The sequence below is a fragment of the Paenibacillus aquistagni genome (genome assembly GCF_900177815.1).
In the GTDB taxonomy this organism is placed as follows: domain Bacteria; phylum Bacillota; class Bacilli; order Paenibacillales; family Paenibacillaceae; genus Paenibacillus_B; species Paenibacillus_B aquistagni.
This window is the reverse complement of sequence record NZ_FXAZ01000002.1, coordinates 115,344-172,506: the sequence shown is the minus strand read 5'-3', so window position 1 is coordinate 172,506 and position 57,163 is coordinate 115,344. Positions and strand designations below refer to the sequence as shown.

The window sequence follows — 57,163 nt, the reverse complement described above, 5'->3', positions numbered from 1 at the left end:
CTCCGTAGAGGATCGATACTCAGGCTGGGGAATAGGATTGTTCCTGCGCCTGCTCCGCTTGTTTGCTTTATTTATCTCTTTGTTCTTTACACCATTTTATGTAGCCGCGCTTACCTTCCATTATGAGGTGATTCCAACACAGCTTCTGCTGCCATTGATTGAATCTCGTTCCAAGGTTCCTTTTCCTCCGTTTCTAGAAGCGCTTCTGCTTGAGATTATTATGGAACTGGTGCGTGAAGCAGGGGTCAGACTGCCAACAAAGGTCGGGCAGACGATGGGGATCGTTGGGGGTATTGTTATCGGTCAGGCCGCTGTACAGGCTGGCTTTACGAGCAATATTCTCATTATGATTGTGGCACTGGCAGCACTTGGATCGTTTACCGTACCGAACTATCTCATGAGCTCGAGCATACGCTTAATACGTTTTCCCCTGATCATCATGGCAAGTCTGTGGGGGTTCCTTGGGATTGTCGTGTTGATGGTGGCCTTTACCATTCATCTATTCAAATTAACGAGCGTGGGCAGACCCTATCTGTTTCCGATGTATCCTTTCCGAGTGAAGGATCTCATCAATGATCTTCTGCTCACTCCGAAGTCGTATCACACGGCACAAACAATGTATACAAAGAATGAAGGCGCAGGAAGTTCAGCCATTTCAAGCTCCACATCAAGCAGTGACATCGATGATTAAAGAATAGCGAAAGGATGGTCCGACATGAAAGCCGATGTAATGCCTAAGCCCCAAAATATGTTTCAAGCGTACATGCTGCTGTTTCTCATTTCAAGCGGGCAGATCGGTGTCGGGATCTTTGGCTTTCAACGCATTGTTGGGATGCACTCGGATCACGATGCGTGGATCTCCGTGATTGTTGCAGGCATCGTATCCCATATCGTGGTAGGGTTGATGTTTTGGATTTTATCGAAGCATGAATCAGCAGACTTGTACGGCATCCATCAGCATTTGTTCGGTCGATGGATTGGAAATGGATTAAGCATGGTGATGATGGTGTATTACGTTATGGTATCTGTCACCATTGTTCGAACCTACATTGAGCTTATCCAATCATGGATATTTCCTACCTTCCCGACATGGGTTTTGTCGATGACGCTGCTTCTGCTGGCCTGGTATGGGATTACGGGGGGGATTCGCTTAATTGCCGGATTAAGCACGATCAGTTTTTTCGTTATCCTTTTCTTTATAGGGACACTGTATATTTCACCGATAAAATACGCTTCTTGGAGCCATCTGCTTCCGATTGGAGAAACATCCCCTTGGGCCATTATGAAAGGGACGATCAGCATGGGGCTGACAATCAGCGGCTTCGAAAGCATTTTTTACATTTACCCCTATATCAAGGACAAGTCCAATGGGGCGAAATATGCGCAGTACAGCTTGTTGTTTTCTAATATCATTTATCTTTTTATGATGATTATGGGCATTGTCTACTTTAGTAAAGGTCAACTGACTCGATCAATTTGGGCCTCGACCAGCATGCTTAAGATCGTCAAGTTCCCTTTTCTTGAACGACTAGAGTATATCGCTTCTTCCGTATGGATGTTCGTTGTCATCCCTGGACTCATGATCTATATATGGGTGCTGGGCAGAGGGTTCAAGCGTATGATGGGGTGGAAGCAGCGAATGATGACGCCAATCATATGCTTCGTGATCTTTATTGGCTCATTGATATCCCAAGACCGAGAACATATCCATATGCTTAGCACGTTTACCGGAAGATGCGCACTATTTGTTGTTTTTTTATATCCTGTTGTCTTGTTCTTGTTTCAAACTTTAATCTTGGGGATACGTGATCAATCCGATAAGAAAGGGGCTGCGGAATGACTTTTCGTAAACTGTGCCTTCTCCTTCTTGTTTGCTGCATCTTCCTCACAGGATGCTTTGACAGCTCAGTTATACTTGAGCGACTTTCCATAAGTGTAGCAATGGGATTTGATAAAAAGAATGACGAAGAGATGGTCGTTACGACCGTATTGCTCGCAGCTCTTCCAGAAGCGACAGAAGCCTCGCAAGTTCTCAGTGTAACGGCCGATACCAGTAAAGGAGCAAAAGACAAATTTGATCGTGAAGTGTCAAGAAAGCTAGTGAGCGGACAAGTTCGAAGCATCATCTATGACCGGGGGCTGGCGAAGGAGGGGATTATGAATATCGCGGATACGTTAAGCCGTGATCCTGCCTTTGGGGATATGGTTTATTTGATGGTTAGCAACGAATCATCTGAGGATTTGCTGCATTACAAATATACGCATTTCCCTAATGTGGGGCTGTATCTTGGGGAAATGATTGATCAGAATATCGAACTAGGCTGGCTGATGCCCTCAACCATCCACTACTTTCGCAAACGCTTCTACAGCGTGGGAATAGATCCAGCTCTTCCCATCATCGAGCGTAAAGGTAGCCTCTTGAATGTGAAAGGATCTGCAGTCTTCCGAGACGATAGAATGGTTGGAGAAATCTCGGCTAAGGAGTCTTCCTATCTGACGCTAGTGAGCAACAAGATCAAGCCATCCTCTTTACAGATTGTGATGAAGAAGGATGGGCTTAGCAAATATATCAAGCATGACACTCAACGTACACCGACCGTTAAGGTGGATCTGCGAAACCTTAATTTTTCTACGTCAGTTAAGCTGGTGTCTGCCAAAGACCTTCAATTTGAAGTCAACGTCAAGATGGATTCGGAGCTTCAAGAAATCTCGGCAGATTACCACTTTTCCATACCGGGCGCTATCGATCTGCTGGAGCGGGAGATGAAGTCACACTTGGAGCAGGAACTGCTTGCTTTCTTCGAGCATCTCCAGCAATTAGGTTCTGATCCTGTTGGATTTGGCGAGATCTATCGCAGCTCCGTTCGCCATTCAGGCTTGACGAAGGATCAATGGAGAGATATGTTTCCTAAGGCAGCGTTCAAGACCAATGTGAACATTAGACTGGTACGGACAGGCACTATTGAGTAACCACTACCCGATAAAAAAATTCCAATTCCTCCAAGAATGATTGTATAATCTATTCTTGGAGGGATGATGATGCTTAAACATATCTTAACATTAGGTTCAGCAACCGTACTTATCATCCATGTTGGCATATTGTACTGTTGGATATTCGCATGGGAGCAGCTCGTCACCACGACGGGAATTGCATTATGGGTAGGCTCTATTTTTGCAGGCCTCATGATTTATGCTGGTTATCGCAAATTTGATCGTTCGGGTACGGTGAGCATGCTCAGTCGAAGAGTGGTGCTTAGCTCAACACTAGTTGCCATGGTATTGGCAGCGTTCGCGATCATTATACAATATACAATGTCCTCCATGATTTAACGTTATCTTCTTCCAAGTCATATTCCGTTGACCATTCCGGATTGCAATTCCTACTCGATAGCTATGCCGGCTGTGCAGCATCGCTATACCGCATCATTTCACCATTGTTTCTCGATGAATAAGAATAAGCTTAGGGATTAAACGCTCTAAGACAAACGGGTGATTTTTGAAAATGGAAATAGTATTTATAATCATTTTGCTCCTTATGGGAGCATGGCTTCTTTATGTTACGATGCTGCTAAAGGCACAGATCAAAGCGAGCAAAGATATTGAACAGGCCGTCTACCGATTAATTGATATAACAAAGAGCAACAAATAATAAATTTGGAGGAAAGGGAGCTGATGATGAGCTTTCTTAAAGGATTAAGCTTGAGAGTCATTCTTGGGGGCATATGCATTGCTGCAGGTATCATTCTTATATTAGTGTATCGTGCGGATGATTCAACATTAACACAGGAAACAATCCCCGCTCATATTCTGGCTCGAGCTATTGACAGTGCTGGCGGCAAACGCCATCTAACCGGCTTCACGATACAAGCACAGAAGCGAATTGGAAGGTACGATATTTATGCTTTTTCCTATGACTATCAGCATAGCGAAGCAATGAGTGGGTATGCCGTCTATGAAGAGGATCAAGAAGGCTATAAGTTAAGGATGGATACCTTGACTTTTCCACTTAAAAACGTGTCTGCACCAAGCATCAAGGAAGGACTGCATTTCATTACGCTGGATGGCATGCTGATTGCTGCAGGCGTAGTCGGATCTGAGGAACCTTATCGCTATGAGATAAAGTCGGGACAGACGATCATTCAAGAGGAGTATAAGCACAATCAATATTTTATTAAAGGCTATCTGCTGGACCGTCCTGATCAATTCTCCATTACTCCTTTGCCGCTGCCATGATGATTCCGAATGAAATCACACAAGTTGTACATATGCTTCAGTCTGTAATGAAGGATATGCTTACAGGGATCTACCTGCATGGCTCTCTTGCCATGGGCTGCTATCATCCTGAAGGCAGCGATATCGATCTATTAATCGTGGTGAAGCAGCCGTTGACATCGACCATGGCACGGACCATTGTGGAGAGGGTACTTGAAGTCGAGCAAGGAATGGAAGGTCATCGCGGCTTTGAATTCAGTGTCGTACACGAGCAGGCATTAAGGCCATTTCAACATCCGCTGCCCTATGAACTTCATTACTCGGCCTATCATCGCGGACGCTATGAGAATGAACCGGGCTACCGCTGTGGACCTGGCGTGGATCAGGACTTGGCTGCACATGTGATGGTTGCGCTTGAACGAGGCATGTGCCTATATGGAGAGCCTCTGCTGCACTTCTCAGATTCTGTGCCAAGAGAAGCTTATGTGGATGCGCTCATCTACGATATCGAACATGCAGCAACGGAGATTGTGACCGAGCCTGTGTACATCGTTCTAAATCTTTGCAGGGTACTGCAGTACTTGCAAGACGGGGCGGTATCATCCAAGCGAGAAGGCGGTCAATGGGGAATTGTTCATGTGCAAGACATCTATCATGGCTTAATCAAGGATTGCCTGCATGCCTATGACCATGGAGAGGATCAGCTTTCACTGGATAAGGAGCAGGCGACCTCCTTCGCACGTTATATGTTAACGGAAATCCACCGCCTAATAGAAGAACAGCGAGTCGATGAAGGAGAAGTATAATCGTATAAACTAGTCGCTGTACGCTGCGTCCATCTGCTGCACTCGCTCAAGTTTTGTATGCTGGAGGAGGTTTAGATGACCATCTAAGGCATATTGTTTGATTTGGATGGCACACTGCTTGATCGAGATGCTTCGCTGCTTTCATTTGTAGAGGATCAATATGATCGCCTAGAGGCTTTCCTATCCTTCACGAGTTGCTGCAGCTGCTAAAGAATAATGATTTGAAGCTAGGCATGATTACAAATGGCTTCGATCGCTTCCAAATGAATAACATCGAAGCGCTAGGCATCAAGGAATACTTTGACGCTATTCTTATATCTGAGAATGAAGGTTTGCGGAAGCCAGATCCCAAGATTTTTGAGCGAGCGTTAAAGAAGCTCAACGTAATGGCAGAAGAAACGATATTTGTAGGCGATCATCCGATTCATGATGTAGCGGCCAGCCGTGCATTAGGGATGCAGGGATGGTGGAAGGAAGATCGTGTTGCGAAAAATAAGGTTGCGTGTGATTACGTGGTTCGAGATCTATTGGATATCCATCATTGTCTTTATGCTTTACTTAGGCTTGTCCTACGTGGATCTAGTGGTGGATCATCTTCTATTTCATTGGTCAGCTGTCGAGGAAGATGGACGCGCATTAACGCTGTGGGAGAAAGCCGGAGAGCTTCGACATGATGTGTGGGAGACGAGCTTCATTGCCCCCGTGCTTGTCCTGCTGGCAATCATTACAGGCAGGCTGATAAGGGGTGGCAGAGCACAGTCAAGCGTGTAGATATTAGGTTCTGTTTATGACAAGAAGTGAGAAAGAGGGAATGGCACTGTGCATTACACAAATGTGTTATTTGATTTAGATGGTACGTTAACAGACCCGAAGCTAGGCATAACCAAATCTGTGCAGTATGCGCTTCAGAGAATGGGCATAGCCGTTGACGACCTTGATCAGCTTGAACCATTTATCGGACCGCCGCTGATGCAGTCATTTCAGGAGCTGTATTCTTTTTCAAACGAGCAGGCTCAGCAAGCGATTGGCTACTACCGAGAATACTTTAGCGAACATGGAATATATGAAAATGAACTGTATGATGGGATAAAAGAGCTGCTCGTACAGCTGCGTCTAGAGGAAAAAGTGCTGTATGTCGCCACATCCAAGCCAACGGTATTTGCGGAGCGAATTCTACGCTACTTTGATATAGACTCCTACTTTCGCTTTGTTTGTGGAAGCAATTTGGACGGAACCCGTTTAGCTAAAGGGGAGATTATTGAGCATATTGTGAAAGAGCAGAATTTGGAAGTTGGTCGGACAGTGATGATTGGGGACCGAAAGCATGATATCATCGGCGCGAATCTCAATCATATGCAGTCCGTAGGTGTGGAGTTCGGCTATGGAAGCAAGCAGGAGCTTGAAACTGCTGGAGCAGCCCATATCGTTGAGACGGTAAATGAGCTTCGCCGATTGTTGTGCAGTGCCAGTTCTTGATGGTTATAAGCAGTACAACAAATAGAAATTAATGAGAGCGGCTTTGGTCCTGAATTTTTCTGGGCTGAGGCCGTTTTGTCTTAGTTGATATGTTTCTCAATTAAAAGCAATTGTAGGCATGCAGCCCCCCTTGCATGGTTCGTTATTCACTGTCGACCACAAGGGGAGCGCATCCATATAAGGACCGTTCATATAAGCTTGATAAGATCATTATTGTCGCTTAATCTGACCTCGAATCTCTCCGGCTGGAAAACGAGTAGTATGAACATTGACGTAGGTATTGCCTCTCTTTATTTCACGAATAAGATCCTGAATAGTTTTGCCTTGCAGTGGTCCAACGAGGTCTTGGTTTGTAAGCGTTCCTTGTACTACTCCTCGTCTTACTGTAATCCCGAATTTGGAAAGACCGAACAAAAATGCGACGACAGGACCATTCTGATCTCTGCGCCCCAGATGGATATGTGCTTGAGTCACTTGAGAAATATTACGGACTACTAATCGAAAAGTTAAGCGATTGCCTGCACGATTTGTACGAAAGACTGCGTTACCGCTTGCGATCGTTCGAACAGGAGGTACCTCATTTCTTCCGCTCAGTATGGCCTTGAATATACTCACAGAAATCACTCCTCCGCTTCTATTCAGTCTGTATAGACTATTCAATAGATGAGAAGTGTGGTTATGCGAATGACTATTCTTTTAACCACGCTCAACAAAGTAATAAAAGGCCATGTTGATGTAATATAATTCCATTAAGCATTTATTTAAGCCGAACCACCAAGAGAAGATGGCTGTAAATGTTTGTGGCTCCTTATGCCTTTATCAGCTTCTTTCCGGCGGCTTTCTTATTTGGCAAATCAGGCTGGGAGTATTATGGGTGGCTGGCTCCGCTTGTCGTGATCTATGCGATGCTCGCTTCTATTTATATCTTCCAAAGAGGGCTGGTTAAATATGAAAGTGCGGGTCATTAAGGATAGACGAAAGCTCTTATATGTCGACAAAACAAGACATAGGCTTTCATTGCAATCAACTTCCAATATACGGTACAATTTCTTGGTGGATCTGTAAAAAGAGATATATGAGGAGGGATGATCAACGGATCCGAATTGTGAGCGTTCATTCTACATGTGCAGGCTATCACTGTGAATAGCAGAGTCAATACAATATGACTATAAGAAGGAGAGGCAATTTCGCGTTATGAGATCGTTTTTGTTTTCGCTGTCGGTTGGAGGGGCATTTCTCGCAATCTACTATGTATTTCAAATTATTTCTGAATTCTATCAAACGGTCGATTATACGCCTGACGTCATGAATAGCTACAAAGAGGTAGAACAATTAAAGAACCATGCAGATTTTGCGGTTGTTCAAGGCTTTCCTATTATCGAGATTATGCTCTTAGTGCTAGGAGTCGCAACTTATTATATCGTGAGGGCTATTAGAGCTAGAAAGCCGATTGTATAGGATACGGAGGTTTAACTGCGAGTAAATGTTATAGGGCTTTAACTTTTATGTGGTTCGTAAATAGCATTGGGTGATAGGTCATGGTATGATGATGTTAAAATGTTGAGTTTGTATTTGAGGATAATGATGCAGATGGATTGCCGTCGGCAAGAAATCATCGAATAAGGCAGAATAACTGACTAGAGGCAGGTGGCAACAAGATGCAAGAAACGGTATCTATCCTTGGGATCCCATTCTCCAAGTGTACGATGCAGGAGACGGTTGACCGATTAAGTAACCATATAGAGGACCAGCAGGCATCGCTTCTTCACTTGATTACGGTCAATCCGGAGATTGCGATTCGCTGTCAGCGAGATAAGGAAGTACAGCAGATCGTGAAGGAAGCCGATTGGGTTACGCCTGACGGAGTAGGTATTCTATATGCATCCAAAAGGCTAGGGAATCCAATTGCAGAGCGTGTCACGGGATACGAGCTGCTGCTCAAGCTGCTTGCGAGCGGCAATCAACAGCAGTGGGGGTTCTACTTTTTAGGTGCAGACGAAGAGAGCAATGCACAGGCGGTTGCGCATGTTCAACAGCATTTTCCACGTATTCGCATAGCAGGCAGACATCATGGCTTCTTTGCCTCTGAGGAAGAGACTGCGATCCTTTCGGATATTCAATCATCCAAACCCAATATACTGATCGTAGCGATGGGAGCTCCTTACTCGGACAAGTGGATCTCACGCCATAAGGAAGCACTAGCCGATGTCAAATTAGTATTTGGAGTTGGAGGGAGCCTTGATGTATTATCAGGTAAGGTAAAAGAAACGCCAAAGGTATGGAAGCAGTTGAACCTGGAATGGCTGTATCGACTGCTCACCGTTCCCCCAGCTAAAGGCCAAGCTTCAAGATGGCGCCGCCAGACGGCATTGCCTGTATTTGTGTATCGTGCGATTATCCGCAAGCCCACCTGAGAGATCTAGGCCACACCAACTAGATCTCTTTTTCTTTAAAGTTCTTCACATGGGAAGGAGAAGAGGATGAGATGAAAGCAGGCCTTAGTGTTATAATATTTATCGTCATCGAGAGCTTCTTTCTATGGATGTATGGATTGGACCCCAATGCTTCAATAAGTGTTATGACAGCACTCTCAATTATTATTACCCTGCTCATTATGATATTGATTAATCAATTGGAACTGCTGCGATATGTTCGCCAAGATCGAAACCGAGCGAGAAGAGAGAGGATACAACAAATGAATGCAAGAGCAGTTGCCGGCCCCGCAGAGGAGGAATTACAATGAAGACTTTAAAGCAATGGATACCAAGCCTTGTCATTGCTGTAATCATTACGCTTGGATTCAGGACGTATGTGGCTGAAGCGATGAAGGTTCCGACAGGGTCGATGATCCCCACGATTGAGGTCAATGATCATGTATTCGTAGAAAAATTAATATGGCTGACAGATATCGATTATAATGATCTCGTTGTCTTTCATCCTCCTGTGCCAGAGAAAGAGAAAGAGAAATATGTCAAGCGTGTGATTGGTCTGCCTCACGATGTTATTCAGGTAAAGGACGGTTTGCTGTATCGCAATGGAGAGGTCATCGACGAGCCTTATCTGAATGAAGAGATACGCTACCTGTATGGTCCTGTAGAAGTGCCAGAGGATCACTACTTTGTGCTTGGTGACAACCGCAACATCAGCTATGATTCGCATATGTGGCCAACTCCTTTTCTTGAGAAAGATCGTATTGTGGGCAAGGTGCTAATGGTTGTGCCTACTCATGTATTTTGGCAATGAGTACATAGGAGACGATTCTTCCGATACAGATTAGAGCGAGTGATGAGGATGAGAGTAAGAATCATTGGTTCATGCGGCAGCGGAAAGTCTTATATCGCACGCAAACTGTCGATAAAATATCGTATTCCATACATCGAGACAGACAATCTTGTGTGGGACCGAGAGGAAGCGAACAAGCGATATCCTCAAGACGTGAGAGATGCTAAGCTCAACGACATCGTCAACAAGGCGGAGTGGATTATTGAGGGCGTGCATCATAAGTGGGGGCAAGAAAGCTTTACAGAAGCGGATCTGATCTTTATCATTCAGCCTCATGCCTTGGTTCGGGATTATCGCGTGCTTCGCCGTTTTGTACGGACACGTCTGGGATGGGAGCAGGCCAACTATAAGCAAACGCTGCGCAATTTATATGAGATGCTTGTGGTATGGAACCGAAAGTTCGATAAGGAGCTTATGCAAGAGATCTTGGAGCTGTCTTCACGCTGCCAGGGCATATGTGTGGTTGTACGGTCCAATCGCGAGATAGAGACAGCAATAGAACGCTATTTGAAGCAGCAAGCTTGACTGGTCCCACTACATTTGTATAATGATAGTGAAAAAAGAACGGAACGATCTTCGAGAGTGGGTGTTAACGATGCTGCAGGAAGAACGATATAAAAAAATTCAAGAGATCTTAAAGCAAAATGAGTCCGTAAAGGTAACCGAGCTTGTGCAAGTATTGAACGTATCTATTGATACGGTTAGACGAGACTTGGAATACATGGAGAGCAAGCATCTGCTTAAGCGGGTGCACGGAGGAGCCATACTTCCAACCGACCACGGTGATCGTAACGCTTTTACCTATAGAGAGACCAAGAATAAGGACAAGAAGCTGGAGCTTGCTCAGCTTGCTTGTGAATATGTGCAGGAAGGGCAGGCTATTGCACTCAATGCGGGCACCACGAATCTAGAGATCGCGAAGAAGCTGTCCGAGAACTTTGAACGTCTGACCATTATCTCCAACGGACTTCGTATTATTGAGCATTTTTCCAGTAAGCCAGGATTTACGGTCATTGTCCCTGGAGGAATTCTAGATCATGAAGAATACGCACTGTATGGGAAAAAGTGCGAGGAGGACATCACCAGCTACAATATCGATCAAGTGTTTATCTCGATCAATGCCATATCCGTGGACAAAGGCTTGACAGACTTCCGCATCCATGAGATTGATATTATCAAAGCGATGATGGCAAGCGCGCGCAAGAAGAATGTCGTGGCTGATTCTAGCAAATTTGAAAAGGTATCCTATATGAATGTATGCCCGCTTGATCAGGTGGATATGATTATAACGGACGCTACCATTAATGAAGATATCGTAAAAATGTATAGGGATTCAGGCATGAATGTCGCCTACACGCCTAAGTCAGCCCTATGACAATTGAAAAATACCCATACGAGCTATACGCCTCTATAACTGCTATGCAGGAATAGGGGCTTTTTTATTGCCCTTTTCATTACAAACCATAATTAATTGCAAATAAACTTAAAATAACGCGCATTATATTGAATGCAAATGAATGTTTGTGCTATATTAACAATGTTTTTAAGCATATGGAGGGGAATGAACAAGTAATGAGTGATAACTATATTCAAAAAGTGAATGCCGTTGTCTTTGATTGGGCGGGAACGACAGTGGATTATGGATGCTTTGCACCGCTGGCTGCCTTTATTCAATCCTTTGAGCAGCATGGAATCATCGTGACTGAAGATGAGGTTCGAGGTCCGATGGGCATGAAGAAAAAAGATCATATTCGCGTCTTGCTTCAATTGGAGGGGGTTCAACAACAATGGCTGGAGAAGTTCGGGCGGCTGCCAGATGAACGAGATGTTGACAAACTGTATGCAAGCTTCGAGCCGATGCTTATGCAGGTGCTTCCTGCTTATACCTCGCTTATTCCAGGCGTGCAAGAACTCATGGGCGAACTTCGAAGCAGAGGCATTAAGATCGGCTCTACAACAGGCTATACCTCTGAGATGATGAGTATAGTAACGAGAGCTGCAGAAGAGCAGGGCTATAAGCCAGATTACATGATTGCTTCAGATGAGGTGCCTGCTGGGCGCCCAGCACCTTATATGTGCTATCAAAATGCGATTGCGCTGCAAGTATTTCCATTGACAGCATGTGTGAAAATTGGAGATACGATCAGTGATATTCAAGAAGGCTTGAATGCGGGAATGTGGAGCGTGGGGGTTGTCTTTGGCGGCAGTGAATTTGGTCTAACCGAACAGCAAATGTCAGCGCTAAATGAAGAAGAGCGGCAAGCTCGCATGTCAGCTGTGCGAACCAAGTTTGCACAGGCTGGAGCACATTATACGATTGATTCAATAGGCGGACTATTAGAAGTAATTGATCATATTAATCAACGATTGGCACAGGGAGAGATGCCATCTATGCGTTCTGTCACAACAGGAGCAAGCTGTAATGGATAGATTCTATAATCCAGTAGAGACGTATTTTGGCATTGGGGCAATGGAACATTTGTCAGCGATTATTCATGCTGACCAACAGACGATCGACAATATCCTGCTCATTACACGAGGAGGGGATTTCAACCAAACGGCAGAGTACGGTAGGCTGATGCTGCAACTCGATCAAAAACAGACCTTTACTTATGAGGTCGACATCGCGAATCCCGATGTAACGGACCTGTTTGCATTGCTGCAGGCAACGGCAGCCATCGCTTTTGACGTGGTTATTGCAGTTGGAGGTGGCAGCGTGCTTGATCTAGGGAAGTCGATTGCTGGCTTCAGAGGTTTGCATTTTAAGCATGTGGAGGAGCTTCGAGAGGCTATCCATTCACGCGCATATCTGACCAATAAACAGATTTGCCGCTGGATTGCCTTGCCTACAACAGCAGGAACAGGTTCAGAGGTTACACCATGGGCAACGATCTGGGACAAGAGCTGTGAACTAAAGTATTCAGTTGACGGCAGCAGCCTGTTCGCTTGGGCTGCGATTATCGATCCCTTGCTAACGCTCAGTCTGCCTATTCGCACAAGTGTCATATCAGGGCTTGATGCCATCTGCCATGCAACAGAAGCCTATTGGTCTAAAAACACGAATGAGATATCGAGACAGTATGCGCTGCGAGCGATTCGAGGTCTTGTATCGAATCTGGCTAAGCTTCCGGTTGAACCTCACAATCTTGAGGTTCGAAAGGAGGTCGCGCTGGGTAGCTTTATGGCCGGATTAGCGTTCAGTAATACGAGAACGACGGCTTGTCATTCCATCTCTTACCCGATTACATTGTTGTATGGAATCGAGCATGGGCTTGCGGCAAGCATGACGCTTGGCAAGATGATGCAATGGAATGAGGAGATGCTGATTGAGAAAGAACAGCTGCTAACAGCATTTGGAGTGGCATCCATCGAGGAAGTGGCAGCAGTAATCGATCAAATATATAAGAAGGCAGGCTTTGCAAGGCGTCTCCGTGATTATGACGTCCCGCTGGATGGATTAGCTCAGATCGTCGATAAAGCGTATACCAAAGGTAGGATGGATAATAACCCTAAGCAGATCGAGAAGGAGGAGCTCTACGAGCTTCTGCTAAGCGTCTATTGAATAGAAGCTTGGGCTTGTGTATGTACATAAAGATAGGCTTGCACAATGCAATACAGTTTTTTAATTTTTATTTCGTTTTAATGCGTCTTTTAGGAAGAAGCTAGGGAAGCGGTTCGATGGAAAAGGCGCAGCTACAAGAGCCGAAGTCGCAAAGGTGATCTATCTATTTAATGGTGCAATGCTTCAATGAATGGTGAGGGATAGAGTGATTTATGTTAAAAGCGAAGCTCTGCATTGATTGAATCCTTCAACTGAGAACTATCTAGCAGTCCTCGTACATAAGCAGCCATGACAGTTGTACGACCAACTGAACTGCACCTCCAATCGCTAGATGGTGTCTAACAATTGGGGTGCAGTTCACAACCGCCATGGCTGCTTTTTCATAGATAAAGGGTGGAGCATGCTGCAGTGGGCTAAGATGATGAATCTTGCACGAGACACATCGTTAGCGGCATAAGCAGCCTTTATACATGATGTGGCTGAAGGACGAACTTCTCAATGACGTGACGTACGCCTTCCTCGTTATTGGATACCGTGATATAGTCGGCAATAGTCTTTAAAGAGTCGACAGCATTGCCCATTGCAACGCCAAGACCTGCGGATTCTACAAGATCATGGTCATTCCACGAATCTCCGATCCCAATAGTCTCTTCCATCGTACAGCCAAAGTGGTCAGCTAGGTAGCGCAGAGCAAAGCCCTTTGTGCCTTCATGATGCGTCACCTCTAGGAAGTGAGGCTTTGACTTCGTAATATGAACATCCGTGCCCAAGAGTTCTTTCAACTGTGGGGCGATCGCATCAAGTCTAGCCGGCTCATCGATCATGAGCATCTTCGTAGAAGGCTTCTCAAGCAGCTTGTCGAAGTCGGGTTCGATCTTATAATCTATATTATTAAGCTGGCAGTAGCCGATCAGCTTCTCATTTTCCTCAGCAGCGTACAGCTCATCCTCAACATACAGCTGCAGATGAATCTGATTATCCTTGCAGAACTGAAGCAGCTTCAAGGCGGCATCGCGAGGAACCGAGCGCTCCAGCAGCACATGGCCATCCATTACATTTTTAATCAAAGACCCTTGATAGGTTATCAGCGGCACATTGAGCCCAGTCTGCAATGCAATCTTGCGAGCGGAGGCATACATGCGCCCTGTAGCGAGTGTGACATGGACGCCTTGAGCCATGGCAAGCTCCAACGCTCGCTTCGTTCCTTCCGTTACCTGCTTCTCATCAGTAATGAGTGTATCATCAATATCAATGGCAATTAATTTGTACATGATTGTTCTCTCCTCAGTTGATCTCTATTTCATATCGAAGCCTATCCAGCTTCTCTATTATACCTCATTTAATGAACTTCACGAGGCCGCCATTTCCACTCTGCGATAATCATGCTGAGAAAGATGCACATAGAGCTCCACAGCGCAAGCTGGCCAAGCTTCTCGTTGGCAAAAGCGACACCTGTAATCGCAGCGAATACAGGCTCCATGGCAAATATAATGGCTACACGGGTAGGTGAAGTATACTGCTGGCTCCAAGTCTGTGCCCAGAAGCCGAAGCCAGTGGACAGTCCAATGGATACAAGCAAGGCGAACCAGACCTTAGGCGCGAGCACGGCGGCGAACAGCTCTGCAGGCAGCATGATTGGCTCCAGCAACAAAGAGCTGAACAAGGCAAGCACACCAACCACAGCAAATTGCATGGTAACAAGAGCTATCGTATCATGCAGCTTCGCGTAACGGCCGGTTAAGGCGATATGCAAAGCAAAGCAGACAGCACATAGAAGGACCAAGACGTCACCGAGGTTCCAATGGAAGCCTTGACCGTTGAAGGTCAGCAGGTACAGGCCGAGCAGGGCCAGCAGAGCGGCGATCCATGTTTGTCCCTGAAGGCGCTCCTTCGCCAGCAGCACCATAAAGAACGGAACGAGCACAACGCTTAGTCCTGTGATAAATCCGGTGTTTGTAGTTGTGGTATACAATAGTCCAATGGTCTGAAAGGCATATCCGCCAAATAGCCAGATGCCGAGCTTGATTCCGTCCTGTATAAGGGGTGCCGGAAATGCAGAGCAAGAAAAATATTCTAAAATGGAATGTACACAGCCGAACGGGATGGTGGCGTAGATTTACATAATCTTGATGGATTTTACAAAAGGATTGAATTTAGTTAAGACAATGAAAACATTTCCATCCTACAATCATTCATAACAAAGGATGAGTAGGAGGAATCGACTTGAACCAAAGAGGTAAGCAAGTTCTTGCATTATTGTTGGCAGTGGAAATGGCTGCAGCCGTGCTTTTTTCGGGCGGGGCGATCTATGCGGCGGAGGAGAAATCAGTATCCTTTGACAATGCAGCAGAACAAAGCGTGCAGGCCGACACGGCTGCAGCGGAGCTTGGGATCTCGACACTAGCTCTCCCGAATGCTACGGCAGGTGCGCCGTATTCTGTCACGATGGCTGTATATGGTGGACAAGCACCTTATGCTTATGCCGCCGCAGGGTTGCCAGCAGGGCTTAGCATCCATTCTTCCACCGGCGAGATAACCGGAATGCCAGAGCAAGCCTCAGAAAAAGCTTATGATGTTGAGCTTATCGTACAAGATGCGGCAGAGCCGGCACATACAGCAAAGGCTCATGTACAACTCAAGGTAAACCGACAATCGACACAACCGTTAGAAGATAAGATTAAGGTTGAGGAGATTGCTCATTATGCGGTCGGCGCGTCAAGCAAAGACGGCGGTGTCGCAGAGATTGTCAAATACAATAAGGACAACGGGAAGTTCTATCTGGTCAATGGTTCATCCACTCCAGCGAGCCTTGATGTCGTGACGCTGCAGGCAAGCGGCGAGCTTCAAAGAGAGAAGCAGATTCGGATCGAGGAGCTGGTTAACGACAGCAGCTTTACTTACGGTGATCTGACAAGCGTGGATGTGAACACGGCTGCAGATCGAATTGCGGCAGCTGTGCAGGAAGCTGATCCTGCGAAGCCAGGGAAGATTGTTGTGTTGGATTACGAGGGGAATCTGATCCATACCTATGAGTCAGGCGTTCAGCCGGACATGGTTACCTTTACTTCTGATGGCCGATACATCCTTAGCGCTGATGAAGGAGAGCCTCGTGCGGATGTTGATCCTGAGGGCAGTGTAACCATTGTTGATACGCTTACGAACGAAGTTGCGAAGATAAGGTTCGATCAGCCTGAACGGATCGATGACAACGTTCATGTGCGCGGCCTGCCTAATGCTGATGGGCAGATTATGGGGAAAGGAAGCAAGAGCGATGCGGTGCATGATCTAGAACCGGAGTTTATCTCCTTATCGAAGGATGAGAAGACGGCATATGTGGCCCTGCAGGAAAACAATGCGATCGCCGTCATTGATATCGCTACGAAGACGGTTACGGGAGTTCATGGCTTAGGTTATAAGAGCTTTAACGAAGCAGGCAATGAATTGGATCTAATCAAGGATGGCAAGATTCAATTCGAGAACGTCCCTTTTTATGGCATGTACATGCCTGATGGCATCGCAGCGTACGAAGTGAACGGCCAGACGTATCTTCTCAGTGCAAATGAAGGAGATGCAACAGGCTGGTCTGATCGTACGAATGAAAGCAAGATCAAGGATATGAAGGCCATGCTTGCACAGGACTCCGAGGCAGCAATTTTTCTGGCTGACAAGGGTACGGTCTATGACAAGGTAGAGGTTGCAAGTGATATGGGAGCAGACGGCCTCTATCTATACGGAGCTCGTTCCTTCTCGATCTTGAAGGCGCAAGATATGTCCCTCGTGTATGACAGCGGCAGCGACTTCGAAAAAATAACAGCAGAACGCTTGCCAGAAGTATTCAATACGAGCAATGACAAAAAAGAACTCGACAGCCGCAGCGCGAAAAAGGGTCCAGAGCCTGAATACGTGACGGTTGGCCAGGTAGGGGATAAGACGCTTGCCTTTATAGGCTTGGAGCGGATCGGCGGCGTCATGACCTATGATGTAACCAATCCTATGGAACCTGTCTTCCTGAATTACATCAATACAAGAGACTTCGATGCAGGCATTGCTTCTGACTCTGCTCCTGAAGGGCTTGAATTTATAGGAGCAGAGGACAGCCCGACAGGAAGACCGCTTCTTCTAGTTGCCAATGAGGTAAGCGGAACGGTGGCTGTACTGGAGCTTAAGGTGTCCAAGGTTACGCTGGATCGTTCTACGCTTGAGCTCAGAACGGGGTCCGATCCTGTCCAGCTCCATGCTGATGTAGAACCTGCAACTGGTACGGGAGTTGGCGTGAAGTGGACTTCTTCGAACCCTGCAGCAGCTAGCGTCGATCAGCAGGGCAGGGTATTCCCTCATGCCGCAGGGGAAGCGATCATCACGGCAGGGAGTGAGGATGGCTACGGTGCTGCTCAGGTCAGGGTCACGGTTGTGAGTGGCAGCGGAGAAGAACCGTGGAAGCTTACTGTCATGCATACCAATGACACACATGCTCATCTTGGCGATGTTGCTCGTCGCGCAACGCTGGTGAATCAAGTGAGGAGCGAAGGCGGCAATCAGCTGCTGCTGGATGCAGGGGATGTGTTCTCTGGAGACCTGTATTTTACCAAATGGATGGGACTGGCGGATCTCGCCTTCATGAACATGATGGGCTATGATGCCATGACCTTCGGCAATCATGAGTTCGATCAAGGAACTCAAGTATTAGCAGCCTTCATCAGCAAGGCCAAGTTCCCGATGGTTAGCTCCAACATAGATCTCAGCAAGGATCGTTACCTTTCCAAGCTTATAAAAGAACCGACAGCCTTCCAATCGAATGCTCCAAAGACAGTGGAACAAGCGGGCGTATATCCATATATCACGGTCGAGTTGGACGGCAGGAAGGTGGGCGTATTTGGCTTAACGACAGAGGATACGGCTGAAACCTCCAGCCCAGGCAAGGACGTTGCATTCCATGATGCTATTGAAGCGGCTCGGCAAACCGTTAACGCCATGGAGAAGGAAGGGCTCGACATTATCATCGGTGTTACGCACATCGGTTATGCGCGAGATAAGCAGCTTGCCGAGGCCGTTGAAGGGATCGATCTTCTTGTTGGTGGACACACGCACACCACTTTGAATGCACCAGAGATCGTGGTGGACCCTCAATATCAGACGCCGACTGTGATCGTTCAAGCAAACGAATGGGGGAAATACCTGGGCCGCGTTGATCTTGCGTTCAATTCACAAGGCGTGGTGATGATTGAAGAAATAAACGGCAAGCTGATTCCTGTCGACAGCAAGGTGGAAGAGAATCCTGAAGCCAAAGCTGTGCTTGACCCTTATAAGGCTGAGCTGCAAGAGATGATGAATGAAGTGGTCGGAAGCAGTTCTGTCCAATTAGATGGCGAACGGAAAAATGTCCGCTCGAAGGAGACGAACCTTGGCAATCTCATCGCGGACGGCATGCTTGCCAAGGCGAAGGAACTGAAGCAGGCTGACATTGCGTTAATGAATGGCGGCGGCATTCGAGCATCCATCGATCAGGGTGAGATTACGATGGGTGAGCTTCGCACGGTGATGCCATTCGGCAACACGCTGTTCGTGCTGGATATGACAGGCAAGCAGCTTAAGGAAGGCCTGGAGAACGGAATTAGCGGTGCTAAGCTTGACGATCTCCCTGGCAAGTTCCCTCAGGTCGCAGGCATGACCTTCAAATGGGATCCGAAGCAGCCTATTGGCGAGCGAGTGCATGATGTTCGCATCAAGAAGGGCAGCGGGTATGTTCCGCTGGATCTTGCCGCTACGTATCGAGTAGCAACGAACAGCTTTGTTGCCAAGGGCGGTGATGGCTATCGTTCCTTCGCAGAAGCGATTGAACAAGGCCGTTATAACGAGGATTTGGGATACCCTGACTATGAGATTTTTATCGAGCATATTGCTCGCCTTGGCGGTATCGTGTCTCCGACGGTAGATGGTCGAATCAAGGAGCAGGCGAAGCCACAACCTGGCGGTGGAGATGACAATGGCAATGGCTCTGGCAGCGGTTCGGGTGGCGGAACAGGAACAGCGCCAACGGATTCTGAGTCTTCGCCAGCGAACGTGCTTACGAGCAAGCAATGGCAGCTTGCATCGGTGAAGAATGAAGCGGGAAGGGTTGTTCACCAGATTACCGTTTTGGATGAGGTGTTGAAAAAAGCGGCAGCCTCCCTCCATGCCAAACAGCAGGAGATTGTGATTCGGGCAGAGAAGCTCGATGGCCGTGTTGAAGTGATGCTGCCTGCGGCGATTGTGGCTTCAGCGGCTGAGAAGATTAAAGGGGCGACATTGGTAATTGAAACGAAGCTAGCCAGCTATCAACTGCCGATTGAAGCCTTGCCATTAGCCAAGCTGAAGCAGGATGGCCGCTTAGAGCAGGCTAAGCTCCTTCTATCGATGGATAAAGCCAGCGCACAGGTTATGGACAAACTCCGTGCTGAGGTTCAGTCATCTGGAGTGAAGCTGGTTGGTGGCCATGCGGCAGCCTTTGCTTTAAGCATTGTGCTGGATAAGAACACTCAGGAAATAAAGGACTTCGAGCGCCAGTACGTGAGCCGTATCATTCCGCTGCCAGAGGGTGTGGCGTCCAGCCCAATAACCGCGGTCAAAGTAAATGAAGAGACAGGGAGATTTCACTTTGTACCCGCTGTTCACACGACTTTAAATGGCAACCCAGCCATGCTTATTAAGCACACAGGCAATGGAGTGTTTGCACTCATTCAGCATCGAGCTTCATTTACAGATCTAAACGGACATTGGGCTAAGGCTGAGGTGGAGTTGCTGGCATCCAAATGGCTGGTTAAAGGAAAAAGCTCCGGCGTATTTGCACCGAATGAAGCGATAACAAGAGGTGAATACACAGCCCTGCTCATCCGTGCATTGGGACTTGCTCCGGCGGCTGATGCTGCGGCGTTTGCAGATGTGGATGCGCAGCATCCATACGCAGGCGAGATAGCCGCAGCCGAACGCTTAGGCATTCTGGAGGGGGCGACAGGCACGCGCTTTAGACCTGAAGCGAGTATGACAAGAGCAGAGATGGCCGTTATGACGGCAAGGGCACTTCAAGCCGCTGCTGCTGAGGCTAAAGCGAAGGCCGATCTTGATTCCTTCAAGGATGCATCAACGGTTCCTGCTTGGGCTGTGGATGCGATGAGTCAGCTTGTGGAGCTTGGCATTCTAGAAGGCGACCAAAAGGGACGCCTCACGCCCAACAACTCCGTTACACGCGCTCAATCCGCCCTTGTCATGTCGAGAATGCTGAAGGAATTGAAGTTTATCGACTAAATTATAGTTAGAGACAGGAATCATGAATAATAAACGTTCAACCGAGTAAGGAAGCGTCTCCGAGGCTTGATTCGGATTCTTAGGTTAAGCTATTACCCTGATGCGTTGCGATGAACTTCCAGATCGTCGCAGCCAGGCTATCTCTACACAATAGCGGCAAAGAGAAATAAGCTGCCTCCAGCTGTGGGCTGGGAGCAGCTTATTTTATATTTCAATATCCATAATACAGAAGCGTATGTCAACTTGCGAATCAATTGCAGCGGACATATTTGGCGAATAAAGCCTTAGGCTCGTCCTATGTTCGCAGCCATGGTGAGAGGGGAATTACTGCTGAAGCAGCAGCAAGTCAACAAAGTCATCCTTTTCAACATTGCCAAAGTAATGCTTCATATCAAGAGCAGCGAGCGCCTCTCGGATGGCTTGCTCCTGGAAGCGAATGCCGGTGAGCATGGCTTCCACATCCGATACCTCGCCAATCCCAAAGAAGTCGCCATAGATCTTCGCTAGCTCTATGCGTCCATCCTTCACATCAAGACGCACATCGATAATGCCGCCTGGGAATTTCTTGGCGTTCTGCACATTGAATTTAGGCGAGTGGCCGTAGTTCCAATCCCAATTCATGTAGCGTTCTTCGGATATCTCTTTGATCTTCGCCCAATCCGCTTCAGTCAGCTTATATTGCGGCACTTGATCTGGTTCCATGCCGAAAATGTGGCGCAGCAGTGTCGCCCGGAACTCTTCGATCGTCATAGGCGCCTTCATAAATTCTGCAATATTGGCTACCCGAGCGCGAACGGACTTCGTACTCTTAGACTCGATCTTGATCTGCTTCACCTTAAGGGCGGAAGCCACATGCTCCATTTGTGAGTCAAACAGCAGCGTGCCATGGCTGAACATGCGGCCGCGTGTCGAGAACTGGGCATTGCCCGAGATTTTGCGCTCTCCGACTTGAATATCGTTGCGACCAGACAGCTCGGCATCAACGCCTAAAGATTGGAGCATGTCAATAACAGGCTGTGTGAATTTGCGGAAGTTGTGGAATGACTCCCCATCGTCCTTCGTCAAGAAGCTGAAGTTCAAGTTGCCGGTATCGTGATAAACGGCACCTCCTCCAGACAAGCGGCGAACGACCTTGATGTCCTGCTCCTTCACATAGTCGATATTGATTTCTTCAATCGTATTTTGGTTACGCCCAATAATGATTGAAGGTTCGTTAATATAGAACAGCAGATAGCTGTCGCCATCCATTGGCAGATGCTTCAATACGAATTCCTCGATCGCAAGATTGATTCTTGGATCTGTAATTCCTTGGTTGTCGATAAATTTCATAGCGGCCTCCATTAGTCCTGAGTATGATATGTACCCGTGCTCTATTTATATATTAAACGATGCAGCAGGAAAGACAAACAGGTCTCGTCCCAAATCAGATGTTTTAACCTCCATAACTCGTGTAGTCATTTCTGTTCTAGCTGCATGATTGCTGCGAAGTCAGCCGAGCGACCCTTATATGCCTGCAAGGCCGCAAGCTCGAATTATATAGGCTGCGTGTTAGAAAAGCACACGGCAATCATATTGTGGCTGTGTAATAAGGTGGCTAGACTGCTGTGCAGGTAGGGAATGATAGAAGTTAAACATCAAAAACGACCTGTGCAGATGATTCCACCACAAGCCGTTTTATATGCATATTCGTTAAAAGTAATCGCTTTCAGTCTATCTCAGCATCATCTGAGCTAGGGCTGCTGCTTCGAAATGAGCGGTAGTAAATAATCAGCTCAGCCATATATTTGATCATCCAAGCTGCAAGCAAAATACTTACAAGAAGGTGTGCGCAAACGAGAGGCGAGAGCAGTAACGTGCGCGTGTCGGAGATGTATATCAAATAAAAGGCGCAGCCTGCGACGGCTGACACAAGGAACAGGAGCGACGCTTGATTGGCTCGATTTGATACTTGCCTGGAGATTTCTTTGGCTTCAGGCTCATCCTTGGACATGAAGTTGGTAAAATACATGAGGGATTGGAAGACAAGGGCAATGCCGAACACATTTCTTGCAAGCGCCATCATTTCACTGTTGTATAAAGCAATGCTGCCTTTGAGGGAGAACAGCGCGAAGCCGTAATAAATACTGACCAGTATGGCGGCAATCAGCGATGCCCAAGCCGTTTTGTGATGCACCGACATCATAGCCCTCCTTATCCGTCACAGATCCATCGATCTGGTATACGCTAGAATTTCAATCATTATACAACATTTAACAGTTTCGTTACAGTGTTTGATTCAACAATGTTTTTTGGCATTTCGTTGAAATCCATAACACTTAGGATTAGAATGACGAAAGAGTTGGTAAGCAGGTTGCAAAAGGGGGAATTGAACATCGGTAAGATAGAACAGTATGGTCACGGCGGCGATGTATGGACGGCAGCAAAAGCATTTGGAGGCACGGCTGAATCCTTCTTGGATTATAGTGCCAATATTAACCCATTGGGACCGCCAGCCTGTGTGATTGCAGCACTTCAGCAGTCTGGAGAGCGGCTGCTTCATTATCCAGACCCTGGGCATCGCAAGCTGAAGTCCTTCTTGGCTGAGCGCTTATCCATAGATGAGAAGAGGCTGCTGATAGGCAATGGCGCGGCGGAATGCATGGCGCTAGTCCTCCTTGCGTTGAAGCCGCGCACCGTAGGCATCGCCTCGCCGTGCTTCTCAGAATATGAGTTATTGTCTCGGCAGTTTGACGCACAAGTGGTATCCATGATTGGACATGCCGAGCAGGACTACCGCGTAGAGCTTGAGCGGTTGTTTGAGCTGGTAACACATGCAGAGCTGACCTTTGTTGGACACCCGAATAATCCGACAGGCGTCCTGTATGACCCCGAGGTGCTGATGGAAGCGGCAAGCCTTGCTGAGGCCTGCGGTCACACGCTTGTCGTGGATGAGGCATTTATTGATTTTTTGGATGAGGACGAGGCGCAATCTTATTCCCTAATTAGATTATGCGAGACCAATCCTCATCTTGTCATTTTGCGATCTTTAACCAAGTTCTATGCGATTCCGGGACTTCGCCTTGGCTATGCGGCGGCACATTCAGGAATCATTGAGGGCATGAGAAGGAAGCAGGTTACATGGAGTGTTAATGCCCTGGCGCTGGCAGGTGGAGAAGCGCTGTTCGATCCTATGAATCGCGCAGAAGTTGAGGCTTATGAACAACGAACAAGAGCCTTGATCGGGGAGGAACGGCAGTGGCTGCGAGCTCAATTGCAAGAGCTTGGCATCTCAACTTGGCCAAGCAAGGCGAACTTTCTCTTATGCCGGATCGAGATGCCGTGGACAGCGGCCCGTCTTCAGCGAGCGCTTGGCGAACGCGGCATTCTTATCCGCAGCTGTGCCATGTATGAGGGGCTTGAAGATGGGCACTTCCGTTTAGCGGTGAAGGATCGGGCATCGAATGAGAAGCTGGTGCAGCTGCTTCGAAACGTGCTTGAACAGTCAATGCAATAGGAAGCTGCTGTGACATCCATTTGCATGCATTCGACTTTGCATGCCCTTCGAATATGAAGCGGCATGTATACAATAGGTGTAACGGATATATTTAGGATGGATGAGCATTTGAAAATGATGAACGGGAGGTGAGCACATGCAGCCTTATCGAGCAGGACAGCAGCAGTATGCTGCACAAGTCGTGGAAGACGTTAGGATATCGTGGCGTGATGCACATGTCGCTATTGAGCTGCCTGAGAAGGCGCGCATATGGAGCAGTGCCGTATTTAACGGCGGCGAGATGAACGGCTCTTGCATCGTCAATCATATGGTCGGCAGATTTTTTGACAGCAAGGACCCTGCTGAATATATGCGGGAATCTTGTCTTGCTTGGGGTTACGATCCGGCCAATACCGTAGGCCTCATCACAGCAGCAAAGCTCTCTCATCTGTCATTGCAAGAGCGGCACGGCGATGAGTTCGATCTGCTCTGTGCGACGACGGCTGGAACGACAAATGCAGCTAGAGCGGGTGTGCCAAGAGCGGTGTTCTCTTCTTACATGACAATAGAGGAAGACGGGCGCAATGGTAATGAGGCAGCTGCAATGTCTCAGAAGCCAGGCACTATTAATACCGTTATCGTGTTGGAGGCGCAGCTGACTGACGCGGCGGTATGGAATTTGCTGATGGTTGCCGCAGAGGCGAAGGCTGCCGCACTTGCGGATCTTCACATTCAAGATCCTGAGACAGGTCTTGTGGCGACTGGCACAACGACAGATACTGTCGTCATCGCGGTGCTTAATCGCGGCACATACCATAGAAAGCACCTATATGGGGGAACGGCTACTACAATCGGCTCATCTGTTGGACAGCTCGTCTATGAGACAGTCTATGAGTCGGTTCAAACGCAGAAAGAGAAATAAAGCTGGTCTTAGAAAAAGAGAGGAGATGGATCGATGATTGCTGCGATCCTCTGGACGATTGCTTACATTTGGGATCGTTTGCTCGGCGACCCTAGATGGCTGCCTCATCCGGTTATTAGAATTGGACGATGCATTTCGGGCATGGAAAGGCTGCTGCGCAGATGGTTCACGCAAGATAAGCTCAAGGCGGCAGGATTTCTGCTTCCCATCGTCATTGTCGGCGGAGCCTTTGGCGCCACTTGGCTCTTGTTATGGGCACTAGCGCTTGTTCATCCATGGCTGTCATACGGCGTTGAGGCAATACTTATCGCAACCACGATTGCCGTCAAGGGGCTTCAAGATGCAGGGATGAAAGTATATAACAAGCTTGCAGCAGGCGATATGGACGGAGCGCGCTTTGAAACGAGCATGATTGTAGGGCGCGATACGGATACGCTGGATGAGCCTGAACTGGTCAGAGCCACTGTAGAGACGGTGGCGGAAAATATTGTGGATGCGGTCATTTCACCGCTGTTCTATGCACTGCTAGGAGGCGCACCGTTAGCAATGGCTTATCGGGCAGTCAATACGCTAGATTCCATGGTTGGCTATAAAAATGAGAAATATGAGAAGCTTGGCTACGCTTCGGCCAAGCTCGACGATCTGGCGAACTGGATTCCAGCGCGCATGACGGCAGGTCTTGTGGCGCTAAGCGCTTGGCTGTTCCGCGCTGGGGATGCCAAGCGCGCGCTCAAGACGGCGCTGTCGGACGCTGTCAAGCATCCGAGCCCGAACAGCGGCTGGCCGGAGGCTTCTGTAGCGGGAGCCCTTCATATTCGCTTAGGCGGCTTCAACGTATACAAGGGCGTACGCTCCTTCCGTGAATACATGGGCGAGCCGCTGGAGGTGCTGGCGGCGAAGCACATCCCTGCGACGTGCCGCCTGCTGCGCGGCACGTCGCTCTTGTTCGTGGCCCTAGGCTTGGCCGCGCTCTGGCTCCGCGGCGGGTGGCTGCTATGAAGCGCCCATCCCGCCGCCAAAGAGCCGCGATGCTAAGCCCAAGGCTTGTGCGCATCGCGGTGGCGCGTCACGGCGTGACGCGCGCCAATGCCGAGCGGCGCTACGTAAGCCGCTCCGACGTGCCGCTCCTGCCGGAGGCGAGAGCGGCACTTGCCCCGCTTCGCCGCAAGCTTGCGGCCACGCGGCCGCTTGCCTTTGCAAGCGACATGCGCCGCTGTGTCAGCACACTGGCGCGGGTATGCCCGCATGGCGCACGGCATGCTATGCTTGATGCCCGCTTGCGAGAGCTTGACTTCGGCCGCTGGGAGGGCCTCACGTACGAGGACCTGCAAGCGGACCCCGCATACCGCGCCTGGCTTGATGACATGACGGCCGTCATCCCGCCAGAGGGCGAATCATGGCAGCGCTTCGAAGCGAGGACGGAAGCCGCTTGGCAGCATATTCTGCGTGAGGCCAAGCGGCCCATGAGGGGCTTCGGCTTCAGAGCGGGCCCATTGCAAAGCCGAAGACAATGCATGCCTGCTGCTTATTGCACAGCGGACAAGCCTGCCCATGCGAGCAGGTCGCACAGGCATGGGTCATGCAGGCGAAGCGAGGTGCTCATCTTAACGCATGGAGGAGTGGTAAGACGTCTGTATACCCTCGCTTTCCCGAGTGTCTTATTCTGGGACACGCAGGTGCCAACTGGCGGCGGCATGCAGATCATAGCCCGCTTAAAGCGCAATACTTGGACATTTCTGCGAGCCGAGCGTCTCGTATAGCCAAAGCCTGTTGCAGACTGCTGTCGCAACAGGCTTTTTCCGGTTTTCAACAGCATTCATCCATGGTAGATAACAATAGTGAAATCAAGCTGATAGACATGCTGAGAAGCCTCTAATGCTGAGCATAACATCCTATCATGGATAAAATATGTTGTGTTTCAAATATCAACCTATCCGATGGAAATAAGATGATATCGTGTCGAATGACATAAACGCTTGTAACCTAGACGAGCATCCCTTATAATCAATCATTGAGTTCATGCTGGATCACAACTTTATACGGAACATGCTTCAGGTCTTGTCAGCTGCAACGGCGCAGCTGATGAGTGAAAAGGGAAACCGGTGAGAACCCGGTACGGTCCCGCCACTGTAAAAGGCATTGCTCCTCAATTGGCCACTGTCAGCTGCTGATGGGAAGGCGAGGAGTGGAAAAGCCTAAAGTCAGGAGACCTGCCTGAAGATGGACGAAATGTTTCCCCTCGAGGAATAGGGAAGTCGTCAATGGATATCAATCAATTCGTCGTGCAGTCATTGGCTCTAAACGGTTAGAGCTTGGGTGTACAACGGAGTGCATGTTGCAGTGGACGTAATGGATGGATAACCCTTTGAACGCGAATCCCTCATCTCCAAGCTATGGAGGTGCAGGGTTTTTTTGACTAGAATGGAGTGTTGGTCGTGTAACTTAGGAAAAGGCCAGCATTTCGATTCGGCGATATAACCTGCCTTTATGCCGAGTGTCCGATCAGAAAGAGTCCTGCTAGAGGCTTGCTTCATGATGAAGGGTTCTGCTTGCCGCATGACCATTCGTCATCTAGCGATCGTGATCACGGCTTGCTAGGGAGAGCACGCTCTTGATTGGCTTAATGAGATACACGTGCTTAGCGGCAGCTTTCCAAGCATGAAAGGTGCCAGAGGAGGTTACCCTTTTGAGCGAGGGAACGCGGGAAGCGTATTTCCGAGGTCAAAGACATGATACTCCCCGAGGTCAAAGACATGATACTCAACGTTAAAAAGAGAAGGTACTCAAGAGGAGGAACAACCATAATGAAGACATGGTGGAACAAATCCCTAGTCGTTGTCATGATTGCGGCCTTGACCGTTATGCTCGCAGCATGCGGCGGCACAGCAGCGGACAACAAGACACAAGATAACAATCAAGCGGCAGAACAAACAGACCATACAACCAAACCAGATTCATCCGAACAGTCGTTAAAGACGACCTATCCGCTAACGGTGAAGGATGCAACGGGAGAGGAATTTACATTTGACAAGGCTCCAGAGCGCATCGTATCCGTATCTCCAGCAGAAACAGAATCCTTGTTCGCTCTTGGCTTGGATCAAGAAATTGTAGGGGTTTCTGACTTTGACGATTACCCGCAAGCGGCGACAACAAAGCCGAAAATGGGCGGCATTACAAAGCCGAATGAAGAAGCAATCATTGCAGCGAACCCTGATATCGTCTTCACAGGCATCTCGATGAAGGAAGATGTGGTGAAGAAGTTCCGTGACCTTGGGATCAGCATCTTCAAGGTAGATCCGAAGTCTTATGATGATGTCATCTCGAACATCGAATTGTATGGCCAGATTACGGACCGTCAGCAAGAAGCGAAGGACATCGTGGACAACATGAAGAAGGTTCGTGAAGATGTTCAGGCTGCTGTGAAGGATGCGGCAGAGAAGAAAAAGGTGTACGTCGAATTCTCGCCAGGCTGGACAGTGGGCAAAGGCGAATTTATGAATGAATTGATCGAGATCGCAGGTGCAGAGAATATTGCAGCAACCGAAACAGGCTGGATCAACATTAACGAAGAAAACATTATTAAGAGCAATCCGGATGTCATCTTGTATTCCGCAGGATTGATTGATACAGAGACAAACAAGCCGCTTGAGGAACTGATTAAGAACCGTCAAGGCTGGGATCAGATTACAGCTGTGAAGGACAATCATGTCATTGGCGTGGATTCCAACCTGATCAGCCGTCCAGGTCCTCGTGTCGCTGATGGCCTCAAAGAAGTAGCCAAAGCGATTTATCCTGATCTTGTGAAATAAGATAGGGTGAAGAAGATGACGGAGAACCAAGTGAAATCAAGCAAAGGTTTAAGTCGAATTACAGCAATAGGAGCAGCGGGTATAACGCTGCTCCTATTGTCCATTGTAGGCTGTCTCGCTGTAGGGTCTGTGCACATGCCTTTTGGAGAGATCACACGTATTCTGCTTCATCATATCCCGGGACTTCAGGACTTGTTCCCGCCTACGTGGGAGGACGCTTCTGCTCAGATTATGATGAAGGTGCGTTTGCCAAGAGTCATGCTGGCCTTGTTCGTGGGAGCATCGCTTGGAACGGCCGGTGCCGCCTTCCAAGGAGTGCTGCGCAACCCGCTGGCAGATCCGTATACGCTTGGCGTCTCATCAGGTGCTTCCGTCGGAGCGGCGGTCCTGATCACCTTTAATCTGCAGCTCGCCTTGTTCGGACAATGGTCGATCCCTATTGTAGCCTTTGTAACCGCTGTGATGACCTTGCTTGTTGTGTTATTGATGGCAAGGCATTCGGGGAAAATGGCGATAGAGACGCTGATTCTGTCTGGGGTTGTGGTGAATGCGTTCCTTGGCGCATGCGTATCCTTCATGGTGTCCATGTCCAAGCAAACGGTAAATGATATTTTGTATTGGACGATGGGGAGTCTAGCGCTTCGCGGCTGGCAGTATGTCCTGATTATCGCACCGTACTTTTTGATTACGTTTATCATTTTGTGTGCTTATGCAAGACCGCTGAATCTGCTGTCGCTAGGTGAGCGCCAGGCTGCGCATCTTGGTCTTCATGTTGAGCGGACCAAGTGGATTGTGCTCTTAACGGCCACGCTCGTAACGGCTGGAGCGGTATCGGTATCAGGCGTTATTGGCTTTGTGGGCTTGGTGGTTCCTCATATGCTGAGGCTTATGATCGGACCGGATTATCGCCTTCTGATGCCGATGTCTGCCATCGGAGGCGCGATCTATGTCATGTGGGCAGATACGATTGCACGTTCGATTCTGGCTCCAACAGAGATCCCGCTCGGGGTTGTTACAGCCTTTGTCGGTGCGCCGTTTTTTGCCTACCTGCTTATTCGAAATAAGAAAAAACAACGACTGGGGTGAAGCGGATGTCAAGCCTTCAGCAACATGGGTGGGTTCATCCTGATCAAGATCGTGCACAGGCGGCGTGTCCGCATGCGCTCCAGATCAGCCACATTCATCATGCTTATGGAAGCCGAGCCATTCTTCAGGATCTATCCTTTCAGGTGAAAAATGGAGAATGGGTAGGCATTATCGGGCCCAATGGAAGCGGAAAGTCGACCTTATTGTCGTTATTATCTAGGGCAGAGCGGCTTCAATCGGGGCACATCGAGGTGTACAACAAGCCGATCGAAGCTTATAAGCGCAAGGAGCTGTCGCAGTTGATGGCTGTGCTTCAGCAGGAAGCGCTGCCTTCCCTTCCATTTTCCGTTAGAGAAGTTGTAGAGATGGGGAGATTCCCTCATCAATCATGGTTTGGCGGTGAAAAGCAGGACAGCACGGCTTTAGTTGATCACATCATGGAGCAGCTTGAGTTGACACAGCTTGCGGAACAGCCGCTTGAACAGCTAAGCGGAGGACAGCGTCAGCGGGCTGCGCTTGGCAAGCTGATGGCACAATCTCCAAGCCTCGTGCTGCTGGATGAACCAACCACGTATCTGGATATTCATCATCAGGTTCAATTTATGGATGTGATATCGGAGTGGCAGCAGGATTGCGGGCTGACCGTTGTATCCGTATTGCATGACTTGAATCTTGCTGCGCTTTACTGTGATCGGATACTTGTGCTTCATCAAGGCCAACTGGTTGCCGATGGGGCACCAGAGGACATTATGACAAGCCAAATCTTATCAGACGTGTTTGAGACGCGCACGGTTATTGTGCCGCATCCTGAAGTGGCGAAGCCGCAAGTACTGATCTGCACAGACAAGCAATAACAACGTTACGAACAGACCTCATAGCTGAATTACGATCAATTACGTGACGAATGGAGAGATAGACATGACACAATTATCTTGGATTCCAACAATTCCAGCAGTAACAGAAGAGGCCAGAAATGCTGCTCTTGACCATCAAAATCAATTGACGAAGCCGCCAGGAAGTCTAGGCGTGCTGGAGCGGTTGTCTTTACAACTCGCAGCAGCAACGGGTGAAGCAAAGCCATTCTTCGAGAAAAAGGCCGTGGTTGTAATGGCAGCGGATCATGGCGTTGTCGCGGAAGGCGTCAGCGCATTTCCGGCTGAAGTTACACCGCAGATGGTGCTTAATTTTCTCCATGGCGGGGCTGCTGTTAACGTGCTGGCACGGGCAGCTCGTGCCGATGTGTTCTGTGTAGATGTAGGCGTAAATGCAGAGCTTACGCATCCGAAGCTGATCTCTCGCAAGGTGAAGCATGGAACGGACAACATGGCACAAGGCCCGGCTATGACGAATGAAGAAGCGATTGCAGCGGTACAGGCTGGCATCGATACCGTATCGGAGCTGGCGCAGCAGGGCTACACCATGTTTGCGACTGGCGAGATGGGGATCGGCAACACAACGGCAAGCGCTGCGATCCTGTGTGCGATGACTGGCATTACGCCTGAAGCAGCGGTTGGTCGAGGCACTGGCATTGGCGATGAGCAGTGGAAGCATAAATGCAACGTTGTTCGTCGTGCGTTAGAGGTGAACAAGCCAGATCCGAAGGATGCCCTTGATGTGCTTGCCAAGATTGGCGGGCTTGAGATCGCGGGGCTTGTTGGGGTCATTCTTGGCGCAGCGAGCCATGGCGCTCCTGTTGTGATTGATGGCTTTATCTCGACTGCGGCTGCACTGCTTGCGGCAAGCTTGGCTCCAGAAGTCAAGCCTTACCTGATCGGCTCCCATCTTTCCGAGGAGCAAGGCCATCAGTCGCTGCTGCAGCAGCTTGAGCTGACCGCACCGTTGCATATGAATATGCGATTAGGCGAGGGAACAGGCGCTGCGCTCATGTTCCAGATGATTGATGCTGCGTGCCTGATTATGCGCGAGATGGCGACCTTTGCCGAAGCGGGTGTCTCTGGGAAAGAGGAAGCGTAATGAGCGGCAGGGTCGTCTTTGTAACAGGAGGAGCAAGGAGCGGCAAGAGCACCTTTGCGGAGGCTTATGTGCGCAAGCATTCACCCGAAGGCGCCTTGTACGTGGCGACAGCAGAAGCGCTGGATGACGAGATGCGCGAGCGCATTGCCTTACATCAGCAGGAGCGAAGCGAAGCGAACTATGACTGGGATACAGCGGAATGCCCGCTGAACCTGCCGGGCTTTCTTCGATCCTGCAAGGCAAAGACAGTGCTTGTTGATTGCTTGACAGTGTGGCTGTCGAATGAACTGCTTGCGTTAGAGAACGAGCCTCAAGGCGAGGCGCGCTTGCATGAACGGATGCAGGAATTGGTTGATGCCGCAAGTGTGTATGCAGGTACAGTCGTATTTGTATCGAATGAAGTCGGCAGCGGCGTTGTCCCAGCTTATAAGCTTGGCCGTATATTCCGCGATGCGGCGGGACGTCTGAATCAGCAGATTGCGCGGCTTGCTGAGGAGGCTTATCTGGTAACAGCAGGCATTCCGATCGAGCTTAAGAAGCGGATGGTGGAGCTATGAAAAAGTGGCTGCAGGCCTTCGTAGCATCCATCCAGTTCCTTACGCGTATTCCGATGCCGGTTCAGGTTCCATTTACACCGGAGATTCTGAAGCGAAGCACGGTATTTTTTCCAATCACAGGCTTGTTTATAGGTTTGATCACATGGGGAGCAGGACTGCTGTTTGGCAGCCTGCTTCCGCCATGGCCGGCTGCTGCATTCGTTCTGGTTGTCATGATCATGATGACAGGAGGCCTGCATCTGGACGGATTAATGGATACAGCAGATGGATTATTAAGCGGCCGAACGGTTGAACGCATTCTTGAGATTATGAAAGACAGCCGAGTAGGGGCAATGGGAGTCATCGTCTGCTTTATTGTGCTGCTGCTGCAGTGGTCCTTGGTTGCTGCGCTGCTTGAGCATGATGTGTGGGGACTCTTTATCGTCCTGCCATTCCTCGGGAGCCGCTTCGCCATGGTGTGGGCGATTGCCAAGGAGCCGCATGCCAGAGCGGATTCGGGACTTGGTGTGCTGTTTCATGGGATCAAGGGCAGTTATTTGGTTGTGTCTTTTCTCTTGTTAAGCTTCTTCGCAGCTCTTGCGCTGTTTGCAGATAGCGCTTGGCTGTCTCCCATTGGCCTGCTAAGCGGAATGGAGCAGTGGCATCTTCGTCCTATGATCTTTTTACTCTTGTTTTTGCTGGTCAGCTTGGCGCTTTCCTTTCTGCTTGCTAGAGGGATCTCGCGCAAGCTCGGCGGCTTAACGGGAGATACTTACGGCTGCATTGCGGAGCTGACGCTGACGCTCCTCTTCATGGCTGTCGTCATGAATCTGAACATTCAAGGGTAGAAAGAAGGGATATCATGGCAGACGCACATCAGAAGCAATCAACTAGAGCGCGCGGGCGTGCCATCATGCTGCAGGGAACGGCCTCGGATGTTGGAAAAAGTGTGGTTACCACAGCGCTTTGCCGCATCTTCAAGCAGGATGGCTATAAGGTCGCTCCGTTCAAATCGCAAAATATGGCGCTGAACTCTTATGTCACCCCAGACGGCAAGGAGATTGGACGCGCTCAGGGCGTTCAGGCCGAGGCCTGTGGCATTATGGCGACCACGGATATGAATCCGGTCTTGATTAAGCCGATGCAGGACATGCAGTCACAAGTGGTGGTGCATGGCAAGCCTTACCTGAACATGAGCGCGCGCAATTATCGCACCGACTTTCTCCCTACGGCTAAGGAGATTGTGACGGCGGCTGTAGAACGCCTAAAGGCTGATTATGATCTTGTGGTCATGGAGGGAGCAGGGAGTCCTGCCGAGATTAATCTTAAGCACAATGATATCGTCAATATGAATATGGCGGCATGGGCGGAGGCGCCGGTTATTCTCGTGGCGGATATTGATCGCGGCGGCGTATTCGCGTCGATTGTCGGCACATTGGAGCTGCTTGAACCGGCAGAACGCGACCGGGTCATCGGCTTTATCATCAATAAGTTCCGTGGCGATGTGGAGCTGCTTCGTCCGGGGCTGGATTGGCTTGAAGAGCGTACAGGCAAGCCTGTATTAGGCGTGCTGCCATATGCGGACGATCTGGATATTGAAGCGGAGGATTCGGTGCAGCTTGCTCAGTGGAAGGGAAGAGTGGACCCGGAAAATGATATTGATATTGCGGTAATGGCGCTGCCGCGCATCTCCAACTTTACCGATATCGATCCGCTGAATGCCGAGCACGATGTTCGCGTCCGCTATGTACGACGTCTTGACGAGCTAGGTGATCCGGATATCATCATCCTGCCGGGAACAAAGAGCACCATTGCAGATCTGGAGTGGCTGCAAGCCTCTGGACTTGCGGCAGGTATTGAGCAGATTCGCAGCAGACGCGCGCAGCTTGGCAAAAAGACATGGGTGGCCGGCATATGCGGCGGCTATCAGATGCTGGGGCGTTCCCTTGCTGATCCGCATGGAGTAGAGACGGAGGCAGGCACCAAAGTTGCAGGGCTAGGTCTGCTGCCGCTTCGCACAACCTTTACGCTTGAGAAGCGTACTGAACAGGTGGCAGGGACGGTTGTCAGCCTGCACCATAAGTGGGGCTCCATGCGCGGCATTGCTGTTCAAGGGTATGAGATTCATATGGGAACATCCCATGTGGATGAGGATGGAGGCATCGAGCAGCGTAGAGGCCTGCTAGAGCTGTCGAACCTAAATGTGTCCGAGATGGAGCAAGGCGAGGCGCTGCTTGATGGGACGCTCAGCGAGGACGGCTATGTGTTTGGAACCTATCTGCATGGCATATTCCATAACGATGCATTCCGCAGGCAGTGGCTCAATATGGTTCGAGAGAGCAAAGGAATAGAGCCTCTGCCGCTCATGCTTCACTATCAGGAGCAGCGCGAACAAGCCTTTGATCGACTAGCGGACTTAGCGAGAGCGCATCTAGACATGGAACGGATATACAGCATTATAAGCTGAGATTCTGCAAGACAAGGACCATCGCGGCATCATGCGATGGTCCTTGTCATATTCATGAGTAGAAGAGGAGAGAGTTCCTATCTTCATGCAGTCTCTATCCATTTTGATATCAGCTTCCATAAAGCCGTGCTAATCGCATGCTGCCGCTTCGTCTTCCAATCGTTTTCTTTCTCTGAGCATGGAATGAATCGCGCGCTTCTTATACATCATCTGAGCGGTTTCTGCCACATCATGAATATGGGAGCGATTCATGATGGAGCCGATGGCAATCCCTGCGATAGGAATGATCTGAAAAAGCTTCTTCCAGCCGATATTATCCGTAAAAGCGATGACCGTCTCCCTCCATCCTTGAATCACCGATAACGTTTCCCTGCTTCTTGCTTCATCCTCGTACTCAGACAATTCCTTCAGAATGGCTTGCTTGCCAACGATATCAGAAGAGACGAACTGCAGGCATTTCACGACAAAGGCTCGCTCATGCTGCTGATTAGGGTCAAAGCCATAGGCGAAGGCCGTTTCTTGTATGACTTTCAGCGACATGCCAAGCATAGCTGGAATATCGATGCTTAAAGTAAATATGCCGCCTACGCCTGTTGCAGCGCCTTGAAGCGAAGCAACATGCTTGAGCTCCTCGCGCAGCTGCTCGGCTGTCCTATCGCGCACGGCAAGCGGGAGCTGTCTTGCGAATGCGATTGAAGGGTGAGTCGGATTCGTATCCGCATGACCCTTATCTGCAGCTGCAGCGGGTAAAGCTTGTCCGCAGTGCTTGATTGCGTTTTGTTGCAGCTTCTTCATCACGTGCTGCTCAGATACAAGATACTTACCACCAGTCTGCACATAGCTGCCAAGCTCGTCGAGCAAGGAGCCGAGCTTGCGCTGGATGGCCTTTGGAGTCAGGCGATCAAGCAGCTGGAAGGGCATTCGGCCGATTTTTTCCCAAAACCATAAATTCCGTTGGTCGTTCTCCCACTTTTTTATCTGATCAAGCTCAAGTTCGAGCTGGCTTGTCGACTCTGTATATGGCATTCTCTACTTCCTTTCGTATACGGCTATCGCTTGTGGTCAATCCTTCCATGTATAGCCTTCTACGCTGATGGTGGCAGGCCGTTTCATATCTTTTTGATTGAGACGCAGGAAAAATGGGTAATGGAAATGAACGCGCGGCTATGAGTGCCTTGCGGTTGTAAGGGGGGAAGTCCTTGTTAGGCCTGTTAGGAACGATATTTTTGATTCAGATTGTCTATGTCTCCTGCTTTACGCTGCGGATGATCTTGACTTTAAAAGGCCAGAAATATTTGGCTGCTTGCATCGCATTTGTTGAGATTACCATCTATGTACTTGGTTTGAACATGGTGCTTAAGTATTTGGATCAACCGATCAGCTTGATCGTCTATGCTGCTGGATATGGGCTTGGCGTGTTGACAGGTTCATGGATTGAAAACAAGCTGGCTCTTGGCTACGTCACACTGCGTGTTATCATTAACGATCCTCGCAGCACCCTGCCAAATCAACTTCGTGATCTGGGCTATGGGGTAACGACTTGGATGGGGTATGGACGCGATGGCGAACGCCTGATGCTCGAAGTGCTGGCTAGACGCAAAAACCAAGCAAAGCTGTATCAGACCATTGTCGGCATTGATCCCAAAGCATTCATTGTCACCTTCGAGCCAACACAATTCCATGGCGGATTCTGGACAAAAGCAAGCAAGCGTTAGGAGAAGCCTGCGCTGCTTGCCGATCATTCCTGTTACCATCTTTTTGATTGCATGCAGTATGATTGTTGTTAATTTCGATCAGCTAAATCGGATATTAGGGTTGACAAATATTCAAATATTTAATACCCTAGATATATGCTTAATTTTCTTTCGTTGTGAAGAAAAGCGGGGGAACCACGTTTTGGGGCGAATCACAGGCAAGCTGTGTAGGAAACCATCTTTTCCGAGTCCGTCAGCTAACCTCGTCAGCAGGAGATGGGTCATGTGAACATGTGGAATTGATGGCCTGAGTGACTCAGGCTTTTTCTATTCTTATAGACCCTAGCATCAAGGTGATTAGGATTTAATCATCTTCTTGTTAGGGTTTTTCTTTTTTGGACATAACAAAGCATAGGGAGTGGGTAGAACAGAGAATAGATGATTTTTTATACAAAAATGTGTTTAAAGTCTAAATAATGCGTGTAAAGGTAAATTAGACAAAAAACAGCAGTGGGGTGACTTGGCGAATGATTGAATTTCAACAGGTAAATAAGGTATATGATGACGGCTTCCAAGCCTTGAAGGATATCAATCTGACGATTAAAAAGGGAGAATTGACTGCATTTATCGGTCCGAGCGGCAGTGGTAAATCGACGACGATGAAGCTGATCAATCGACTTATCACACCTTCATCTGGAAAAGTATTGATTAACGGGGAAGACATTATGACGAAGAATCCCGTTGAGTTAAGACGCAATATCGGCTATGTGATTCAGAACGTAGGATTATTCCCGCATATGACGATCGGTAAAAACGTAGCCGTCATTCCTCACTTGAAAAAATGGGACCCTAAAAAGATTGAACCGCGTGTGGAAGAGTTGATGCGCATGGTGAATCTGGACCCAGAAGTATTCCGCGACCGCTATCCTTCCGAACTGAGCGGCGGGCAGCAGCAGCGTATTGGCGTTATTCGCGCTTTAGCTGCAGATCCCGATATTATTCTAATGGATGAGCCTTTTAGCGCACTTGACCCAATTAGCCGAGAGCAATTGCAGGATGAACTTATTCGTCTGCAGGAAGAATTGAATAAGACCATTATTTTTGTCACGCATGACATGGATGAAGCGATTAAAGTCGCGGATACGATTGTGTTAATGAAGGATGGAGAGATTGTTCAGACCGGTACACCAGAGAGCATTCTAAGGCATCCGGCCAATGACTTTGTGCGCACCTTTATCGGCCAGAAGCGTCTTGACGGGGATATGAATGATGGGATCGGCATTGATCCTGAATCGATTCGTGTCTCGACCGTTGACGAAGTGATGGTGACTCAGCCTGCTACGGTTACACCGAACCGTGGACTTGCTGAAGCGATTAAGATTATGTCCGGACGCAAGGTTGACAGCTTGTTTGTCGTCGATAAGCAGCGCAAGCTACTGGGCATTGTATCGATATATCGTCTCTTGAACCAATATGGCGAAGAGAACAAGACGGTGAAGGACATTATGCGGCCGATTGGATATCAGGTATCTCCAGGAACTTCGCTGCCAGAGGCTGTCGAGATTATGAGCAACGCCCGCTTAACCAATCTTGCGGTTGTAGACGATGATGGTCGCTTGGTCGGATTGCTCACGCGTGGTAGTATCGTTCAGCACTTGAACGAGGTCTATCCTACAATCGTTGAACAGTTCGCCTCGAACCTCGGAGAGGAGGCGTAAGCATGAGCATCCTTACTTTTCTACAAGAACGTGCAGGCGACATCGGCATCGCGCTGCAGGAGCACTTGATCATTACCGTGTCTTCTGTGCTGCTGGGCTGCATCATCTCCATTCCACTAGGCATTCTGCTTGTATACAATCGCTTCAAATGGCTGAACAGCGCCGTATTCTTTATCGCGAACCTGCTGCAGACCATTCCGAGCCTTGCGCTGCTGGCTATCCTGATTCCGCTGCTAGGCATTGGCTTGAAGCCCGCAATTATTGCTCTCTTCTTGTACTCCATTATGCCGATATTACGGAATACGTACGATGGCTTCCAATCTGTGGACCCAAGCGTGCTGGAGTCGGCTAGAGGGATTGGATATGATGCGAAGCAGCGGATCTTGAAGATTCAGCTGCCGCTGTCGCTACCCTATATCATGTCGGGCGTTCGTATTACGACCGTATACATTATCAGTTGGGCGACACTTGCTACCTTGATTGGTGCCGGCGGGCTGGGTCAACTGATCGTATCCGGACTTGGAACGAATAAATTGGAACTTATTATTACAGGTGCTCTAGGGGCTATTGTACTTGCCCTTCTCACAGATGCGCTGCTTGGTTGGGTGGAACGCATGTTGACCAAAAAATATGGACGCACCAGCTCAGCAACAACAGCCTAACAGAAGGAGAGGTATCGGAATATGACAAGACAACGAAGAACCCTTTCAGCCGGTATCATTGCCCTGTTGGTTGCGATGACGACGCTTATCTCGGGCTGCGGCGCAAGCAATCAGGTGATTATTGGGACGCAGACCTTTACAGAAACGAAGATCTTGGCTGAAATGTATAAAGGATTGATCGAGGATCGCACAGACATTAATGTCAAGGTGATTCCAGACCTTGCGGCGAGCCCGCTTATCTTAACGTCACTGCGCAAAGGAGAGCTTGATATCGGGACGCTCTACAGCGGCGAGATCTTCAACGGCTACTTCCCGATTGAAGAGACAAAGGATAGAGCTGAGGTGCTCAAGCAAGCGCAGGAAGGCTTCAAGAAGACCTTTGATCTAGAGTGGATGGACTCCTTAGGATTTGAAAATACGTATGCTTTTACGGTTCGCAGAGAACTGGCGGAGGAGAGAGGCTACAAGAAGATCTCGGACGTCGAAAAGGATGCGGACAATCTGCGCCTTGGCGTGGATACGACATGGCTGGAACGTCCTAGTGATGGCTACCCGGCATTCCAGCAAGCCTATGGCTTCAAGTTCAAGCAGGAGTTCCCTATGGAGCAAAGCTTGGTGTATCAAGCAGTATCCAATCAGCAGGTGGATATTGTGCTTGCGTACTCCACCGATCCGCGCCTGAAGGAATATGACCTGATTACGCTGGAGGATGACAAGAAGTTCTTCCCTCCATTTGATGCATCGCCGGTTATTCGTGGAGAAGCGCTGCAGGCGTATCCTGAGATTGAGCAGGTTATTCAAGAGCTGATCGGCAAGATCGATGCGAAGACCATGATTGAGCTCAGCTATCAGGTGGATATCGAGAAGAAAAGTGAGCGCGAAGTCGCCATCCAATACTTGAAGGATCAAGGGTACTTGACGAAGGAATAGTCAAGGGCTGGAAAGGAGGATCATATGGATTTTCAATGGACGCTATCAGATTTAATATCGTATATGAGCCGGAACTCCGGGATGCTATGGGAGTATTTCGTGTCACACGTCATTATGGTGCTAAGTGGCATTGGCCTAGCTATCGTGATTGGGATTCCGCTAGGGATTCTCGCTTCTCGCCATGAGAAGCTTGGCAAGGTGATCTTGACGATTACCAATATCCTGCAGGTTATCCCGAGCTTGGCTTTGCTTGTTCTGCTCATGCTGGCAATCGGACTTGGGGCGAAGACCGTTATTATCGGGCTGCTGTTCTATTCCTTGAACCCGATTGTAAGAAATACGTATGTTGGCTTGAAGCAGGTGAACCCAAGCTATATTGAAGCAGGCCGAGGCATTGGCATGAGTCCTCTCCAACTGCTCGTCAAGGTTCGGTTTCCGCTGTCGTTGACCTATATCATGTCAGGTCTTCGTGTTGCAGCTGTTATCGCGATCGGTGTGGTTACGATTGCCCCGCTCGTTGGCGGAGACGGACTTGGACGAGAGATCTATGCAGGGATCAATGGCCAGAACCCGCTTCGTATCTATGCAGGTGCGATTCCAGCTGCCCTGCTCGCTATCGTATCCGACATCGTGCTCGGTTACTTCCAGAAGAAGCTGAAGTTCGATGATCGCAAATCATCGAAGCGAACAGGCAAAGCGAGCAAGGCGACCACATGATGATTGCAAGTAAGCATAAGATAAAGTGAATAAAAGATACACAGCCCACACGTTCCTAATAGGACGGTGTGGGCTGTTCTTTGTCTATATGCTGTAAATTTAAGCGAATGAGACAAAAAGACATTGACAACGGTAATGATAATCATTATCATTCATAGATGAGCTAAACTATTTTTTTGACTGCTATGGTTACAACAGGAGGACACATACATGCTTGACAATGATCGTACAGCCCCTATTCGCAAATCACAATGGCTCTTGCTGAGCTTGCTCGTGCTTGCTTTGCTCGCATCGGCCTGCGGCAGCCCTAAGGAAGAGGGGAAGGATGCGACATCGAACCAACCACCTACCTCGGCTCAAGAGTCCTCGGGAGAGAACAAGACACATGAACCCAAGGTCATGAAGGATGCGATGGGGCATGAGGTGCACATTCCAGCGAACCCGTCTCATATTATTGCCTCCTATCTAGAGGATCACCTCGTTGCGCTGGGCGTGAAGCCTGTGGCGCAGTGGTCTGTGCCGAATGGCGTGCAGGATTATTTATCAGAAGGGCTGAATGGCGTCCCGACGATTCCCTATAATTTGCCGGTGGAAGAGGTGCTGAACCACGAACCGGATCTGTTGATTATTGGCGATGAAGCTTTGGTGCAGAACGGCTTGTATGACCAGTACGCGAAGATAGCGCCTACTTACGTGCTTGGATCAGAGACTGCGAAGGATTGGCGCAAGGCTTTGAAGACGATTGGAGACATTTTGGATCTATCAGATAAAGCGGAGCAGGTCCTGAAGGACTATGAGCAAAAGGCTGCGGCTACAAAGGAAAAGCTAAAACCGCTCGGGGAACGTTCAGCAGCTATTTTGTGGTTGACGAACAAGCAATTCTATCTGGTCGATGAGACGGTATCAAGCGGCACGGTATTGTATCAAGATCTTGGCATAAAGTCTCCGAATCTCATATCTGAGATTCCTGCTGCCTCTCGTGCAAGCTGGAACCCTATTTCGCTGGAGAAGCTTGCGATGCTGGATGCTGATGATATCTTCATCGTGAACAGTGATAAGGCTGCAGGGGCCGACGAGGTGACAAATACCGCTTTGTGGCAGAGCATTCCCGCTGTAAAGGCTGGACATGTGCATGAGATGGACCCGAAGGGCAGCTGGCTCTACAGCGGCGCTGTTGCGGGCTCCAAGGTAATGGATGATGTGATTGAGGCGCTGAAGCCTTAAGATATACGGTCAGAAGGTTAGATTATATTTCGTATATTTGTTGGTTAGAAACAAAGCTAACGGAAACAGGGGGAAACCGCTATGACACGCTTGATAACCTCAGCTTTAGATGTGGCATACGAAGAACGACTCATTGTAAAAGGGCTGAATCTATCCATTCCAACAGGCAAGATTACAGCATTAGTTGGTTCTAATGGTTCGGGCAAATCAACAATCCTTAAGACCATGGCAAGAATTATGAAGCCAAAGGCAGGCCAGGTGCTCTTGGATGGCAAGTCCATACACCAGCAGACGACAAAGGAAGTCGCCAGGCAGCTTGCAATTTTGCCTCAGAATCCAACTGCACCGGATGGGCTTACGGTGAAGGAACTGATCTCCTACGGTCGTTTCCCCTATCAAAAGGGCTTTGGCAATCTGAGCAAGCAGGATCACGAGGCGATTCAGAGCGCTATTGAAGTGACCGGATTGCTCGAATTTGCTGATCGAGCTGTCGATCATCTCTCGGGCGGACAGCGTCAAAGAGCATGGATTGCGATGGCGCTTGCTCAAGATACCGATATCTTGTTCCTTGATGAACCGACTACCTTCTTGGACATGGCTCACCAGCTCGAAGTGCTTAAGCTGCTGCAGAAGCTGAATGAAACAGAAGGACGGACCATTGTCATGGTTGTGCATGATCTCAATCATGCGACCCGCTACGCGCAGCATATGGTGTGCATCAAGCAGGGCAATGTTCTTGGAGAAGGCTCGCCGCAGGAGGTAATGACACCGGACTTGCTTCGGAACGTATTTGGCATTGAAGCGGATATCGTTCCAGATCCGCGCACAGGCGTGCCATTATGCTTGCCGTATGAGCTGACGCGCATGAGTCTCTGCGAGGAGAAGCAAGAGATGGAGGCTATGGCTCAAGTTGCGAGCACGATTGCTTAAGAACTGGACGCTCAGTTCAAACAGGATACATGACGATAAGAGGGACCCTGATCTTCATACGCAGGGCCCTTTTTTGTACAGCTACGAGTTATAAGCTTGTTCTTTCGGATTTGCTAACCTGTCGTGCATGCATCGACTTCATTGCTAATCTTGCAATGGGCTGTGCGATCAGCAGCTCTATCCAAAAGGCGATGCCAAAATTTCTTGGCCAGGTATGGAAAAATCGCTGAAACGGCAGCAGACTTATCGTTTTCGTACCCACCCAAGTCCCGATAATGGTAAGCAGAATGGATAAGACCGTGACATGCAATACGATGTTTAAGAGCACTCTCGCATTAAAGCCATCGCTTTGTCCCACGAATGCTGGCATTACTTTGTCCACGAGCGGTCCTGCAACCAAGGTAACCAACAATACAACAATCACCCACATAACAGGAATGATCTTCAACGTTTCGAGATACACCTCTCTACTGAAGCCACGTTCCAGCCCTACGATGAGCGGCGCAATGGTATTCACAGAAATGATGGAAACAATCAACAGAAACAGCGCGCCCTCTTTTGCATTTCTAGGCAATCTTGTTTCTGCTTGCACAGGTAAAGCCATTTCATACAACCCCTTTCTTCAAAACACCATGTTATTATATCGATGCTGTAAACCTCTACATAAGTGAACGAATTGTGAATTTTTTTTGTATGAGCACGATTAATTGTGTGAACACGATAGGCAGTAACCATATTCGTTCGATACGAAGATCTCCTTTTTCGTAAAATAGATGCTTATTTTGACCCAGAAGATCAGAAAGGGAATGACTGCTTTTCATCAAAATGTTTACCTAAGTAAAAATATTTGTATCTATACAAAATAATTTCAATCGTGTAATCTTGTAGGTGAAGTTGAATACAGGTAGAGGAGTGTTTCCAGATGAATTCATTTGCTTTGCCTAAGCTGTCCTATGCATACGATGAGCTTGAGCCTTACTTAGATGCCAGAACAATGGAGATTCACCACAGCAAGCATCATGCTGCATATGTGGACAACTTGAATAAGGCGCTGACAAGCTATCCTCAATTCCAGCATGCAACGATTGAAGAGTTGATCAGTCATTTGGAGGATCTGCCTGAAGATATTCGAATGGCTGTACGGAATCATGGCGGAGGACATTATGGGCACAGCCTGTATTGGTCTGTGATGAGTCCTAATGGGGGAGGTAAGCCTCATGGGGATATTGCCACAGGCATTGAAAAGCATTTTGGCAGCTTCGAGCAGCTAAAGGAAGACTTGACGAAGGCAGCTCTGAGCAGATTCGGTTCAGGCTGGGGATGGCTTGTCGTGAATGGGGACAAATTGGGGGTGATGAGTACACCCAACCAAGATACGCCCTTAATGGAGAATAAGACGCCGATCCTCGTCGTTGATGTCTGGGAGCATGCTTATTATTTGCAATTTCAGAACAAGAGACCAGACTTTGTGAATTCATGGTGGAATGTTGTCCATTGGGATGAGGTTAATCGATTATACAATGAAGCACATCCGTAATCGTTGAGCAGGCATTAGGAATAGCATTACTGAGGCAGTCGGGGGCACACGCTGCCTCCTTGGCTTCAACAGAAAAAATGACACATTCGTGTTAACCAAATAGAAAATAGGACCTTGCCGCTGCGGAAGTCTAGCAAAGCCTATAGAAGCTGGTTAGAAAAGGAGGGGGACAGCGATGAACATACTTACAGCTCCACTTCGTGAAACCTCAACGAAGCGGGAAATTCTGCTGCTGCTTAAGCGATATGGCTCCATGACGATTCAGGAAATGGCTGAACATTTAGGATTGACGGGTATGGCGATCCGGAGGCATGTGCAAGCCCTGCAGAAGGATCGGTACATTCAAATCTCGCTATTGCGCCAGCATGTAGGAAGACCGAAATATGTATACTACCTGACCGTTTTGGCAGAGCAGCTGTTTCCCACACAATACGATGCATTGTCACTAGATTTTATCGATGAGATCCATGTTTGCTTTGGTGATGCAGCAGTGGATACCTTGTTCTTGCGAAGAGCAGAGAAGCTTGAGCGGCAATATCGTTCGCGGATATCAGGGCAAGGGCTGGAGCAGCGTGCTGAACAGCTCGCAGTCATTCAGAATGAAGCAGGGTATATGGTCAAGCTCGATAAAGTAGATGAGGGTATCTTCGTGTTAGAGGAGAGCCATTGCCCAATCTATCAGGTGGCTTCTCGCTATCAGCAGGCATGCCGATGCGAGCTTGCGATGTTCTCCTCTTTGCTGGATGCGCATGTGGAGCGTAAGGAATGCATGGCTCAGGGAGGAACGAGATGCTGCTATTCGATTAGGGAAAAAAGAAGCGATGAGGCGGTGCGTGGTGGAACACAGTAAAAAGGATCCAAAATCCTTCATAGTCACGGACGATTATTTCATCGATCTCCTGACGGCATTAACCAACCTAAGTCCATATTGGATGAAACAACTCAAACAAGGAAGCATTAAGCTTCAATGGGCTGTTCAGATTGGAAGCAGGCTTGACCAAGAGCAGCAGCGCCGTTATATGGAATGGCTGCAGGATACCTTAGTGCCGGACAAATGGATGGGCAAAGTCCTGCATGCCTTCTCCATGAACATGCCTGAATGGGCTGTCCATCATGTGCTCCGTATTTATAAGCTTGAGGAGAAGACGAGAGCGGCCATCATTATGTATAACGACCTCATGGCATTGTATGAAGAGATCATTCTAAACTTCGAATATGAATTTCTAGAGGGAGGCTGGCCTGAGGAAGATGAGTTGCTGGAACAGATTCTTCATGGCGTAGAAAAGGAGCTTCAGTCGTTGGCAGATCAGGCTGGGGCGCATCATAAGAAGGATTATCGTGATTATGGGGACAGCTCCACGGATTCGTACGACCGCTTGGCCAGTCTACAAGGCTGCCCCTATCCAGTCCTGATCGGATTGAAGCCAGATGCAGGAGCGGAGCAGATTCGAGCTCAAAGCAGGCGCTTGCTGAAGAAGCTCCATCCTGATCATGGAGGAAGCGCCTGCTTGTTCGATCTTGTCAAAAAAGCATATGATACCTACTCGCAGCAGTAATGAGGACCTACAGGTCTTATGTGTTAATTGCGCATCTGCCTGCATCTCTCCATAATGCAGACGGCCCTTTTCATGCGTTACATCGGTTCTGGCAAGTAGGGTTCAAGCAGTTGAACATACTGCTCGTACTTGACCTTCCAGATGCCCATCCTGGATTCAAGCTGACGATGATCAAGAATGCATTTGATGGCATCAAGACAGACATGCCAGCCTGCAAGATCCTTCGGCGTATGGGCCGTTAACTCATTCAGCTTCTCCACGAGGACCAGCTTGCTTCTCCCTGCCACTTCTGCAAGCTCAAACCTGACTGAATCACTCCCCCATGCATATTCAAGTACCTGACCTGGTATACAGTCGAGAATCTCCATCTTCTCATGCGTACCATCCTGCATGTTAAAGAATATGGAACCTCCAATCTTAAGCTCCTGTACGCTAAGTTCATTAAACCATAAGGAGAGCTTCTCGTTGTTGGTCAGCATGTCCCATAATTCAGCAGGCTGCTGATTGTAATAGCGTTCAAATCTTGCCTGAAAGCCTTGGGGGAGAGCTGTAATCTTGGCTAAAGGCTGCTCCATGTCCATCCTCCTAATCCCATCGAAATTTACATAATGAATGGCCATTTATCTTATCAGAAAGATGGCTTTTTATTCAACTTCACCTTTATGATTTTTGGGGCATGTCGGAGGGATTAGCGCCTAAATATGTTGTTGCAAGGCTAACTTCCTTCAGCCCTTGATCCGATTGTTCCACAAAGTAAGCCGCGGCATGCAATCAAGCTTACGAAAAGCCTGATTTCGTTCGATATAGTTGTCTACATCCCCGCTTGATGTAGGAATAAAGCAGACGTTAGCTGTGGGACAGCCGACCTGTTCCAATACATATTGATCGAGCAGCGGATTGTCGGGCTCCATGGAGAATCCGCCGCCACCCATAGCAATATTTATGCCTCCATCCTTTCTTCCTGCCCCAATTGACTTTATGATAGAGAGAGCAGATGAAAGCTTGATCATACGCTGCGTGTTACGATTGGATCAACATCGCAGGCGGGAGTGAAGGAGGATACACATGAGTGCAAAGCTCTTATACATAGAAGATGAACAAGAAATTGGAGAATGGGTTAGTGCCTTCTTAAAGGAAAAAGGCTATGAGGTGGATTGGCTGAAGCATGGTGACCAAGCCATTCAAACAGCAGAAGCCAGCCAATTAGCGATTCTCGATGTGATGCTTCCGGGGCTCGATGGGTTTACCGTTGGCCAGCGGTTGAAGAAGGCTTATCCCGAGCTTCCAATTCTAATGCTGTCCGCAAGAACCTCGATTGATGATAAGCTGCAGGGCTTGGAATTTGCAGACGACTATTTGACGAAGCCCTTCCATCCAGAGGAGCTGGCTGCGAGAATTGAGGTGCTGCTCAGAAGGTCGTGCACAGCGGCACAAGAGGTGCTGTCCATTAAGCATTTGTCCGTGTATGAGCAAGAGAACCGCATTGTCAACCATGAGACGGAAGAAGAAATTATGCTGACGGGCAAGCAATTTCAGATCTTTAAATACCTGCTTCAGCATCAAGGACGCGTAATGACTAAGGAGCAGATCTATGAGTCTGTGTGGGGGGAGACTTATCTGGACGGCGATAAGACGTTGATGGTCCACATTCGTTATTTGCGTGAAAAAATTGAGCGCGACCCCGCCTCGCCCGAAATCATCGAGACCGTGCGCGGACTCGGCTATCGGGTGAAAGCATGAAGAGAAATGTTGCCAACAGACGCTTTCGCAATAGTCTAACATCCAAGTATTTGTTGATCATTGGAATCGCCATGCTGTTTATGCCAATCATTTTCCCGATGGCCTCGATCTTATATTGGTTCATTAATGACGGCATCTGGCAGCCATCACCTAGTCTGAATGACAAATATCCGAATGGCACCGTGCTTGAGCAGATGTGGCATCAGGAAGCGAAGTCATTAGCAAGCGCTCCGCCAGAGCAGGTGGATAAGAGATTGCAGGCACTAAAGCAGGAGTATCCAGAAATGGCGATGTTCTGGGTGGATGATACCGATCAGACAAGGCTAATGCTGCCTGAGCAGGGGAAGCTTCCAAAGAAATGGACGCCAGCCGCTTCCATCCAATTCATGAAGGCTGCTTATAACAGCGACCCGTTTACCGTCGTTGCCTATATTGGCGATGATGAGAAGCTGGGCAAAGGCTTCATGGTGATGGAGCTTCCGAGAGCATATATCCGACCCAAGCAGATCCTTGCAAGCGATACGACCGTTTACACCGTGTTTGTATTCATCATGTCAGGGCTGTTCATTCTGATCTCCTGGCTGTTTTTTGCTAGGATTCGGAAGCGTCTCATTCGATTAAAGGAAGCGATGATCTCACCTGATCTCGATTCAGGCATCCCTCGATCTGTAATGATGACCAAGCCAGATGAAATCGGCCAGTTGGAGCAGGGCTATAATGATATGGTTGCTCAGCTGGAGCAAGGCCGTCGTCGCCAGCTGGAGGAAGAGGAATTGAGAAAGTCCTTGATCGCGAACCTATCTCATGACCTGCGCACCCCCCTTACCGTCATACGCGGGCATCTTCATGCGTTTGATGCAGAATCGCTTAGCCAGCAAGGCAAAGATTCAGTTGCACGAATTGAAACGAAGATCACCGATTTGAGCGAGCTTATCGATAACCTACTCTCCTACAGCCTGCTGACAAGCGGCAGAGTGGAGCTGAAACGGGAGGCGTGCGATGTGCTTCGCTTGGTCAAGGAAAGCGCGGCTGCTTGGTATCCGATCTGGGAGAAGGAGGGTATAGAAGCGGATATCGACTTGCAGAATGAGCCGCTGATATGGCAGATTGATGCGCTGTGGTTTAGACGAGTGCTCGATAATTTGTTTCAAAATGTCGTTCGCCACGCACGCTCAGGCTGCTATATTGGCATCCATACCGAGACGCGGGAACATGATCATGAAGTATGCCTTTTAATCACAGACCGTGGTCCAGGCTTGTCCCGTGCCTCCAGCAGCAAGGGGACGGGCATCGGTCTTGCTGTCGTAGAGATGCTTACAAAGGAAATGGGGCTTAATTGCACGATTGTGAGTTCAGAGTCTGGAACGGCTGTAAAGCTAACTCGTTCTAGCTGATCAGCATGATTTTTTTAAAGCAAATTTAAACTTGAGGCTGAGCTTCATTTAACCTTGGGCAGGTAGGATAAGTCCTGAGGTGATGAAGGTGAGCGCATTTGTGATCCAAACGAAAAATTTAACGAAAACCTATAAAAAACAAGCAGCCGTGAAAAATGTGAATCTAGAGATTCAAAAAGGAGATATTTACGGCTTCCTTGGACCAAACGGAGCAGGCAAGACGACAACCATTCGGATGCTGCTGGGCTTAATCCAACCGACTCGGGGATCCATTGAGCTGTTTGGCAAGGAGCTTAAGAAGAATAAGATGGACATTTTGCGCCGGACGGGCTCTTTAGTCGAATATCCATCGTATTATGGACATTTGAGTGCTGTTGAGAATCTGGAAGCGATCCGCCGAATTACAGGTGGCCCAGTAGCACGCATCGCAGAGGTGCTCGATATCGTGCAGCTTACGAAGGATGCTAAGCGAGCTGTAAAAGGGTATTCGCTTGGCATGAAGCAGCGGCTCGGCATTGCTGCAGCGCTGCTCAACAACCCGGAGCTGCTGATTCTAGATGAGCCGACTAATGGGCTTGATCCTTCTGGCATTCAGGAGATCCGTGAGCTGATCAAAAATATGCCTCGCCAGTTCGGGATTACGGTATTGGTATCCAGTCATTTGCTCAGCGAGGTGGAGCAGATGGCGGAGAAGGTGGGCATTATTCGAGAAGGGGAGCTGGTGTTCCAGGGCCGTATGGAGGAACTCGTGTCCAAGGCCTCCAGCGGGTTCCGTCTGGCCGTGTCCGAGCCAGAGGAAGCGATGGGACGAGTGCTGGACATGGGCTTAGATGGGCGAATTAAAGGGCAGCTGCTTGAGCTTGGCCCGTTAACGGATGCTCAGATTGCGAAGCTCGTCCGTCATCTGGTGGAGCAGCAGCACGACATCTATCGCGTTGAAGAAAAGCGCAAGTCGCTGGAGGATATCTTCATGCAGATGGTCGGGGAGGGAAGCGCATCATGATGCTGCGTGCACTGTCCAGCGACTGGCTGAAGATACGAGGCAAAGGCATTTGGTTTCTTGCCGCACTAGGCCCGCTTGGGCTTGTCGCGATGCAGGGCTTGAATTTTGGCCTTCGCTATGACTATTTGATGAAGCAGTATGCTGCAGATCCATGGGGCGGCCTGCTTCAAAATATATTGAGCTTTGTGCCCATCGCACTCTTCCTAGGCTGTACGCTTATCTGTTCGTTAATGGCCAACGTCGAGCATCAGTTAAGCTCATGGAAGCAGCTGCTGGCGCTTCCCATTTCGCGAACAGCCGTCTACAGCGCGAAGTTCACGCTTGCCGTTATCATCTTGCTTGTATCCTGTCTGCTGCTCTCTGCTGGGACAGCAGGCCTTGGCTTAGTACTTCAGCTTGAACGGTCTGAGATGCCGATTGCAGATGTGCTTCGCATTGGAGTCGCGCCGTTTATCGCGTCGCTCCCCCTGCTGGCGCTTCAGCTGTGGCTTTCGCTTACGACCAAGAATCAGGGTCTTCCTGTAGCGATTGGACTAACAGTCTCTGTCCTGTCCGTATTTTCATATAAACTGCATGATGCCATTCCGCTGAAATGGCCACTGCTTGCTTATACGGGCCCAGGCGCGCTTCAAGTTATTGCTGGAGGCGCTATACTCGGTGCATGCATCGTGGGTCTTGGCCTTATTCATTTCAATAGAAGGGACGTGGATTGAAATGAGAACCTTTTTCCGAGTATGGTCCGCTGAGTGGCTTAAGCTGTCCCGTTCTAGAATATGGCCGCAAATGATGTTGAGTGCTGCCATCGCCTTGCTGCTTGGAATTGTGGAGAAGCAAGAGGGGCCTGATGTCATCGCCTGGCAGCAGCTGCTTGGGACGATGACGATGCTGCATGCTTTGCTTTTTCTTCCCCTGCTGACAGGAATCTTTAGCGCGATGGTATGCCGCTTCGAACATGCGGGCGGGGGCTGGAAGCAGCTGCTCGTGCTGCCGATGTCAAGAGGCATTCTCTATACGGCGAAGTTTGCCGTTGTATGCACGATGATCATGATTGTGCAGCTGCTGTTCATGGCCGCGGTACTGCTAGCGGGGGGGTTCCATGGCTTTGGCTTCGGGCAATTACCTTGGCTAATGCTTGGCAAGAGCCTTCTGTGGGGATTTATTGCGTGCCTGCCGCTGGCAGCCTTGCAGTTAGGCGTGTCTACTGTCTGGAGCAGCTTTGCCGCACCGCTGGCGCTCAACGTGGTCTTCACGATTCCCAATATGCTCATTGTCAATTCAGCTACCTATGGTCCATTCTACCCTTGGGCGCAGCCGCTGCTGGCAATGCTGCCTCGCGGGGAAGCTGATTTTGGGGCATTAAACCTTCCGATTGAAACGATTATGTATGTGATTGCAGGTGGATTTCTTCTGTTCTTCATGGCGGGGTTCGTCTATTTTCAGCGAAAAGAAGTATAAGAGAAGTACGCAAAGCTTGTCCTTTACGAAGGGCAGGCTTTTTTAGATCACTAAAATTTCTAATTGAGACCTGCATTTGCAGCATTTTATGATAACGATTAAACAAGTAAACGAGAGTTCTAGATAGGCTGGCAATCACCTGATACGAAAAAGTTTGTGATGGAATCGTTTGTCTGCATTTTGTCAACATGGTAGGATTAGTTATATTGATAAATTTCCAGAATATGACTATTGCCGATAATAGGGTCGCTGTTTCTAGAAAATGAGAGGTCATCATATGCCAAGAACAATATTGATCGTGGAAGACGAGCATATTTTGCGGGAGATCATGAAGGATTATTTGCTAAATGAAGGATATGAGGTATTGGAGGCAAGCGAAGGGAGGCAAGCCCTGTCACTATTTAATGAGCATGAAGTAGACTTGATTATTCTGGATATCATGCTGCCGGAGCTGGACGGGTGGTCGGTGTGCAAGCGTATTCGTAAGGTGTCGAATGTTCCGATTATCATGTTGACGGCTAGAGCGGATGAAGACGATACACTGCTCGGGTTCGAGCTTGGCGCGGACGACTATGTTACAAAGCCGTACAGCCCGCCTATCTTGCTTGCCCGGGCAAAGCGGCTGCTGGAAAGCCGGCATATCCGTGATCCGAAGAATGACGCCTTATCTGGCGGCGGCATTACGGTTCATCTTCCATCACGATCCGTGACGGTAGGTGGAAGCGCCTGCAGCTTGACGCATACCGAATTTGAAATGTTAGCGTATCTGATCAAAAACAAAGGTCTCATCATCACGAGAGAGCATTTGATTACAAAAATATGGGGCTACGATTTCATCGGGGACGATCGCACGATCAACAGTCATATCCGCAATTTGCGATTCAAGCTGGGGGAATACGCCAAGTGCATTGTTACGGTCGTTCGCTCGGGCTACAAGTTCGAGGAGCAGCCATGAATAAGAGCATTGTGTTCAAGCTATTTCTATTAACAACCGCATTATGTCTGTTTATCCTTGCGCTCGTTTTTGTGGGGCAATCTCTATTTTTTAAACAAGTGTATATACATCAAAAGGTGGCTCGTGTAAAGACTGCCCTTGAAGTCTATGAGCAGGATTATTTGAAGCAGGCCGGGAACGCCCAGTCGATGATCAAACTAGAGCAAGATTTTTATCAAAAACAGGGCACATGGATCGCAGCGCTGGACGATAGGGGCAATCTGCAGTATACCGATGATTTTCAAATGGAGATCTTGCTCGATCGTCCAGGTGGCCGCTCTGGCTTGGGCGGTACCACGCTTACCGTTCCGCTGTACACGATTATGAAGGTTGAGGACTTCAGCAGCGGCAATCCGTTTTTAGTTCCCTGGATTGGAGAAGGAAGACAGATTGCCTTGGAAGGACTAATCATCGATAATCAGCCCGTCGTGCAGCGGCTCGGGCGAAGCATCTCCAATCTGAGGGAGGACAACCGTCTCCAGAACCTTCAAATGGTGAAAAAGGAATATGGAAATTTCCCCTCGTTACTAGAAAAAGGTACGATTACGGCTATTCGGATACCGGATGGAGTAAGAGTGTCACGTTATACCAATCATCTATTTCTGGACCAGATCAAAGCGTTTCAGGCGAATCTATTATACGGTAACGATGACGACGGAGCGAATCTGAGTTCGATCAGCGATTTTGAAGAAAACCATATACAATATAAAATCTTCGTGGAACGCATCAATGATCAGAGCGGGAAAGTCGCCTATCTATTCGCGATGACGTCGCTGCAGCCTGTGAACGAAGCCGCGGAGATGATGCAGGACTATTATGTATATATCATCATTGCTACGCTGCTGCTGGTCTTGTTGGCCTCGTTATATTTCTCCCGCCGGATTGTTCAGCCGCTGCTTCGCATGAACGAAACGACACAAAGAATGGCCAATCTGGATTTTTCCGAGAGCATTCCGGTTACAACCAAGGACGAGATCGGCAATCTGTCTCGTAATATTAATGTGCTGTCTGCGAGGTTGCATTCCCATATCACTCGGCTAGAGGAAGACATTGAGCAGGAAAAGCAGCTTGAGCAAACACGTAAGGAATTCATATCGGGCGTGTCGCATGAATTGAAGACGCCGCTGAGCGTAATTCAAAGTTGTTTGTCCATTCTGAAGGACGGAGTTGCTAGCCATAAGCGAGATTATTATTTTACGGCAATGGAAGATGAAGTGAAGCGAATGGATCTGTTGATCGTGGATATGCTGGAGCTTGCAAAATATGAGTCTGGTACGTACAAGATGGAGATGGAATTCTTTGATATCGCTGATGTCCTAGAGCGAGTAAGCGGGAAGTTCACATCTGTTCTCGCGAGCAAGCAATTGCAGATACATATTCATCTTCAATCAGTTGAAGTGGTAGCCAATCAGCGTCGAATTGAACAGGTAATCGTCAACTTTCTCATGAATGCGATTTGCTATACGCCGGAACGACAGTCTATTGTCGTATCGATGCTGGATGAGGAGGACACGGTGCAAGTCTGCATCGAAAATAAAGGAGTCTATATTTCTGACGAACAGCTGGAGAAGATATGGGACCGCTTCTATCGCGGGGAACCTTCCCGCCAACGGGCTTCCGGTGGAACCGGACTCGGTCTTGCGATATCCAAAAAAATTTTGGAGCTGCACTGCGTGTCATATGGCGTGGCAAATACGCCTGAGGGTGTATTATTCTATTTTCATTTGCATAAAAGACAGTAGAAAGCGCAGAAATTTGGTTCTGTGCTTTTTTCAATTCTCAACATGATGCGACTGAATCCCTGTTTTTGTTCATGTAACATGCAATCTTTATTTCATCTGCATATTAACTTTATCTCTCTCCAATATTCTGTTTATGCAGGAGGGGATGAAAAATGGGAACACGAAAAAGCCTTGTACAAAATACGAAGGAAGGAAGGGGGAGAATAAAGAAGCGCGGCACAATTATCGTTGGTCTCGGCGGCGTTGTTCTACTCGCCTTTTGTCTGTTCTATTTTCCAAGCTTGCTGGAGAAGATGACAGTGAAGGAACCTGGGCAGAACCATCAATCAGCAGCGCCAGCGAAGCAACAGGGGCAGAACCAACTAGAGGCGGCAAATAACAGCGATACACAGGCTCAAAGAAAAATCGTTTATTTAACATTCGATGACGGTCCAAGCGAATTGACGGGGAAGTTTCTAGACGTTTTGGAGCAGCATGACATCAAGGCCACATTTTTTATGCTAGGAACCAATCTGGAAAGCCCAAGCTGGCAAAGCGATGTAAAGCGTGCGGTTCGTGAAGGGCATTATGTCGGTGGTCATAGCATGACACATCAATATAACAAGCTATACGAAGAGAGGCAATTCATTCCTGAGATGAGTGAAACCTTGTCGATTATCCATGACCTTACAGGCGAAAATCCGCGTTTAGTGCGCCCGCCTTTCGGCTCTTCGCCAGGATTGGAAGATACGCAGCTTCGCGATCAAATCGTGGAAGCTGGAATCAACATTTGGGATTGGACGATTGACTCGAATGATTGGGATCTGAAGGATCGCCCAGAGCAGATTGTCGAGAATATTAAAATCGCAACGAAGAATGATCTGGAAGTCGTGCTCATGCATGAGACGCAACAAACCCTGCAAGCTCTCCCGGAGATCATTGCCTTTTATCAACAAGAAGGATACAGCTTTGGTGTGTACGATGATACCAAACACTTTCAGCTGAATTTTCTGCAGGATCATCGCTTGTAATGGGAACGTAGAGAACCGTTCGTTGATATGGCGAGCTTTTATTGTCCTTGCATATTCATAAGCGTTACGGAGCCCTGATATAAAGTATGAAGGCGCGGTCTAATAATAAACGATCTTATTTTGAGTTCATGAAAATAAGGTCGTTTTTTTGTGATTAATGATATGTATCGAGGAAATGTAGACGCTTAGCACGATCGTGCGATAGTTCGAGCAGCATACAAGAGATGTTATCCAAGCATAGCTTATTGTTATGAACCAGCGCTTCCTTATACAAGATTCATCTCAATTGGAAAATGCTGAAACAAATATTTTGATTATGCGTCTAACTATAAAAGAGACAATTGAAGAACAACTAATGGAAAGAAGGATTGGAGGAATGAATTGGATAACAAGATGGGCATGGAGAAAAGTGTTGTCAGCGATCCTATTGACTTGCTGCTTATTTCTTATTGTGAAGCAGCCTGTGCTAGAAAGCTCTCAAGCAGAAGCAAGCTACAGCGAGCTGACAACGGCAAAGATTACTAATTCAGACAAGTTCAGCGTTCAAATAGAGGACAAGGTCGTCACGGCACAAATATATATCCATAAGGGAAGCGTGTACCTTCCTCTTCGAGCCGTTGCGAATGCCTTTGGATACAAGCTGTCATATTCCAAGTTGGATGAGTTAGAGATGTTTCACCATGTTGAGATTACAGGCGCGAGCAAGGAAGTTGCAGTCTGGGGCAATCAAAGACGGGGGTACTCCATTATACAGCGTATGGCAGCAGAGCCTAGCCCAGATGATCGTGCTATTTACCGCCCTGCGAGAACATGCAAGCCGGAGACCGACAACTGCAGCGTCTTGCCTGATCAGTATGAGGGTCCGCTCGTGATAGACCATACGCTGTATGTACCTGTTCGACAAGTGGCAGAAGCCTTGAATGCCAAGCTTGAGATTGTGAAGAACAATGATCGCAGTGTGATACATTTATACAAGAGAGGCTAACAAGTCATAGCTGTCTTAAGGCTCAGTTCGGCGTCGCAGCGACTTGATCTCTTCCTTTAGCAGTTCTTGTTCATGCTGAAGCTCTTCAAGGAATTGAAGGATGAAGCTGCTGCAAGCTGCAAGGCATAGGCCTGCAATGATGAGGCCGATACTGTAGTCCTCTCCAGCAGAGATGATCGTGATGAAGCCTTTAAGCCCGCCATATATGAGCAGGATATAACCGATGTACTTCATGACGATGAGCCGGCGCTTGAATTTTTGATACGGCATAGCACTCACTCCCTTGTTGTTATGGAACAGCTCTATTTAAGGCATTGGTATCAAAATGATATGAATCTAGTAACCTAGCTTCTATCCTATTATTGTAATACTATAGAATATATTAACATTATTTAGGTTGCTGTAGATGGATGATTTTAGTGATGAACCTTCTCTACGGACTTCATACGGAGATGTAAGCTCTCGAAAAATCATCCTATTCTTGTCACAAAGGAGAATGGCAAACGATGAATGCCGCATATGACAAGCTTCGCAAGATCGCGTTAACGGGGAATAGGAGAGCGGATATTGTAAGCTTCTTACAGGCTAATGGCAAGGAAGAAACAGCCGAGCATTGTGCGCGAGTAGGGCAAGAGGCTAGAGCACTATCCATCAGAGCAGGTGCTGATCCTGAGCAGGCTGAGCTTGCAGGTTATCTGCATGATGTGAGCGCAGTATTTCCAAATGAGGTTCGTATCGAAATGGCACGCTCATTAGGCATTGAGGTGCTGCCAGAAGAAGAGTCCTTCCCTATGATTATTCATCAGAAGCTATCGCGTGCTATGGGAGAGGATTTGTTTCGGATTCATGATCCCGCCATTTTAAGTGCAGTTGAATGCCATACAACGTTGAAACAGCAATCCTCCTTGCTTGATCAGGTTGTATTCGTCGCAGACAAAATCGCGTGGGATCAGGCAGGAACGCCTCCTTACTTGCATGAGCTAAAGC

The 57,163-nt window shown here is 48.5% G+C and carries 58 protein-coding genes, 2 pseudogenes and 2 riboswitches (2 of these 62 only partly in view); of the genes and pseudogenes, 50 read left to right on the top strand and 10 right to left on the bottom strand.

Translation table 11 applies throughout. The features are described from left to right. The 9 genes and pseudogenes from B9Y93_RS09475 to B9Y93_RS09440 all read left to right on the top strand — a co-directional run. Positions 1-691 carry the 3' portion of a spore germination protein gene (locus B9Y93_RS09475; RefSeq protein WP_085494181.1) on the top strand. 779 nt of this gene lie to the left of the window's left edge, so 691 of the gene's 1,470 nt are visible here — the last part of the coding sequence; its start codon lies beyond the left edge, outside the window; it ends in the stop codon at positions 689-691. 24 nt (positions 692-715) lie between these two features. Continuing rightward, positions 716-1,840, top strand: coding sequence for a GerAB/ArcD/ProY family transporter (locus B9Y93_RS09470; RefSeq protein WP_085494180.1), 1,125 nt, complete (start codon positions 716-718; stop codon positions 1,838-1,840). After that, positions 1,837-2,970, top strand: coding sequence for a Ger(x)C family spore germination protein (locus tag B9Y93_RS09465; RefSeq protein ID WP_085494179.1), 1,134 nt, complete (start codon positions 1,837-1,839; stop codon positions 2,968-2,970). Before B9Y93_RS09470 ends, B9Y93_RS09465 begins: the two co-directional genes overlap by 4 nt. A 69-nt stretch (positions 2,971-3,039) precedes the next feature. Next, positions 3,040-3,330, top strand: coding sequence for a hypothetical protein (locus tag B9Y93_RS09460; RefSeq protein ID WP_085494178.1), 291 nt, complete (start codon positions 3,040-3,042; stop codon positions 3,328-3,330). Between the two features lie 342 nt (positions 3,331-3,672). After that, the gene (locus B9Y93_RS09455; RefSeq protein ID WP_085494177.1) at positions 3,673-4,233 is read left to right on the top strand and encodes a hypothetical protein; all 561 of its coding nucleotides are present in this window, start codon (positions 3,673-3,675) and stop codon (positions 4,231-4,233) included. A gap of 32 nt (positions 4,234-4,265) precedes the next feature. Beyond that, positions 4,266-5,018, top strand: coding sequence for an aminoglycoside adenylyltransferase domain-containing protein (locus B9Y93_RS09450; protein WP_176228881.1), 753 nt, complete (start codon positions 4,266-4,268; stop codon positions 5,016-5,018). 233 nt (positions 5,019-5,251) lie between these two features. Beyond that, positions 5,252-5,485, top strand: a pseudogene (locus B9Y93_RS25120) (HAD family hydrolase); the annotation flags it as partial. A gap of 16 nt (positions 5,486-5,501) precedes the next feature. Further along, positions 5,502-5,789 (top strand): hypothetical protein, encoded by a 288-nt coding sequence (locus tag B9Y93_RS24850; protein ID WP_244903351.1) that lies wholly within the window; start codon positions 5,502-5,504, stop codon positions 5,787-5,789. Positions 5,790-5,837: 48 nt separating this feature from the next. Further along, the gene (locus tag B9Y93_RS09440; protein ID WP_085494175.1) at positions 5,838-6,494 is read left to right on the top strand and encodes an HAD family hydrolase; all 657 of its coding nucleotides are present in this window, start codon (positions 5,838-5,840) and stop codon (positions 6,492-6,494) included. Positions 6,495-6,704: 210 nt separating this feature from the next. Here the strand turns inward: B9Y93_RS09440 and B9Y93_RS09435 are convergent, their stop codons facing one another. Continuing rightward, entirely contained in the window at positions 6,705-7,109 is a 405-nt protein-coding gene (locus B9Y93_RS09435) for a CHRD domain-containing protein (RefSeq protein WP_085494174.1), read from the bottom strand. A 179-nt stretch (positions 7,110-7,288) separates the two neighbouring features. Here B9Y93_RS09435 and B9Y93_RS09430 point away from each other — a divergent pair, with 179 nt between their 5' ends. From B9Y93_RS09430 to B9Y93_RS09390, 9 genes are all read left to right on the top strand, one after another. Then, complete coding sequence (locus tag B9Y93_RS09430; RefSeq protein WP_085494173.1) at positions 7,289-7,462, top strand: ABC-2 family transporter protein; 174 nt, start codon at positions 7,289-7,291, stop codon at positions 7,460-7,462. Between the two features lie 226 nt (positions 7,463-7,688). After that, complete coding sequence (locus B9Y93_RS09425; RefSeq protein WP_085494172.1) at positions 7,689-7,952, top strand: hypothetical protein; 264 nt, start codon at positions 7,689-7,691, stop codon at positions 7,950-7,952. A 200-nt stretch (positions 7,953-8,152) separates the two neighbouring features. Further along, entirely contained in the window at positions 8,153-8,908 is a 756-nt protein-coding gene (locus B9Y93_RS09420; RefSeq protein WP_085494171.1) for a WecB/TagA/CpsF family glycosyltransferase, read from the top strand. Between the two features lie 71 nt (positions 8,909-8,979). Beyond that, on the top strand, positions 8,980-9,237 hold the full coding sequence (locus B9Y93_RS09415; protein ID WP_085494170.1) for a hypothetical protein: 258 nt from the start codon (positions 8,980-8,982) through the stop codon (positions 9,235-9,237). Then, positions 9,234-9,737, top strand: coding sequence for a signal peptidase I (lepB, locus tag B9Y93_RS09410; protein ID WP_085494169.1), 504 nt, complete (start codon positions 9,234-9,236; stop codon positions 9,735-9,737). The genes B9Y93_RS09415 and lepB overlap by 4 nt, the downstream gene beginning before the upstream one ends. 48 nt (positions 9,738-9,785) lie before the next feature. Further along, entirely contained in the window at positions 9,786-10,301 is a 516-nt protein-coding gene (locus B9Y93_RS09405; RefSeq protein ID WP_244903350.1) for a P-loop NTPase family protein, read from the top strand. 28 nt (positions 10,302-10,329) lie between these two features. Continuing rightward, complete coding sequence (locus B9Y93_RS09400) at positions 10,330-11,151, top strand: DeoR/GlpR family DNA-binding transcription regulator (protein ID WP_176228880.1); 822 nt, start codon at positions 10,330-10,332, stop codon at positions 11,149-11,151. 197 nt (positions 11,152-11,348) lie between these two features. Continuing rightward, entirely contained in the window at positions 11,349-12,206 is an 858-nt protein-coding gene (gene phnX, locus B9Y93_RS09395) for a phosphonoacetaldehyde hydrolase (RefSeq protein ID WP_176228879.1), read from the top strand. Beyond that, positions 12,199-13,338 (top strand): phosphonoacetaldehyde reductase, encoded by a 1,140-nt coding sequence (locus tag B9Y93_RS09390; RefSeq protein WP_085494166.1) that lies wholly within the window; start codon positions 12,199-12,201, stop codon positions 13,336-13,338. Before phnX ends, B9Y93_RS09390 begins: the two co-directional genes overlap by 8 nt. Before the next feature lie 464 nt (positions 13,339-13,802). On the opposite strand, the gene B9Y93_RS09385 is transcribed toward B9Y93_RS09390, so the two are convergent. Beyond that, entirely contained in the window at positions 13,803-14,609 is an 807-nt protein-coding gene (locus B9Y93_RS09385; RefSeq protein ID WP_085494165.1) for a Cof-type HAD-IIB family hydrolase, read from the bottom strand. Between the two features lie 68 nt (positions 14,610-14,677). Then, positions 14,678-15,352 carry a DMT family transporter gene (locus tag B9Y93_RS09380; protein ID WP_280522890.1) on the bottom strand — a complete coding sequence of 225 codons (675 nt, stop codon included), beginning with the start codon at positions 15,350-15,352 and terminating at the stop codon, positions 14,678-14,680. A 209-nt stretch (positions 15,353-15,561) separates the two neighbouring features. Between B9Y93_RS09380 and B9Y93_RS09375 the strand changes: the two genes are divergently transcribed. After that, complete coding sequence (locus B9Y93_RS09375; protein WP_244903348.1) at positions 15,562-20,619, top strand: choice-of-anchor I family protein; 5,058 nt, start codon at positions 15,562-15,564, stop codon at positions 20,617-20,619. A gap of 324 nt (positions 20,620-20,943) precedes the next feature. Here the strand turns inward: B9Y93_RS09375 and lplA are convergent, their stop codons facing one another. Next, entirely contained in the window at positions 20,944-21,948 is a 1,005-nt protein-coding gene (gene lplA, locus B9Y93_RS09370) for a lipoate--protein ligase (protein WP_085494163.1), read from the bottom strand. 376 nt (positions 21,949-22,324) lie between these two features. Further along, positions 22,325-22,798 carry a phosphatase gene (locus tag B9Y93_RS09365; protein WP_085494162.1) on the bottom strand — a complete coding sequence of 158 codons (474 nt, stop codon included), beginning with the start codon at positions 22,796-22,798 and terminating at the stop codon, positions 22,325-22,327. A 186-nt stretch (positions 22,799-22,984) separates the two neighbouring features. Here B9Y93_RS09365 and cobD point away from each other — a divergent pair, with 186 nt between their 5' ends. The 11 genes from cobD to B9Y93_RS09310 all read left to right on the top strand — a co-directional run bounded on the left by cobD (position 22,985) and on the right by B9Y93_RS09310 (position 34,885). Beyond that, the gene (gene cobD / locus B9Y93_RS09360; RefSeq protein ID WP_306456705.1) at positions 22,985-24,112 is read left to right on the top strand and encodes a threonine-phosphate decarboxylase CobD; all 1,128 of its coding nucleotides are present in this window, start codon (positions 22,985-22,987) and stop codon (positions 24,110-24,112) included. A 136-nt stretch (positions 24,113-24,248) separates the two neighbouring features. Beyond that, positions 24,249-25,013, top strand: a complete 765-nt coding sequence (locus tag B9Y93_RS09355; RefSeq protein WP_085494160.1) for an adenosylcobinamide amidohydrolase — start codon at positions 24,249-24,251, stop codon at positions 25,011-25,013. Positions 25,014-25,046: 33 nt separating this feature from the next. After that, the gene (gene cbiB / locus B9Y93_RS09350; RefSeq protein ID WP_085494159.1) at positions 25,047-26,012 is read left to right on the top strand and encodes an adenosylcobinamide-phosphate synthase CbiB; all 966 of its coding nucleotides are present in this window, start codon (positions 25,047-25,049) and stop codon (positions 26,010-26,012) included. Beyond that, complete coding sequence (locus B9Y93_RS09345; protein ID WP_244903347.1) at positions 26,009-26,773, top strand: histidine phosphatase family protein; 765 nt, start codon at positions 26,009-26,011, stop codon at positions 26,771-26,773. The genes cbiB and B9Y93_RS09345 overlap by 4 nt, the downstream gene beginning before the upstream one ends. 276 nt (positions 26,774-27,049) lie before the next feature. Further along, positions 27,050-27,245, top strand: a riboswitch (cobalamin riboswitch). 572 nt (positions 27,246-27,817) lie between these two features. Continuing rightward, entirely contained in the window at positions 27,818-28,822 is a 1,005-nt protein-coding gene (locus B9Y93_RS09340) for an ABC transporter substrate-binding protein (protein WP_085494158.1), read from the top strand. Between the two features lie 15 nt (positions 28,823-28,837). Beyond that, complete coding sequence (locus B9Y93_RS09335; protein WP_085494157.1) at positions 28,838-29,908, top strand: FecCD family ABC transporter permease; 1,071 nt, start codon at positions 28,838-28,840, stop codon at positions 29,906-29,908. A gap of 5 nt (positions 29,909-29,913) precedes the next feature. Next, a complete protein-coding gene (locus B9Y93_RS09330; RefSeq protein ID WP_085494156.1) occupies positions 29,914-30,762 on the top strand; it encodes a heme ABC transporter ATP-binding protein in 849 nt (282 codons plus the stop codon). Between the two features lie 64 nt (positions 30,763-30,826). Then, a complete protein-coding gene (gene cobT / locus B9Y93_RS09325; protein WP_085494155.1) occupies positions 30,827-31,882 on the top strand; it encodes a nicotinate-nucleotide--dimethylbenzimidazole phosphoribosyltransferase in 1,056 nt (351 codons plus the stop codon). Then, positions 31,882-32,439 (top strand): bifunctional adenosylcobinamide kinase/adenosylcobinamide-phosphate guanylyltransferase, encoded by a 558-nt coding sequence (gene cobU, locus B9Y93_RS09320; RefSeq protein WP_085494154.1) that lies wholly within the window; start codon positions 31,882-31,884, stop codon positions 32,437-32,439. The genes cobT and cobU overlap by 1 nt, the downstream gene beginning before the upstream one ends. After that, positions 32,436-33,266, top strand: a complete 831-nt coding sequence (cobS, locus tag B9Y93_RS09315; RefSeq protein WP_085494153.1) for an adenosylcobinamide-GDP ribazoletransferase — start codon at positions 32,436-32,438, stop codon at positions 33,264-33,266. The genes cobU and cobS overlap by 4 nt, the downstream gene beginning before the upstream one ends. 14 nt (positions 33,267-33,280) lie before the next feature. Beyond that, entirely contained in the window at positions 33,281-34,885 is a 1,605-nt protein-coding gene (locus B9Y93_RS09310) for a cobyric acid synthase (RefSeq protein WP_085494152.1), read from the top strand. A 129-nt stretch (positions 34,886-35,014) separates the two neighbouring features. On the opposite strand, the gene B9Y93_RS09305 is transcribed toward B9Y93_RS09310, so the two are convergent. Next, positions 35,015-35,911, bottom strand: coding sequence for an EcsC family protein (locus tag B9Y93_RS09305; protein ID WP_085494151.1), 897 nt, complete (start codon positions 35,909-35,911; stop codon positions 35,015-35,017). Positions 35,912-36,084: 173 nt separating this feature from the next. On the opposite strand from B9Y93_RS09305, the gene B9Y93_RS09300 reads away from it, so the two are divergent. From B9Y93_RS09300 to B9Y93_RS09270, 7 genes are all read left to right on the top strand, one after another. Further along, positions 36,085-36,600 (top strand): DUF2179 domain-containing protein, encoded by a 516-nt coding sequence (locus B9Y93_RS09300; protein WP_085494150.1) that lies wholly within the window; start codon positions 36,085-36,087, stop codon positions 36,598-36,600. A gap of 126 nt (positions 36,601-36,726) precedes the next feature. Beyond that, positions 36,727-36,866, top strand: a riboswitch (cyclic di-AMP (ydaO/yuaA leader). A 240-nt stretch (positions 36,867-37,106) separates the two neighbouring features. Further along, on the top strand, positions 37,107-38,297 hold the full coding sequence (locus B9Y93_RS09295; protein ID WP_085494149.1) for an ABC transporter ATP-binding protein: 1,191 nt from the start codon (positions 37,107-37,109) through the stop codon (positions 38,295-38,297). A gap of 2 nt (positions 38,298-38,299) precedes the next feature. Next, positions 38,300-38,959 (top strand): ABC transporter permease, encoded by a 660-nt coding sequence (locus B9Y93_RS09290; protein WP_085494148.1) that lies wholly within the window; start codon positions 38,300-38,302, stop codon positions 38,957-38,959. Positions 38,960-38,980: 21 nt separating this feature from the next. Then, positions 38,981-39,889, top strand: a complete 909-nt coding sequence (locus B9Y93_RS09285) for a glycine betaine ABC transporter substrate-binding protein (RefSeq protein ID WP_085494147.1) — start codon at positions 38,981-38,983, stop codon at positions 39,887-39,889. Positions 39,890-39,913: 24 nt separating this feature from the next. After that, a complete protein-coding gene (locus B9Y93_RS09280; RefSeq protein WP_085494146.1) occupies positions 39,914-40,606 on the top strand; it encodes an ABC transporter permease in 693 nt (230 codons plus the stop codon). 210 nt (positions 40,607-40,816) lie between these two features. Then, a complete protein-coding gene (locus B9Y93_RS09275; RefSeq protein WP_085494145.1) occupies positions 40,817-41,830 on the top strand; it encodes an ABC transporter substrate-binding protein in 1,014 nt (337 codons plus the stop codon). A gap of 81 nt (positions 41,831-41,911) precedes the next feature. Further along, positions 41,912-42,760, top strand: coding sequence for an ABC transporter ATP-binding protein (locus B9Y93_RS09270; RefSeq protein ID WP_085494144.1), 849 nt, complete (start codon positions 41,912-41,914; stop codon positions 42,758-42,760). Between the two features lie 88 nt (positions 42,761-42,848). Here B9Y93_RS09270 and B9Y93_RS09265 read toward each other — a convergent pair whose 3' ends face one another. After that, complete coding sequence (locus B9Y93_RS09265; RefSeq protein WP_085494143.1) at positions 42,849-43,364, bottom strand: hypothetical protein; 516 nt, start codon at positions 43,362-43,364, stop codon at positions 42,849-42,851. 318 nt (positions 43,365-43,682) lie between these two features. Between B9Y93_RS09265 and B9Y93_RS09260 the strand changes: the two genes are divergently transcribed. The 3 genes from B9Y93_RS09260 (at position 43,683) to B9Y93_RS09250 (ending at position 45,853) form a co-directional block, all read left to right on the top strand. Next, a complete protein-coding gene (locus tag B9Y93_RS09260) occupies positions 43,683-44,297 on the top strand; it encodes a superoxide dismutase (protein WP_085494142.1) in 615 nt (204 codons plus the stop codon). Positions 44,298-44,472: 175 nt separating this feature from the next. Then, positions 44,473-45,147, top strand: a complete 675-nt coding sequence (locus B9Y93_RS09255; RefSeq protein ID WP_085494141.1) for a helix-turn-helix transcriptional regulator — start codon at positions 44,473-44,475, stop codon at positions 45,145-45,147. Next, on the top strand, positions 45,134-45,853 hold the full coding sequence (locus B9Y93_RS09250) for a J domain-containing protein (RefSeq protein ID WP_085494140.1): 720 nt from the start codon (positions 45,134-45,136) through the stop codon (positions 45,851-45,853). The genes B9Y93_RS09255 and B9Y93_RS09250 overlap by 14 nt, the downstream gene beginning before the upstream one ends. Positions 45,854-45,930: 77 nt before the next feature. Here the strand turns inward: B9Y93_RS09250 and B9Y93_RS09245 are convergent, their stop codons facing one another. Next, a complete protein-coding gene (locus B9Y93_RS09245; RefSeq protein ID WP_085494139.1) occupies positions 45,931-46,428 on the bottom strand; it encodes an SRPBCC family protein in 498 nt (165 codons plus the stop codon). Positions 46,429-46,614: 186 nt separating this feature from the next. After that, positions 46,615-46,785 (bottom strand): annotated as a pseudogene (locus tag B9Y93_RS24845) (Type 1 glutamine amidotransferase-like domain-containing protein); the annotation flags it as partial. Between the two features lie 133 nt (positions 46,786-46,918). Here B9Y93_RS24845 and B9Y93_RS09235 point away from each other — a divergent pair. The 9 genes from B9Y93_RS09235 (at position 46,919) to B9Y93_RS09195 (ending at position 56,176) form a co-directional block, all read left to right on the top strand. Next, complete coding sequence (locus tag B9Y93_RS09235; RefSeq protein ID WP_085494137.1) at positions 46,919-47,593, top strand: response regulator transcription factor; 675 nt, start codon at positions 46,919-46,921, stop codon at positions 47,591-47,593. Continuing rightward, positions 47,590-48,987, top strand: coding sequence for a HAMP domain-containing sensor histidine kinase (locus B9Y93_RS09230; protein ID WP_085494136.1), 1,398 nt, complete (start codon positions 47,590-47,592; stop codon positions 48,985-48,987). The genes B9Y93_RS09235 and B9Y93_RS09230 overlap by 4 nt, the downstream gene beginning before the upstream one ends. A gap of 82 nt (positions 48,988-49,069) precedes the next feature. Continuing rightward, entirely contained in the window at positions 49,070-49,990 is a 921-nt protein-coding gene (locus B9Y93_RS09225) for an ABC transporter ATP-binding protein (protein ID WP_370738967.1), read from the top strand. Then, positions 49,987-50,703 carry an ABC transporter permease gene (locus B9Y93_RS09220; protein WP_085494135.1) on the top strand — a complete coding sequence of 239 codons (717 nt, stop codon included), beginning with the start codon at positions 49,987-49,989 and terminating at the stop codon, positions 50,701-50,703. The genes B9Y93_RS09225 and B9Y93_RS09220 overlap by 4 nt, the downstream gene beginning before the upstream one ends. A 1-nt stretch (position 50,704) precedes the next feature. Next, positions 50,705-51,445: an ABC transporter permease gene (locus tag B9Y93_RS09215; protein WP_085494134.1), complete on the top strand. Its 741-nt coding sequence runs from the start codon at positions 50,705-50,707 to the stop codon at positions 51,443-51,445. Positions 51,446-51,722: 277 nt separating this feature from the next. Then, positions 51,723-52,400, top strand: a complete 678-nt coding sequence (locus B9Y93_RS09210; RefSeq protein WP_085494133.1) for a response regulator transcription factor — start codon at positions 51,723-51,725, stop codon at positions 52,398-52,400. Beyond that, a complete protein-coding gene (locus tag B9Y93_RS09205; RefSeq protein ID WP_085494132.1) occupies positions 52,397-54,181 on the top strand; it encodes a sensor histidine kinase in 1,785 nt (594 codons plus the stop codon). Before B9Y93_RS09210 ends, B9Y93_RS09205 begins: the two co-directional genes overlap by 4 nt. Before the next feature lie 152 nt (positions 54,182-54,333). Beyond that, positions 54,334-55,191 carry a polysaccharide deacetylase family protein gene (locus B9Y93_RS09200; RefSeq protein WP_085494131.1) on the top strand — a complete coding sequence of 286 codons (858 nt, stop codon included), beginning with the start codon at positions 54,334-54,336 and terminating at the stop codon, positions 55,189-55,191. A gap of 376 nt (positions 55,192-55,567) precedes the next feature. Then, entirely contained in the window at positions 55,568-56,176 is a 609-nt protein-coding gene (locus B9Y93_RS09195; protein WP_085494130.1) for a stalk domain-containing protein, read from the top strand. Positions 56,177-56,191: 15 nt separating this feature from the next. On the opposite strand, the gene B9Y93_RS09190 is transcribed toward B9Y93_RS09195, so the two are convergent. Further along, positions 56,192-56,446 (bottom strand): hypothetical protein, encoded by a 255-nt coding sequence (locus tag B9Y93_RS09190; protein ID WP_085494129.1) that lies wholly within the window; start codon positions 56,444-56,446, stop codon positions 56,192-56,194. Between the two features lie 236 nt (positions 56,447-56,682). Here B9Y93_RS09190 and yqeK point away from each other — a divergent pair, with 236 nt between their 5' ends. Then, on the top strand, positions 56,683-57,163 hold the 5' portion of the coding sequence (yqeK, locus tag B9Y93_RS09185; protein ID WP_085494128.1) for a bis(5'-nucleosyl)-tetraphosphatase (symmetrical) YqeK. It continues 137 nt past the right edge of the window; only the first 481 of its 618 coding nucleotides appear in the window; it begins with the start codon at positions 56,683-56,685; its stop codon lies beyond the right edge, outside the window.

What these genes read in the sequence shown, in the direction of transcription:
- lepB (WP_085494169.1), top strand. Translation starts at nt 9,234, where the DNA reads ATGAAGACTTTAAAGCAATGGATACCAAGCCTTGTCATTGCTGTAATC.
- B9Y93_RS09200 (WP_085494131.1), top strand. Translation starts at nt 54,334, where the DNA reads ATGGGAACACGAAAAAGCCTTGTACAAAATACGAAGGAAGGAAGGGGG.
- B9Y93_RS09210 (WP_085494133.1), top strand. Translation starts at nt 51,723, where the DNA reads ATGCCAAGAACAATATTGATCGTGGAAGACGAGCATATTTTGCGGGAG.
- B9Y93_RS09195 (WP_085494130.1), top strand. Translation starts at nt 55,568, where the DNA reads ATGAATTGGATAACAAGATGGGCATGGAGAAAAGTGTTGTCAGCGATC.
- B9Y93_RS09310 (WP_085494152.1), top strand. Translation starts at nt 33,281, where the DNA reads ATGGCAGACGCACATCAGAAGCAATCAACTAGAGCGCGCGGGCGTGCC.
- B9Y93_RS09245 (WP_085494139.1), bottom strand. Translation starts at nt 46,428, where the DNA reads ATGGAGCAGCCTTTAGCCAAGATTACAGCTCTCCCCCAAGGCTTTCAG.
- B9Y93_RS09365 (WP_085494162.1), bottom strand. Translation starts at nt 22,798, where the DNA reads ATGTCGGTGCATCACAAAACGGCTTGGGCATCGCTGATTGCCGCCATA.
- B9Y93_RS09405 (WP_244903350.1), top strand. Translation starts at nt 9,786, where the DNA reads ATGAGAGTAAGAATCATTGGTTCATGCGGCAGCGGAAAGTCTTATATC.
- B9Y93_RS09415 (WP_085494170.1), top strand. Translation starts at nt 8,980, where the DNA reads ATGAAAGCAGGCCTTAGTGTTATAATATTTATCGTCATCGAGAGCTTC.
- B9Y93_RS09290 (WP_085494148.1), top strand. Translation starts at nt 38,300, where the DNA reads ATGAGCATCCTTACTTTTCTACAAGAACGTGCAGGCGACATCGGCATC.
- B9Y93_RS09345 (WP_244903347.1), top strand. Translation starts at nt 26,009, where the DNA reads ATGAAGCGCCCATCCCGCCGCCAAAGAGCCGCGATGCTAAGCCCAAGG.
- B9Y93_RS09430 (WP_085494173.1), top strand. Translation starts at nt 7,289, where the DNA reads ATGTTTGTGGCTCCTTATGCCTTTATCAGCTTCTTTCCGGCGGCTTTC.
- B9Y93_RS09340 (WP_085494158.1), top strand. Translation starts at nt 27,818, where the DNA reads ATGAAGACATGGTGGAACAAATCCCTAGTCGTTGTCATGATTGCGGCC.
- B9Y93_RS09305 (WP_085494151.1), bottom strand. Translation starts at nt 35,911, where the DNA reads ATGCCATATACAGAGTCGACAAGCCAGCTCGAACTTGAGCTTGATCAG.
- B9Y93_RS09215 (WP_085494134.1), top strand. Translation starts at nt 50,705, where the DNA reads ATGAGAACCTTTTTCCGAGTATGGTCCGCTGAGTGGCTTAAGCTGTCC.
- B9Y93_RS09270 (WP_085494144.1), top strand. Translation starts at nt 41,912, where the DNA reads ATGACACGCTTGATAACCTCAGCTTTAGATGTGGCATACGAAGAACGA.
- B9Y93_RS09470 (WP_085494180.1), top strand. Translation starts at nt 716, where the DNA reads ATGAAAGCCGATGTAATGCCTAAGCCCCAAAATATGTTTCAAGCGTAC.
- B9Y93_RS09420 (WP_085494171.1), top strand. Translation starts at nt 8,153, where the DNA reads ATGCAAGAAACGGTATCTATCCTTGGGATCCCATTCTCCAAGTGTACG.
- B9Y93_RS09355 (WP_085494160.1), top strand. Translation starts at nt 24,249, where the DNA reads ATGCAGCCTTATCGAGCAGGACAGCAGCAGTATGCTGCACAAGTCGTG.
- B9Y93_RS09205 (WP_085494132.1), top strand. Translation starts at nt 52,397, where the DNA reads ATGAATAAGAGCATTGTGTTCAAGCTATTTCTATTAACAACCGCATTA.
- B9Y93_RS09425 (WP_085494172.1), top strand. Translation starts at nt 7,689, where the DNA reads ATGAGATCGTTTTTGTTTTCGCTGTCGGTTGGAGGGGCATTTCTCGCA.
- cobT (WP_085494155.1), top strand. Translation starts at nt 30,827, where the DNA reads ATGACACAATTATCTTGGATTCCAACAATTCCAGCAGTAACAGAAGAG.
- B9Y93_RS09450 (WP_176228881.1), top strand. Translation starts at nt 4,266, where the DNA reads ATGCTTCAGTCTGTAATGAAGGATATGCTTACAGGGATCTACCTGCAT.
- B9Y93_RS09265 (WP_085494143.1), bottom strand. Translation starts at nt 43,364, where the DNA reads ATGGCTTTACCTGTGCAAGCAGAAACAAGATTGCCTAGAAATGCAAAA.
- B9Y93_RS09225 (WP_370738967.1), top strand. Translation starts at nt 49,070, where the DNA reads ATGAAGGTGAGCGCATTTGTGATCCAAACGAAAAATTTAACGAAAACC.
- B9Y93_RS09260 (WP_085494142.1), top strand. Translation starts at nt 43,683, where the DNA reads ATGAATTCATTTGCTTTGCCTAAGCTGTCCTATGCATACGATGAGCTT.
- B9Y93_RS09390 (WP_085494166.1), top strand. Translation starts at nt 12,199, where the DNA reads ATGGATAGATTCTATAATCCAGTAGAGACGTATTTTGGCATTGGGGCA.
- B9Y93_RS09280 (WP_085494146.1), top strand. Translation starts at nt 39,914, where the DNA reads ATGGATTTTCAATGGACGCTATCAGATTTAATATCGTATATGAGCCGG.
- cbiB (WP_085494159.1), top strand. Translation starts at nt 25,047, where the DNA reads ATGATTGCTGCGATCCTCTGGACGATTGCTTACATTTGGGATCGTTTG.
- B9Y93_RS09220 (WP_085494135.1), top strand. Translation starts at nt 49,987, where the DNA reads ATGATGCTGCGTGCACTGTCCAGCGACTGGCTGAAGATACGAGGCAAA.
- B9Y93_RS09455 (WP_085494177.1), top strand. Translation starts at nt 3,673, where the DNA reads ATGATGAGCTTTCTTAAAGGATTAAGCTTGAGAGTCATTCTTGGGGGC.
- lplA (WP_085494163.1), bottom strand. Translation starts at nt 21,948, where the DNA reads ATGAAATTTATCGACAACCAAGGAATTACAGATCCAAGAATCAATCTT.
- B9Y93_RS09285 (WP_085494147.1), top strand. Translation starts at nt 38,981, where the DNA reads ATGACAAGACAACGAAGAACCCTTTCAGCCGGTATCATTGCCCTGTTG.
- B9Y93_RS09460 (WP_085494178.1), top strand. Translation starts at nt 3,040, where the DNA reads ATGCTTAAACATATCTTAACATTAGGTTCAGCAACCGTACTTATCATC.
- B9Y93_RS09385 (WP_085494165.1), bottom strand. Translation starts at nt 14,609, where the DNA reads ATGTACAAATTAATTGCCATTGATATTGATGATACACTCATTACTGAT.
- B9Y93_RS09275 (WP_085494145.1), top strand. Translation starts at nt 40,817, where the DNA reads ATGCTTGACAATGATCGTACAGCCCCTATTCGCAAATCACAATGGCTC.
- B9Y93_RS09255 (WP_085494141.1), top strand. Translation starts at nt 44,473, where the DNA reads ATGAACATACTTACAGCTCCACTTCGTGAAACCTCAACGAAGCGGGAA.
- B9Y93_RS09230 (WP_085494136.1), top strand. Translation starts at nt 47,590, where the DNA reads ATGAAGAGAAATGTTGCCAACAGACGCTTTCGCAATAGTCTAACATCC.
- B9Y93_RS09330 (WP_085494156.1), top strand. Translation starts at nt 29,914, where the DNA reads ATGTCAAGCCTTCAGCAACATGGGTGGGTTCATCCTGATCAAGATCGT.
- cobS (WP_085494153.1), top strand. Translation starts at nt 32,436, where the DNA reads ATGAAAAAGTGGCTGCAGGCCTTCGTAGCATCCATCCAGTTCCTTACG.
- B9Y93_RS09190 (WP_085494129.1), bottom strand. Translation starts at nt 56,446, where the DNA reads ATGCCGTATCAAAAATTCAAGCGCCGGCTCATCGTCATGAAGTACATC.
- B9Y93_RS09295 (WP_085494149.1), top strand. Translation starts at nt 37,107, where the DNA reads ATGATTGAATTTCAACAGGTAAATAAGGTATATGATGACGGCTTCCAA.
- cobU (WP_085494154.1), top strand. Translation starts at nt 31,882, where the DNA reads ATGAGCGGCAGGGTCGTCTTTGTAACAGGAGGAGCAAGGAGCGGCAAG.
- B9Y93_RS09465 (WP_085494179.1), top strand. Translation starts at nt 1,837, where the DNA reads ATGACTTTTCGTAAACTGTGCCTTCTCCTTCTTGTTTGCTGCATCTTC.
- B9Y93_RS09335 (WP_085494157.1), top strand. Translation starts at nt 28,838, where the DNA reads ATGACGGAGAACCAAGTGAAATCAAGCAAAGGTTTAAGTCGAATTACA.
- phnX (WP_176228879.1), top strand. Translation starts at nt 11,349, where the DNA reads ATGAGTGATAACTATATTCAAAAAGTGAATGCCGTTGTCTTTGATTGG.
- B9Y93_RS09235 (WP_085494137.1), top strand. Translation starts at nt 46,919, where the DNA reads ATGAGTGCAAAGCTCTTATACATAGAAGATGAACAAGAAATTGGAGAA.